Annotated in this window: 42 protein-coding genes (2 of these 42 only partly in view); 27 read left to right on the forward strand and 15 right to left on the reverse strand. The window is 33.6% G+C overall.

The window, feature by feature from the left end; translation table 11 throughout:
- Positions 1 to 1,505, forward strand: partial view of a methylmalonyl-CoA mutase family protein gene (locus Q0829_RS13560; RefSeq protein WP_298543759.1) — the 3' portion only. 1,930 nt of this gene lie to the left of the window's left edge; only the last 1,505 of its 3,435 coding nucleotides appear in the window; its start codon lies off the left edge, out of view; it ends in the stop codon at positions 1,503 to 1,505.
- Positions 1,506 to 1,846: 341 nt separating this feature from the next.
- Positions 1,847 to 3,175: an amidohydrolase family protein gene (locus Q0829_RS13565; RefSeq protein ID WP_298543762.1), complete on the forward strand. Its 1,329-nt coding sequence runs from the start codon at positions 1,847 to 1,849 to the stop codon at positions 3,173 to 3,175.
- Positions 3,176 to 3,181: 6 nt separating this feature from the next.
- Here the strand turns inward: Q0829_RS13565 and Q0829_RS13570 are convergent, their stop codons facing one another.
- Positions 3,182 to 3,718 carry a hypothetical protein gene (locus tag Q0829_RS13570; RefSeq protein WP_298543765.1) on the reverse strand — a complete coding sequence of 179 codons (537 nt, stop codon included), beginning with the start codon at positions 3,716 to 3,718 and terminating at the stop codon, positions 3,182 to 3,184.
- Positions 3,719 to 3,773: 55 nt separating this feature from the next.
- Positions 3,774 to 4,157, reverse strand: coding sequence for a hypothetical protein (locus Q0829_RS13575; RefSeq protein ID WP_298543767.1), 384 nt, complete (start codon positions 4,155 to 4,157; stop codon positions 3,774 to 3,776).
- A gap of 105 nt (positions 4,158 to 4,262) precedes the next feature.
- On the opposite strand from Q0829_RS13575, the gene Q0829_RS13580 reads away from it, so the two are divergent.
- From Q0829_RS13580 to Q0829_RS13605, 6 genes are all read left to right on the forward strand, one after another.
- Positions 4,263 to 4,709, forward strand: a complete 447-nt coding sequence (locus Q0829_RS13580; RefSeq protein ID WP_118461594.1) for an Lrp/AsnC family transcriptional regulator — start codon at positions 4,263 to 4,265, stop codon at positions 4,707 to 4,709.
- A 29-nt stretch (positions 4,710 to 4,738) separates the two neighbouring features.
- Positions 4,739 to 5,884, forward strand: a complete 1,146-nt coding sequence (locus Q0829_RS13585; protein ID WP_298543770.1) for a hypothetical protein — start codon at positions 4,739 to 4,741, stop codon at positions 5,882 to 5,884.
- A 102-nt stretch (positions 5,885 to 5,986) separates the two neighbouring features.
- Positions 5,987 to 7,585 (forward strand): alanine/glycine:cation symporter family protein, encoded by a 1,599-nt coding sequence (locus Q0829_RS13590; protein ID WP_298543772.1) that lies wholly within the window; start codon positions 5,987 to 5,989, stop codon positions 7,583 to 7,585.
- 319 nt (positions 7,586 to 7,904) lie between these two features.
- Complete coding sequence (locus Q0829_RS13595) at positions 7,905 to 8,714, forward strand: hypothetical protein (protein WP_298543775.1); 810 nt, start codon at positions 7,905 to 7,907, stop codon at positions 8,712 to 8,714.
- A 222-nt stretch (positions 8,715 to 8,936) separates the two neighbouring features.
- On the forward strand, positions 8,937 to 9,755 hold the full coding sequence (locus Q0829_RS13600) for a mechanosensitive ion channel family protein (RefSeq protein ID WP_298543778.1): 819 nt from the start codon (positions 8,937 to 8,939) through the stop codon (positions 9,753 to 9,755).
- A gap of 140 nt (positions 9,756 to 9,895) precedes the next feature.
- A complete protein-coding gene (locus tag Q0829_RS13605; protein ID WP_298543780.1) occupies positions 9,896 to 11,257 on the forward strand; it encodes a hypothetical protein in 1,362 nt (453 codons plus the stop codon).
- A gap of 731 nt (positions 11,258 to 11,988) precedes the next feature.
- On the opposite strand, the gene Q0829_RS13610 is transcribed toward Q0829_RS13605, so the two are convergent.
- Both Q0829_RS13610 and Q0829_RS13615 read right to left on the reverse strand, forming a co-directional pair.
- On the reverse strand, positions 11,989 to 12,750 hold the full coding sequence (locus tag Q0829_RS13610) for a DJ-1/PfpI family protein (RefSeq protein ID WP_298543783.1): 762 nt from the start codon (positions 12,748 to 12,750) through the stop codon (positions 11,989 to 11,991).
- An 11-nt stretch (positions 12,751 to 12,761) separates the two neighbouring features.
- Positions 12,762 to 13,991 carry an MFS transporter gene (locus Q0829_RS13615; protein ID WP_298543784.1) on the reverse strand — a complete coding sequence of 410 codons (1,230 nt, stop codon included), beginning with the start codon at positions 13,989 to 13,991 and terminating at the stop codon, positions 12,762 to 12,764.
- A gap of 126 nt (positions 13,992 to 14,117) precedes the next feature.
- Here Q0829_RS13615 and Q0829_RS13620 point away from each other — a divergent pair, with 126 nt between their 5' ends.
- On the forward strand, positions 14,118 to 14,732 hold the full coding sequence (locus Q0829_RS13620; protein WP_298543786.1) for a DUF1684 domain-containing protein: 615 nt from the start codon (positions 14,118 to 14,120) through the stop codon (positions 14,730 to 14,732).
- A gap of 67 nt (positions 14,733 to 14,799) precedes the next feature.
- On the opposite strand, the gene Q0829_RS13625 is transcribed toward Q0829_RS13620, so the two are convergent.
- The 4 genes from Q0829_RS13625 to Q0829_RS13640 form a co-directional block, all read right to left on the reverse strand.
- Entirely contained in the window at positions 14,800 to 15,930 is a 1,131-nt protein-coding gene (locus tag Q0829_RS13625; protein WP_298543789.1) for a porin, read from the reverse strand.
- A gap of 323 nt (positions 15,931 to 16,253) precedes the next feature.
- Entirely contained in the window at positions 16,254 to 16,592 is a 339-nt protein-coding gene (locus Q0829_RS13630; RefSeq protein ID WP_298543792.1) for a P-II family nitrogen regulator, read from the reverse strand.
- Between the two features lie 183 nt (positions 16,593 to 16,775).
- Positions 16,776 to 17,141, reverse strand: a complete 366-nt coding sequence (crcB, locus tag Q0829_RS13635; RefSeq protein ID WP_298543795.1) for a fluoride efflux transporter CrcB — start codon at positions 17,139 to 17,141, stop codon at positions 16,776 to 16,778.
- Between the two features lie 86 nt (positions 17,142 to 17,227).
- Positions 17,228 to 18,262, reverse strand: coding sequence for a GyrI-like domain-containing protein (locus tag Q0829_RS13640; protein WP_298543798.1), 1,035 nt, complete (start codon positions 18,260 to 18,262; stop codon positions 17,228 to 17,230).
- A gap of 186 nt (positions 18,263 to 18,448) precedes the next feature.
- Here Q0829_RS13640 and Q0829_RS13645 point away from each other — a divergent pair, with 186 nt between their 5' ends.
- Positions 18,449 to 20,503 (forward strand): dihydrofolate reductase, encoded by a 2,055-nt coding sequence (locus Q0829_RS13645; protein WP_298543801.1) that lies wholly within the window; start codon positions 18,449 to 18,451, stop codon positions 20,501 to 20,503.
- Positions 20,504 to 20,681: 178 nt separating this feature from the next.
- Here Q0829_RS13645 and Q0829_RS13650 read toward each other — a convergent pair whose 3' ends face one another.
- From Q0829_RS13650 to Q0829_RS13665, 4 genes are all read right to left on the reverse strand, one after another.
- Positions 20,682 to 21,308, reverse strand: coding sequence for a response regulator transcription factor (locus Q0829_RS13650; protein WP_298543803.1), 627 nt, complete (start codon positions 21,306 to 21,308; stop codon positions 20,682 to 20,684).
- Positions 21,305 to 23,125, reverse strand: coding sequence for a sensor histidine kinase (locus Q0829_RS13655; RefSeq protein ID WP_298543805.1), 1,821 nt, complete (start codon positions 23,123 to 23,125; stop codon positions 21,305 to 21,307). The genes Q0829_RS13650 and Q0829_RS13655 overlap by 4 nt, the downstream gene beginning before the upstream one ends.
- Positions 23,126 to 23,202: 77 nt before the next feature.
- Complete coding sequence (locus Q0829_RS13660; protein ID WP_298543807.1) at positions 23,203 to 23,742, reverse strand: hypothetical protein; 540 nt, start codon at positions 23,740 to 23,742, stop codon at positions 23,203 to 23,205.
- A 185-nt stretch (positions 23,743 to 23,927) separates the two neighbouring features.
- Positions 23,928 to 24,119 (reverse strand): hypothetical protein, encoded by a 192-nt coding sequence (locus tag Q0829_RS13665; protein WP_298543809.1) that lies wholly within the window; start codon positions 24,117 to 24,119, stop codon positions 23,928 to 23,930.
- Positions 24,120 to 24,312: 193 nt separating this feature from the next.
- Between Q0829_RS13665 and Q0829_RS13670 the strand changes: the two genes are divergently transcribed.
- Entirely contained in the window at positions 24,313 to 24,699 is a 387-nt protein-coding gene (locus tag Q0829_RS13670; RefSeq protein WP_298543812.1) for a nucleoside triphosphate pyrophosphohydrolase family protein, read from the forward strand.
- A 69-nt stretch (positions 24,700 to 24,768) separates the two neighbouring features.
- Here Q0829_RS13670 and Q0829_RS13675 read toward each other — a convergent pair whose 3' ends face one another.
- Together Q0829_RS13675 and Q0829_RS13680 are read right to left on the reverse strand one after the other, a co-directional pair.
- Positions 24,769 to 25,857, reverse strand: coding sequence for an endonuclease (locus Q0829_RS13675; protein ID WP_298543815.1), 1,089 nt, complete (start codon positions 25,855 to 25,857; stop codon positions 24,769 to 24,771).
- A 480-nt stretch (positions 25,858 to 26,337) separates the two neighbouring features.
- A complete protein-coding gene (locus Q0829_RS13680; RefSeq protein WP_298543819.1) occupies positions 26,338 to 27,405 on the reverse strand; it encodes a branched-chain amino acid aminotransferase in 1,068 nt (355 codons plus the stop codon).
- 180 nt (positions 27,406 to 27,585) lie between these two features.
- On the opposite strand from Q0829_RS13680, the gene Q0829_RS13685 reads away from it, so the two are divergent.
- The 3 genes from Q0829_RS13685 to Q0829_RS13695 all read left to right on the forward strand — a co-directional run bounded on the left by Q0829_RS13685 (position 27,586) and on the right by Q0829_RS13695 (position 29,789).
- Positions 27,586 to 28,092, forward strand: coding sequence for a DUF4920 domain-containing protein (locus tag Q0829_RS13685; protein WP_298543821.1), 507 nt, complete (start codon positions 27,586 to 27,588; stop codon positions 28,090 to 28,092).
- Positions 28,092 to 28,778 carry a tRNA (5-methylaminomethyl-2-thiouridine)(34)-methyltransferase MnmD gene (mnmD, locus tag Q0829_RS13690; RefSeq protein WP_298543824.1) on the forward strand — a complete coding sequence of 229 codons (687 nt, stop codon included), beginning with the start codon at positions 28,092 to 28,094 and terminating at the stop codon, positions 28,776 to 28,778. Before Q0829_RS13685 ends, mnmD begins: the two co-directional genes overlap by 1 nt.
- Before the next feature lie 108 nt (positions 28,779 to 28,886).
- Positions 28,887 to 29,789, forward strand: a complete 903-nt coding sequence (locus Q0829_RS13695) for a TIGR01777 family oxidoreductase (RefSeq protein ID WP_298543826.1) — start codon at positions 28,887 to 28,889, stop codon at positions 29,787 to 29,789.
- 74 nt (positions 29,790 to 29,863) lie between these two features.
- Here Q0829_RS13695 and Q0829_RS13700 read toward each other — a convergent pair whose 3' ends face one another.
- A complete protein-coding gene (locus tag Q0829_RS13700) occupies positions 29,864 to 30,535 on the reverse strand; it encodes a YceI family protein (protein WP_298543864.1) in 672 nt (223 codons plus the stop codon).
- Positions 30,536 to 30,696: 161 nt separating this feature from the next.
- On the opposite strand from Q0829_RS13700, the gene Q0829_RS13705 reads away from it, so the two are divergent.
- The 13 genes from Q0829_RS13705 to Q0829_RS13765 all read left to right on the forward strand — a co-directional run.
- The gene (locus tag Q0829_RS13705; protein WP_298543867.1) at positions 30,697 to 31,239 is read left to right on the forward strand and encodes a nucleotide exchange factor GrpE; all 543 of its coding nucleotides are present in this window, start codon (positions 30,697 to 30,699) and stop codon (positions 31,237 to 31,239) included.
- 9 nt (positions 31,240 to 31,248) lie between these two features.
- Entirely contained in the window at positions 31,249 to 32,367 is a 1,119-nt protein-coding gene (gene dnaJ, locus Q0829_RS13710) for a molecular chaperone DnaJ (protein ID WP_298543870.1), read from the forward strand.
- A 339-nt stretch (positions 32,368 to 32,706) separates the two neighbouring features.
- Positions 32,707 to 33,636, forward strand: coding sequence for an ATP-binding cassette domain-containing protein (locus tag Q0829_RS13715; RefSeq protein ID WP_298543873.1), 930 nt, complete (start codon positions 32,707 to 32,709; stop codon positions 33,634 to 33,636).
- A complete protein-coding gene (locus Q0829_RS13720; RefSeq protein WP_298543876.1) occupies positions 33,629 to 34,930 on the forward strand; it encodes an ABC transporter permease in 1,302 nt (433 codons plus the stop codon). Before Q0829_RS13715 ends, Q0829_RS13720 begins: the two co-directional genes overlap by 8 nt.
- Before the next feature lies 1 nt (position 34,931).
- The gene (locus tag Q0829_RS13725; protein ID WP_298543879.1) at positions 34,932 to 35,828 is read left to right on the forward strand and encodes a mechanosensitive ion channel domain-containing protein; all 897 of its coding nucleotides are present in this window, start codon (positions 34,932 to 34,934) and stop codon (positions 35,826 to 35,828) included.
- A gap of 25 nt (positions 35,829 to 35,853) precedes the next feature.
- Positions 35,854 to 36,756: a DUF6268 family outer membrane beta-barrel protein gene (locus tag Q0829_RS13730; RefSeq protein WP_298543882.1), complete on the forward strand. Its 903-nt coding sequence runs from the start codon at positions 35,854 to 35,856 to the stop codon at positions 36,754 to 36,756.
- Positions 36,756 to 37,919 (forward strand): sigma-54 dependent transcriptional regulator, encoded by a 1,164-nt coding sequence (locus Q0829_RS13735; RefSeq protein ID WP_298543884.1) that lies wholly within the window; start codon positions 36,756 to 36,758, stop codon positions 37,917 to 37,919. The genes Q0829_RS13730 and Q0829_RS13735 overlap by 1 nt, the downstream gene beginning before the upstream one ends.
- Before the next feature lie 48 nt (positions 37,920 to 37,967).
- A complete protein-coding gene (locus Q0829_RS13740) occupies positions 37,968 to 38,489 on the forward strand; it encodes a hypothetical protein (RefSeq protein WP_298543886.1) in 522 nt (173 codons plus the stop codon).
- A 219-nt stretch (positions 38,490 to 38,708) separates the two neighbouring features.
- Positions 38,709 to 39,587, forward strand: a complete 879-nt coding sequence (locus Q0829_RS13745; protein ID WP_298543889.1) for a PPK2 family polyphosphate kinase — start codon at positions 38,709 to 38,711, stop codon at positions 39,585 to 39,587.
- A 73-nt stretch (positions 39,588 to 39,660) separates the two neighbouring features.
- Positions 39,661 to 41,022: a M20/M25/M40 family metallo-hydrolase gene (locus Q0829_RS13750; protein ID WP_298544385.1), complete on the forward strand. Its 1,362-nt coding sequence runs from the start codon at positions 39,661 to 39,663 to the stop codon at positions 41,020 to 41,022.
- A 1,070-nt stretch (positions 41,023 to 42,092) separates the two neighbouring features.
- Positions 42,093 to 48,716: a glycoside hydrolase family 48 protein gene (locus Q0829_RS13755; RefSeq protein ID WP_298543892.1), complete on the forward strand. Its 6,624-nt coding sequence runs from the start codon at positions 42,093 to 42,095 to the stop codon at positions 48,714 to 48,716.
- Between the two features lie 198 nt (positions 48,717 to 48,914).
- Entirely contained in the window at positions 48,915 to 51,299 is a 2,385-nt protein-coding gene (locus Q0829_RS13760) for a cellulase family glycosylhydrolase (RefSeq protein WP_298543895.1), read from the forward strand.
- 124 nt (positions 51,300 to 51,423) lie between these two features.
- Positions 51,424 to 57,671 carry the 5' portion of a PKD domain-containing protein gene (locus Q0829_RS13765; protein WP_298543897.1) on the forward strand. It continues 700 nt past the right edge of the window, so only the first 6,248 of its 6,948 coding nucleotides appear in the window; it begins with the start codon at positions 51,424 to 51,426; its stop codon lies off the right edge, out of view.

Consider the following 57,671-nt stretch of genomic DNA (forward strand, 5'->3'; position numbering starts at 1 on the left):
CTGATCACAGACCTGATATTTATGGTAAAATCGGTAATGCTGGAGTTTCGATTTGTTGTTTGGATGATGCTAAAAAACTATACTCTGGTTTCGATCTTACACACGCAATGACATCTGTGAGTATGACAATTAATGGGCCAGCACCTATGTTGCTTGGGTTTTTTATGAATGCGGCCATCGATCAGAACTGTGAAAAATACATAAAAGAAAATAATCTTGAAGCTGAAGTAGAAGCTAAAATCAATAAAATATACAAAGATAAAGGAGTGGCGCGTCCAGCATATCAGGGAGAACTTCCTGAAGGGAATGATGGATTAGGCTTAATGTTGCTTGGAGTAACTGGAGATCAGGTATTACCAGCTGACATATACGCAGAAATTAAAACAACTACCTTAAGTACCGTTCGTGGTACTGTGCAGGCGGACATTCTAAAAGAAGATCAAGCGCAAAACACTTGTATATTCTCTACAGAGTTTGCATTGCGTTTGATGGGAGATGTACAGGAATATTTTATCGAAAAGCAAGTACGTAACTTTTATTCAGTTTCTATATCTGGATATCATATTGCCGAGGCAGGTGCCAATCCAATTACTCAATTAGCACTAACGTTAGCTAACGGATTTACATATGTAGAATATTATCTTAGTAGAGGGATGGATATCAATAAATTTGGACCAAATTTATCATTCTTTTTCTCTAATGGTATTGATCCAGAATATGCTGTTATTGGTAGAGTAGCCCGTAAAATTTGGGCAAAAGCATTAAAGAATAAATATGGAGCTAATGCAAGAGCACAGATGCTTAAGTATCATATCCAGACATCAGGTCGTTCATTACATGCTCAGGAAATTGACTTTAACGATATTCGTACAACCCTACAAGCATTATATGCGATTTATGATAATTGTAACTCATTACATACCAATGCTTACGATGAGGCTATTACTACACCAACAGAAGAATCCGTAAGGAGAGCCATGGCCATCCAGTTGATTATCAATAAAGAATTAGGATTGGCTAAAAATGAAAATCCGATACAAGGATCTTTTATAATAGAAGAATTAACCGATTTAGTTGAAGAAGCTGTATTAACAGAATTTGATAGAATTACAGAACGTGGAGGCGTATTAGGAGCTATGGAAACGATGTATCAACGTAGTAAAATACAAGAGGAAAGTTTGTATTACGAAACGTTAAAACATACAGGAGAGTTTCCGATCATTGGTGTAAATACTTTTTTAAGCTCTAAAGGCTCACCGACAGTGACACCAGGAGAGGTAATTCGAGCTACAGAAGAAGAAAAGCAGTATCAAATTACGATGCTTAATGAATTACATAAGGGAAATGAAGATAGAACTTCAGAGTTGCTAAAAGATTTGCAGGAAAGAGCAGTTAATAATCAGAACATCTTTGAAGCATTAATGGAGGTTTGTAAAAAATGTTCATTAGGTCAGATTACTTCTTCATTGTTTGAAGTAGGAGGGCAGTATAGAAGAAACATGTAAGCAGGATACAACTGAAGTGAGGTGTAACCGAAATTGAAGTTTGTATATCGCTTATCCCGCAGAACGAAGAGATCGCGGGATCCAATTTAGTCTCAAAGGCTAGATTATATGTTATGTGAATCGCCTATCCCAAACTTGATTTGGGATCTATTCAGTATTTAAGGCTGAATATTTGTCGTGTAAAAATCCTGTCCCTAAGTAGTCAAAGGGCTTACTCCCAAAGTTGTTTTTGGATCCATTCTTGTACTACATAGTAAAAATTAAGAAAAGAAAAATCTCGTCCTATGATGAGATTTTTCTTTTCTCTTAGTTTTTCTATCTTTAGAGAAACACAACTCATCATGAAAAGATTACTCCTATTACTACTTATCGGTGGTAGTACCTTTGCGCAGCAAAACTCATTAAAAGCCCTAGTTGGCGGAACATTAATCGACGGTTTTGGAGCTACTCCAATAAAAAACAGCGTCATTATTATTGAGAATGATAAAATCAAAGCTATAGGTACTATAGCCACTTTAAAAGTGCCTAAAAATGCTGAGGTGATTTCTACAGAAGGGATGTCTGTATTACCTGGGCTTTGGGATATGCATGTACATACGATGATTAATGGTCATGCAGATTATACATATTGGGATAAAACATATCCACCATTATTAGAAGATGTAATCATGCCTTCATCAGCAGAACAACTATTAATGGCAGGAGTAACGAGTGCTCGAGATCTTGGAGGTCCTCTTAAAGAAAGTATTTCTGTTAGAGATCGAATAAATAAAGGAGAAATTCCAGGAGCCACTTTGTATGTTTCAGGGCCATTTATCCAAAAGAAACCCTATCCGGGAACTGAAGCTTTTCGTTGGGGAATTAATGGAGTAGAGGATGCAAAAAAGAAAATTAAAAAATTGGCCGATGCTGGTGTAGATTGTGTAAAACTAATTGATCAAGATCAAATGACCACTGCAGAATTGAAAGCTGTAGTAGAAACAGCTCATAAATATGATCTGAAGGTTGTTGCTCATGGACATCGCCCACAAGAAATAAGGGCTGGACTTCAGGTTAATGTAGATTGTTTTGAACATACGGGTTTATCATCTGCTCCCAGATATCCTGATGATGTGATGGAGGCAATAAAAGAACGAACAGCACAGATGAATCTAGGACCATTATTCTGGTGTCCCACTGTAGAAGGTTTGTATAATTATGAATATGTACGAGATAATGGAGAGCATCTGGATAATGATTCGTGGCATCGAGGATTGCACGATACGATTGTTGCGGATATAAAAAATAGCTTTATTCATAAAGACCGTTTACCGTATTTTCAGTTAACACCTTTACGAAAACCTACTTTAGAAACTAAGATCAAACAATTAATGGATGCTGGAGTTGTATTGATGATAGGTACAGATAGCGGTATACCAATGAAATTTCATAGTCAATCCACTTGGAATGAATTAGATGTATGGGTAAACGAATTTGGAATAGATCCAATGTATGCTATAAAAGCAGCTACCTATTGGCCATCTGTTTGGATGGGAGTTTCTGATAAGGTAGGTACCATTACCGAGGGTAAATATGCAGATATTATTGCGGTAAAAGGAGATGTATTACGTCATATTAATCTATTACAAGATGTCGATATGGTTATTAAACACGGGAAAAGATATAAATAACAGTTGCTAATCTAAATCATTAAAAAAATCCTCCGGATCAAATGGAATATCATCGTCAGGATCTTGATCATCATAATTTACTCCGGGAGGATTAAATAATCCCCAGCGATCTATAATGTAGTTGCCTTGATCAAAAGTTTTTACCCATTCGGTAAACAGAATTCTAAATTCTTCTATTTCATTTCTGATAAGGTTGAGATAATCTACTTCTTTAAAACCGGCTATTTCTAATCCCCGACAATCAGTAATAATCTCTCTTGCAGATTTCCTTATGATTGCTGCATTTTCCATTCGGAGATCATAAATATCGCCACTTTCTGCTCCAGCGATCTTGGCAGGGATGATAGAAGAATTAGTGAAGAGATACTCCGCGTATTGATCTAACATCTTAGCTTCATAGTCATTTTGAGCATTGCTTTCTTCTCTAGAAATTATATCAACAATCTTTTGGGTTAACTCTCGAATTATTTCCGCTTTCTTAAAAATGGGCATCCCTTTGATATCATCAAAAGCATGATGGTCTTCATCTTGATTATCAAACATGATTTGTTTTTTAGAAATGTAAATGTATAAAGAAGAAGTGTAATTGTTAACAAAATTACAAGGACATCATCCAACTTTGCTGGAGTCTTTTGAACTTTTTTAGCTCTTTACGCAGTAATCGAACAAAGTCTTTTCCATTACTTTCTGAACGCTCTAATCTTTCACAATTTTTATAAAGCTTGTTCGTAATACTTTCAAGGGAAATGGCATGTTTTAAACGATCATCCTGAAAAATCTGATTCTCCGCTTTAATGATTTCAGGAACTAAGGAATCGGAATCTTTTACAATGTCTCCAGTAAAGTAAATAAATTTATTTTCGTTTCCATTTTTTTCTAATGGAGCCAAATCATGAACCAAATATTTAGAAACACTCTTAGATAATATGAGTATTTCGAGAGCTTTTTTATAAAGTCTTATATTTTTAGGGCTTGATTCCATTGTTAAATCAAAATTAAGAGTATTTAAGAAGATATTGCTTTTTACTTTAAGGTATAATGAGTAATTTGCTTTAAAAAGTAAAGTATAATAGTTTTTTTGATTTAAATAATAATGGATATTACAAACTGGAAAATCCTTCACTTATTACAGAAAAATGCAAGGTTAACTAATGCAGAAATTGGTAGGAATGTCGGACTAAGTTCACCTGCAGTTGCAGAGCGAATAAAAAAGATGGAAGATTATGGCATTATAGAAGGATATACAACAAAGGTCTCATATGCTAAAACCGGATATCAGTTAAAAGCTATTATTACCTTGCGTGCTTTTATGGGACGTCTAAAACCATTTTTATCCAAAATATCAGAGTTTAGTGAAGTACTTAATTGTTATCGAATTACGGGTAATGAAAATATAATTATGGAAGTAGTTTTAGAAGATCAAGTACACCTCCAAGGCTTTATTGATAGATTGATAACTTATGGAGAAGCTAAAACTCACATTATCTTATCTAACGTAGTAGAAAACAATCCGATTCTTAATAGAAAAGATTAATAAATAGAATATAGTATCTTTAAAATGTTATGTACGTTACCTTAGAATATTATGTTACGGCAATCGTATGCTTGATTACTGCTTTTGTAATTCATAGGATTTACTATAAAGAAAAAATCAAAAGCCAATCTTCAATCTCTATAAGTGGTATTAAATGGTTTGGTTTTGCAATTTTTTTGTGGGGATTAGGGGCTTTTATCAATATTGTGCTAGTTCAATTAATCGAAATTAGAACTACTCATAAAGTTGTTATTTATTTAGGTGTATTAATCTCTTTAGCTAATTCTCTTAGCATATTACTTTCTTTACCCTCAATAGAGCATCAGAAGGAACGGAACATTATAGTTAGATTAGTACAGCGGTTTTCAGAGAAAGAATTTGTTACTCTCTTTAGTGGAGTACTTATAATGATTGCTTTTGTATTTATAGTTACTTCTTACAGTAATACAGAAATTAGTAATAATTTTATTTGGCTTATAGATATTCCAATTTCCTTAATTGTAGCATTTGCCCTACTAAATGAGCTCAATAAAGCATTTGCAAATCGAAATATGAAGTTTATGGTGTTTCCCTGTTTCATATTATTTATACTTATAGTTATTGCGGTAACACATAGAATTATACCTCAAGACAGAGCTGTAACGTTTATTGATCAAGAATTTTGGAGCCTATTAGGTGTAATTACAGGTTTATCCTTTAAGTTTTTGTTCATTTTGTTATTCTCCATTTTGTTATATAGTTGGAAATTCCTTTCGGAAAAAGAAGTGAAGCAGACCGAATTAGAAATTCTAACTAAAGAAAAGGAACAGCTACTAGGTCAGCAAGCAAAACTTGTATTGGCAAATGAAAGTCATTTGGATACCATTGCTTCTTTGCAAAAGCGTCTAAGAGAAAGTGATTTAAAAATTAACTCTCTAGAAGAATCAACAAGAGTGATTCTGTCTGATAGACAAAAAGAAGTGTTGGGTAACTTAGGTATCTGTGGAACAAGTAAATCATATACTGAAATTGCCGAAGCAATGAATATCAGCTTGGATGGATTTCAAACTCATATCTATCAAATCAAAAAAGTATTAAAGATTAGTGGAGCAGATGGTAAGGAACAATTGATAGCATTTGCAAAAGCAAACCAATTATTAAAATATGCCAGTATCATTAATAAAGATACTGATTAAGCACATACTTAATCATTCTGATTTTCTAAATTCATCATTGCGTAACCTTTTGTAATAACTGCTTTTATTAAATCTTCGTCTGAAATCATAATTCTAAAACAGATGAAGAAAATCGTATTGATGTGCATTTCGTTTTTTGCATATACATATGCTACAGCGCAAGAAACAAATTTGGGATCTATTGATCAACAGGTCAATGATAATTTTAAAAATGCAACAGATTGGTTTGTAGATGCAATTCTTGCCGAAATTCCAATAACTTCTCAGGTTGGAATTCCTTGGGTATTAGTTGTTTTATTATTTGGGGCATCATATTTTACTATCTATTTCAAAGGTATTAATTTCGGAAATTTTTGGACCTCTATAAACATTGTTAGGGGTAAATATGATGATCTAGAATCTTCTAGTGACTTAGAAGTTTCAGAAGCGGTTCATACCATAGAAGGGGATCAGCCTGATACAGTAAGGGTGGAAGGTAAAGATGGAGAAGTAAGTCATTTTCAAGCATTAACCGCTGCCTTATCGGCTACAGTTGGTTTAGGAAATGTAGCAGGTGTTGCTATTGCATTGTCCATTGGTGGAGCAGGAGCGACATTTTGGATGATTCTAGTTGGACTTTTAGGCATGGCATCCAAGTTTGTCGAATGTACATTAGGTGTTGCCTACAGAGAAATCGACGAAAACGGCACTGTATATGGTGGCCCGATGTATTATCTAAGTAAAGGTTTAAAAGAGAAAGGGCTAACTACCTTAGGGAAGATATTGGCTGTGATTTTTGCGATTATGTGCGTAGGTGGATCTTTTGGTGGTGGAAATATGTTTCAGGCCAATCAAGCGTTTAAACTATTTGAACATGTAACTGGTGCCGAAAATAGTTTTATTTACGGGAAAGGATGGCTCTTTGGATTAGTGATGGCGATTTTTGTGGGAATTGTAATTATCGGTGGTATTAAAAAAATAGCCAAAGTAACTGATAAGATTGTCCCTTCTATGGTAGTTGTTTATGTATTAGCCGTAATTACAGTAATAACTATTAATTATGAGATAATTCCAGATGCAATTTATGCTATTGTTAATGGAGCTTTTAGTGCAGAAGGAGTAACAGGCGGAATTGTTGGTGTGATGATACAAGGGTTTAGAAGAGCAGCTTTTTCTAATGAAGCAGGAATAGGATCAGCTTCTATTGCACACGCTGCTGTTAAAACTAAATATGCAGCTAGTGAAGGCTTAGTGGCATTATTAGAACCTTTTATTGATACCGTAGTGATTTGTACTATGACCGCTATTGTATTGATCATTACCGGACAGATTCAAGTTGGAGCGCAGATATCAGATGAACAAGGAGTACTGCTTACTGCTAAGGCATTAGAGAGTGGAATATCTTGGTTTCCTTATATCTTGAGCTTAGCAGTGATTCTTTTTGCTTTTTCATCTATGATTTCCTGGTCTTATTATGGATATCAGGCTTGGTCTTATTTATTCGGAAGAAAAAAATATGTAGAATATATTTACAAAAGTATATTCTGTATCTGTGTAATTATTGGTTCTGCTGCAAGTTTAACTGCTGTAACTGATTTTTCTGATGCCATGATTTTTTCCATGCTTGTTCCTAATATGATAGGATTGTTTTTGTTAGCTCCAAGAGTCGCTAAAGAACTTAAAAAATACAAACAGGCTATATCTCAAAATGAATTTGTGTAAAATAACCGAGTTGTGCATATTGATTCAAAATTCGTCGATTCGAGAGCTTCGACCTTGGGAAGAAGTGTATCGAGAATAGGATTTTGGATCAAGAAAAGCTATTCTCGATACAATTTTCCTTTATTTCATTTTGGAAAATCACTCGAATCTACCTGGATTATTAGACAGATTGACGCTTTTCTTTAATATTTATTTTATAATGCATTTAAAATAGCTGTTGTGTAAAATTAGTAAAAGTATCACACTGTAATATTTCATCTGAATAACTGATATTTATTTGTTACTTTAGAAAGATTAAATCTTATAAATAATCAAGTAAATGATATCAAAAGAATTTTTAGAAGAATATTCTCTTTTTAGAAAGTTCAAAATAGACACTTTGAGTAATGATTTAAGAAATTGGAAATACAAAACTCCAATTAACATGAAATGTCAGGAGTGCGATGGTACCAACCAGACATTTAATATGATTAATGAGTATTGGTACGATGGACATAATGATACAAATGGAAGAGCTGAGAATAGGGTTTTTGATCTACGATATTTATGTGAATCTTGTAAAGTCTTTGAAAGAAGGTTTTTTATTTATATTAACAAAGACGTAAGTATGATGCATAAAGTAGGGCAATATCCTGAATGGGAAATCAAAATGGATAAAAACCTAGAAAAAAGACTGCATAAACATTCTAAAACTTTTAGAAAAGGATTAGTATGTGAGTCGCAAGGATATGGAATAGGAGCTTTTTCCTATTACAGAAGAATAACAGAGGAAATAATTGATGAACTATTAGAATCTATATCTGAATTAATTGAAGAAGAACATAAAATAGAATATCAAGAAGCTCTGGAAAAAACAAAAAATACGAGAGTCACACAAGAGAAAATAGACTTAGTTAAGGATTTACTACCAACTATACTTAAACCAAAAGGAATGAATCCATTAGGCGTACTTCATAGTGAATTGAGTGAAGGATTGCATGCGGAGTCCGATGAGGCTTGTCTAGAAAATGCAAATCATATAAAAAGTATTTTAACCTTTTTAATAAATCAAATAATACAAAGTAAAGAATCGGCAAGAAGCTTTACGAATAGTATGAAGTCATTATTGGATAAAAAAGCTGCAAAATAAAACTGTATACAAGAAACGTTACCTTGACTTTGGCATAAGATTTGATACTATAAAAGTGTATAGAATTTATCAAAATCTTGTGTGAGGACATTGGTTCAAAGAACTAAAGATAGTACGGGAAAAAGATAAGAAAAACGCTCGAGTATAACTCCGAGCGTTTTTTTATGAATATCGATTAAGACTGAATTTCTTTTCCTATTTTTAGGTGTAATTAAAAGAAATATGGATAGAATACATGAATACCTGGAGATCGCTGTTGATAAGATTGTGTTTTTTGCACCCAGGATTATTGGAGCCACATTAGTACTTTGGATAGGGTTTAAAATTATTAAGAAAATACTTAAGTTGATAGAAGCAGCTTTAAAGCGCATGAATATATCAGATACGATGCGGCCGTTTCTTACTTCAATTATATCTGTATTATTAAAAATAGCCATTCTTTTTATTGTTATTTCTATTTTAGGTGCTGACCTATCTGGTTTCGTAGCGATTTTGGCAGCAATTAGTTTTGCGATAGGACTTTCTCTGCAAGGAAGTTTGGGTAATTTTGCATCAGGAATATTAATTATGTTTCTAAAACCATATCAGTTAGAAGACTGGATAGAAGTAGATGAAAAATTCGGGAAAGTAAAGGAGATCGGAATTTTTAGCACTACTGTAAAAACGCCAGGTAATAAAGTTCTGATTATTCCTAATTCTAAAATCACGGATGATGTGGTAACAAATTACTCTAGAGAAGGGGTTATAAGGTTAGAAATTATAGTTACTATGCCCTATAGCGAGGATTTTCCGAAAGTAAAAAAGATTATAGAAGATACATTAAAACCTGTAGAGAAAATATTAGATACTCCTACTACGGAGATAGGTATAGAAAATTTTGACTCGCATAGCGTTTTAATAGCAGTAAGGCCATATGTGAAACCAGATGACTTTTGGGAAGTCACCTTTATTGCGCATCAGGAGATTAAAAGAGCTTTCAGTGAACACAATATCAAGGTAGCATACTCGGAAGGTGTGGAATTAGGAAACATAGGTGTTTAGTTTAAAGTCACAGCTTTTTATAACTGATAAAACGTGTGGCATTTTTTTTGTTGCTATCTATTTAGTAAAAACATTATAATGTGAAATCGTATTTTATTAAAATTGTTCTGTTTTGTGTGTTTCTATACTCAGGCGCAAATATGTATAGCCAAACCACATTAAAATTAAAAAAAGGCGAAATAGTTGATTCTCTTTCTGTGCCTTCCAGCGAAGGAAGTTATTATAGCATATATCTACCCAAATCTTTTGACCTAACTAAAAGCTGGCCAATACTTTTTGGATTTAACTCTAATAATAGTACGAATACTATAACAACTCTTTTTAGAAAAGCTGCAGAGGAGCTAGGGTTTATAGTAGTGGTAACTAATTTTTCGAAAAAATCAAGTATTAACGAAAAATCGAAATACGTTGCTTTTTTTATGGAGCATATTTTCAACCTTTTTCCAATTCAAAAAAGAAGAGTTTATGTAGTAGGGACTGGTAATAATGGACCTTTAAATAGTCTATTGCCACTTATTTATAAAGAATTTAATGGAGTGATAGCAATAGGGAATAGTTACTACTATAATGAATCTGTAAAAGTGCGAAGGGACTTTTCTTATATAGGAATGGTTGGTAATAAAAATTTTAGATATCAAGATTTTTTCAACACGAAAAAGTACTTAAGAAGACGAGCCGTAATTTCTGATATTTATACATATCAGGGAAATGAAGAACTTCCTTCAGAAGATTTAATGGTAAAAGCATTGACTTCTTTTACATTACAAGATATGTTAAAAGGTAAAATACAAACGGATTCTACCTGGGTTAAGAACGTTTTTAATAAAGACTTTGAAGAAGTAACTTTATTGAAAACACAAGGTAAATATTTGGTAGCCTATGACGAGCTAACCAGAATGAGAAATCGGTATCGCTTATTTTTTGATATTGATGAACTTAAAGAAGAACAAAAGAAAATCAGAAAAATTGATAATTACAAAAAAGAGAAAAGACTTAGATCTAAGTATCATACTAAAGAAAAATTATTGAGACAGACATTTATTTTTTCATTAGAAGAAGATATAGAACTAAATCAATACAATAATTTAGGTTGGTGGCAATATAGAATGAGTGAGCTTGATAAGCTAGCAAAAGACAAAGAAAAGTATGCAAGTGATATGGTGCTGAGAATAAGAGATTTTCTTAAGAATGTATTGTTAGATTATAAAAAAAGTACAGCTAAAGAAGAAAAAGAAATAGACCGAAAAATATTTGTAAACATTTTATGTACCATAATTGATAAAAATGATTTTGAATCCTACCTAAAAATTATTTCTCTAAGCGCTATCGACCAAGATAATACAACTGCTCTTTTTTATTTAGAAAAAATGCTTCAGAATGGATATAAAGAACTAGAACCACTTTATGAGATAGAAGGTACTTTAGCCTTAAGAGTATCCAAAGAGTATAATAATGTTATCAAAAAGTACTTAGGGACTTCAAAATATTTTATGTTTAATTGATGATTTTTTGATTTTTTTGTGTATTTCAACGATGTTAGTTAACATTTAATCGTTATTTTGTTAATAACTTTTTATTTGATTACGGTTTTCGTTTAAAAATTACTATATCTTTATAACACGTAAAATATATATGATGTGCGTTATATAAATTAACATATCAAGAAATATGACGATATGGATTTGAAATTTTAATTTGGAATGCACATTGGGATAAATTAAGTGTGAGGACATTAGTCTAAAGACCCCAAATCTAAAAACTAAAGAGAGTACATAATTTGCCCGATAACAGAAAGCGACCTTTGTATAAGGTTGCTTTTCTTTTTTTTGATTCTGTCTGTTCTGTTATTTTATGTTAAATCAGGGAATTAATGAACAAAAAATCGAGCGACAATTTCTTTCTTAGATCTATATAAAGTGAAAAAATGAATAAATTTGTGTATTTCATCGAATATTTGTGTTTTTTATCGCTGTTTATTTTGTGTTAACAATTTTTTTACAATATATTTACATCAACTTAAAAACACTATGATGTATGGCCAGAATTAACATTTTAAACTGTATGACGGTACGGATTTAAAATTTTAGTTTGGAATACGTCAGGGCTCGTTAGGTGTGAGGACATTAGTCTGAAAGACCCCAAATCTTGAAGCTAAAGAGAGTACGTAATTTGCCCTAAAATTGATGAAAGCGTTCCCAAAAGGAGCGCTTTTATATTTTAACAAATTTATTGTTTATTTCGAAATTACTAAATGAGGCACTTGATCTAATTTCCAGTCAATTACAAGTCCTCCAGCTAATGATTTGGCAATTTCTACTCCGTATAGATATTCACACAAGTATAAGGCTGCCTCAAAACTTTTCGCACCACCTGCAGATGTAATGTATTTTCCATCGTGAACAAATAAAACGTCTTTTCTGATATCAAGATCAGGAAACATATTACGCATTTTATCTATATCACTCGGAAAGGTTGTAGAAACTACATCGTTTAGTATTCCTGCTTTGGCTAAGACAAAAGCCCCATCACAATGTGAAGTCATATAAATAGCAGTTTGGTCTACTTTTTTTACAAAATCAATCATAGCCGTATCTTCTAAATCTGTATCTAGATGATGTTCTGCAGAGGGTACAACCAGAATATCAATTTTTGGTAAAGCGTCTTTTAAATAATTATAATCAGGTATGATCCTAACACCTTCAAAAGTTGTGATAGGAGCATCAGTATTTGCGACCGTAAAAACATTCATCTGCTTAATGTTTTTACGATATTGTGTATGCTGAAAAATATCAAAAGGTGCGGTAAACTCTGTATTGTAGGTGCCATCCATTATAAGGAAAGCTACATTATAACGGTTGGGTTCTAGTTTAGGAAATGTCTTTTTGTTTTCGACGATTTCAATTTGTTTTTCTGTATTTAGAGCAGGTTTTTTCTGGTTTTTTTCTTGACAACCAATAACTATTATAGATAGAATGATGTATACTATATGTTTCATAATATTTTTTCTTAAACAGGTTTTAATCTGTGTTTAGTATTTTCTTTATTCACTTTTAGTTTTACAATGAACAGTAAAAATGTTCCAATTGCAGCGATTCCAGTCATTAATAACCAAGCATTATTGTAACCATATTGATTAATAAACTGCATACCTGAATTATGTCCGAATATATGAGCTAAAGAAAAAGACATACTATACAGGCCCATATAAGCGCCTTGTTTTCCTCTTTTGGATCTCTCCAAGGCGAATGCATTTCCGAAAGGAAACGAAATCATTTCGCCAATAGTAGCTATGATCATACCTATAACAACAATGCCTACCCATGGAGTAACTAGTAATAGTACAAAACTAATTCCAGTAAGAATAAATCCACCAATCACACTTCCGATTTTGGAGAATGAAGTAGATTCTAGATATGCTATTAAAGGCATTTCAAAAATAAAAATTAAAGCCCCATTTAATGCCAAAATCAGACCTATATTTCTTTCAGATAAAAAGTGTACTTCTTTATAATACAAAGGAATCGTTGAGAAGTACTGCACAAATATAAATCCAAATAAAGCTAATGCAATGAGAAAAAGGATATAAACACCATCGCTGTGAGCAGGAGTAGGATTGTCTACTACAACTTCTTTATCAATTATTCTTGCTTTTTTAGGATGTAATGTTTTAATCATAATAAAACCGGCAATAATACACGTAATTCCATCTATCCAAAATAATCCAGAATAACCAATGGTAGTAATGATTAAACCTCCTAAAGCCGGACCCATTGAGAATCCCAGGTTTATGGCTAATCTGATAAAAGTTAATGATCGTGTTTTGTTTTCAGGTTTGCTATAAGCACTTAGTGCAACAAAAAATGCTGGACGTGCAGCATCCGCTATTGCGATTAAAACAAAGAAACTGATACAGATACTCCAGAAACTGGAAAAATATTGAACAATAAAAAATGAAATACCAGTTAATAAAAGAGATCCTAAAATTACTTTATAATATCCAATTTGATCACTTAACTTGCCTCCAATCCATGCGCCTAATAAAGAACCTAAACCATAACTGGTCATTACCCAACCAATTTGACTTAAAGAAAAACATAGATCATCGGATAGATACAAGGATAAAAATGGAATAACAGTAGCACCAATTCTGTTAATCAAAGTTATAAGTGCTAACCACCAAACTTCCTTTGATAAACCAGAAAAAGTATCTATATAATTTAGTAAAAGTTTCTTCAATGTATTGGAAGTTGGTTTATTAATAACCGATAAAAGTAACTTTTTGTCGAAAAACTATATACAATTTTAGAGAATATTAACGTGTTTATTACTAATGCTTTGTATTTTTGCAAAAAATAGGGGACAGTGTACAGATTATCTTTTTTATTAATGCTATTCTTTAGTCATATAGGGGCTCAGGATTCTACAACTATTAAAAAAATATTGACATTTCAGGAAGAGCTTAACAAAGAGTTTGCTTCTGAAGAAAAATCACCGTTAACACCAAAAGATTTTAAAACATTTAAGGAGTTAGAGTTTTTTGATATTGATACTACATATAGTGTTTTGGCTAAGTTTATTCGTACACCATACGAAACCCCTTTTATTATGAAAACGACTACGAATAGAGAACCCGTATATGTCAAGTATGGTGAAGCTCATTTTGTACTCCAGGAAAAAGAATGGATATTGAATATATACCAAAGTCAAGGGTTAAAAACACAACCTGAGTATGAAGATTATCTTTTCCTTCCTTTTACCGATTTAAGTAATGGAGAAACTAGTTATGGAGGAGGACGTTTTATGGATCTTAGAATCCCTGAAAAGGATATGATTCTAATTGATTTTAATACTGCATATAATCCATATTGTGCATACAGTGCTAGGTATTCTTGTCCAATTCCTCCAGAAGAAAATCATTTAGAACTAGAGATTCCTGTAGGCGTTAAGAAGTATAATAAACACGAAGCAAGTAAATAAAAAAAAGCGCTCTGATAATTTCAGAGCGCTTTTAGCATAAACAAACAATATATTAAACTATAATATATTAAAACTTATAGATAGCACCAAGTACAAAAGACGACAAGCTCTTTTTAGGGTCTCCATCATTATCCGGGAATGTGTCTTCAGATGTTGAATCCAATCTTAACTCAGGTTTTAGTGTAAGATTTCCAATATCATAACTTCCGGTTAAGGTTGCAGCAATAACGCTCCCATCTCCATCAGCATCTGTTACTAAAGCTCCGGCACCATCTTCGAATTCAGCAAAATACTCTCCTCTTAATCCTAAAGTGAATTTTTCGGCAACCTTAAATTGTGGGTATAATGCTACTCCATAAAATCCAGATGCATCAGCATCACCTTGATCTTCTGTGGTTAAATATGTTGCATTAACTCCTAAATAAAATTTTTCTGCAAGATCCCACCCTGTTGTTAAATCAGCTTGAAATGTAGGTCCTACTTGTCCTGGTTCTCCTTCGTTTCCGTATCTGAAGTTTAGGTAAGCACTACCGTTATCAGCAGAATATCCTATCTGAGCTCCAAAAATATAAGTATCAAATGGATTGTTTTCTGTATAATCTGTAGGATTCATAACCGCTACCATTGCAGACCAATTATCGTTAATCGCAAAATCAGCCTTCAATCCTGTATGAGAGAAAGGCCCATAAGAGAACATATAAGAAGTAGAATAGTTGAAGTTTCCTGTTGGAGAGATTACTTCATATCCAAGATATGTATTGAAGTTACCAAAAGTAAGTTTGAACTTTTCAGTTACATTCCAGTATGCATATAATTGGTTAATTATATTAGCAGTTGCATCACCAGTTCTGTTTCCTGCTGCATCAAAAACACCTGAATTAAAAGTTGCATCTGTACCTCTTTGACCATATACTAGATCAGCTACAAATCCTACTTTTTCTCCTTCATAACCAAGAATTACATTAGCCATACCTAGAGCAAATCCGGATTGATTAGCAAAAGAAGTTGTAGGTGCTGTAGAATTGTCATTTTGTGCTCCAAAATTATATCTAAAATATCCATCTACAGATCCGTTAACAGAAAAGTTATCGAACCATTTTTTTTCTTCCTCCTCTTGTGCGATTGACGTAAAGCTAATTAGCGCTAAAGAAAAAAGACATACTTTATTAAAAAGTTTTGTTACGGTTTTTGTTTTCATAATAAACATTAATTGGTATTAATTTGTTTTTAATTGGAGCTGTAAAACTATGTTAAAACATTTTTACCCCAATAAAAAAAAGGGTATGAGGTGTTATTTTTGTGTATTTTTAATTTTATACCCTATAAAAATTAGACATTAATGTTTATTTACTAGTTTTTTGAGAATTTGAAAGTGTCTTTTTTTTACATTATTGGTTTTGGATATAATAAATATGTAAGTAGCGAGAAGTATTATTAGAAAAAAGGAGCTCATTATGTTAAAAATTTCAAAAAAAAAGCTTGCTCTATATGAGCAAGCTTTTTAATAGATATGATTTAAGTTTAGTTGACTGCTTGATTACCATGTTCTCCCGTTCGTATTCTAAAGGTATTATGTATTTCAGATACAAAAATTTTCCCATCACCGATTTCCCCAGTTTTAGCAGCATCAATAATTGTTTGTACGGTTTTTTCTTCGAACTCATCAGACACCACTATAGAAAGATATCTGCGTTGTATGTCGGATGTACTATAGCTAATCCCTCTATATACCTGCCCTTTTTTTTCATTTCCTACACCTGTTACGTCCCAGTATGTAAAGAAGTTTACTTCTATTTCATGCAATGCATCTTTAACAGCTTTAAATCTTGATTTACGTATAATGGCTTCTATTTTTTTCATGTAATATTGGTTGTTTTAGAGGTTAAAAAAAATTAAAAATGGAAGAGCGGTCCAAAAAATAATGTGTTAAGGTTAAACTGATACCTTCCATTGATAGCAGATATCAAAGTTTTGGTTTTTAAATTATTTTTAATAAACTCAGATTGATACCTTATTATTTTGATGATTTTTAAGCGAACACTTTTATTTTACAATCCACATACCTAAAAATACTAAAAGAAATCCTATAACAAAAGAACTAATAGTATAGATGCTAAAGCTTACAAAATCTCCTGATCGCAATAGCATATGGTTTTCATATGCAAAAGTAGAAAAGGTGGTGAATCCTCCACAAAATCCTGTAGCAAGTAGTAAAACTGTATTTTGGGACAAGACATTGTTTTTAAGCGCCAATCCTAGAATAATACCTATTAGAAAGCTTCCAAGAATATTAGCAGTAAAGGTTCCATAGGGAATTCCGTTAGTGTCATTATTTAGATACTTACTAATAAGGAATCTTGCAACACTACCAGTGCCACCTCCAATAAATACTAGTATTAACTGTTTCATTTGGGAATGTAGTTGTCGACTATATGAAAAACTAAAATTTTGATGATTATGTTAGCAAAATTTTAGTTTTTCAAATTTTTGATTTTTTACTTTATAGGGATATATATTTCGGTAATCCATTCAGCTGGATTGGGTTGTAGACCTGGATCTACCTTATATACTTCAAAAGCAGGAGATGTTTCACTAAGTTCTAAACCATTATCATTAATGTATTTATAACCTGTTTCCCAAGCTTCTTTTAGATTTTCATAATCCCCTTTTAATGTTGTTTTTACTACTTTTTGTTTTGGTAAAAAGTCGCAACGTATGTTACTATCAGCAGGAGTGATTACTTCATCTCGCACGGGTATTCCGGTGGAATAAATAGCAGTTCCTTGCTCCTCATTATATTCATTGTAAATGGTTAAGGGCATTCCGGTTTGAGGTAAATTGTTTTGTCTTACATATGCCATTACCGCAGGTAACATTTGTGCCATTTTTTGAGAAATATCGGCAATAGGAGATGCCGTAGCGCTGTACATATAGAAACCACCAGTATGTTCTGTTATTCCGTCTACACTTACAGAATGTTCTTTCATTTTTTCATTTACAAAAGCATCTAGTTTTTCTAGACCCTTTTGATACATTGGTTTGATACTTTGGGATAAGGTACTGTCTTGAGTCATCCAGAATGCTTTTTCCATAAAAGATTGTTCTCCCTTCATTCCCCAAGTTACCTTTGTTTTTTTACCTTCTAATTTTTCGAATTTCCAATATACATCACTAATACTTTCACCCATTGGAGTAATAAATGTGATTTTTTGGTCGATACTAGTAAATGGTGCAGCCTTTATGGTTTTCATACTTCCATCTCCTTGAGTTTCACTTTTCCAGCTATATGAAGCGCCATCACCACTAGTTTGGCTTGGGTATTCCATAATCATGTCATCAGAATCATCCATCCATGGACCCCATTTCTCCCAAGTCTTATATTCATTAATAGTGTTAAAAAGTAATTCATCTGGGGCATCAATTACTCTACTTTCTTCCGCCTGATATTTACCATCTGCTATGGCTACATAGACACCACCACCGATAACTATAAGAAGTAAAAGAAAAAATAAATATTTTATAATTTTCATGTTAGTTAGTTTAGATTGTTTCTGTAGCTAATATAGTCAATTTTTGAGATGGTTTTTTAGTTTGAAGATTTTCAGGGTGTTGACCGTTTTGGTTTTAAAATTTTACAGGATTATAACGAGATATAAATTTAAAATCTTGATTTTTTTTATTTCGTTACATTTGCTGAGAACAATAAACATAAACAAATGAAAATTAATCGTATAATATTTTTTATTGCTGTTAGTGCAATGCTGATAGCCTGTAAAAAAGATCCTAGTATTCAGGATCAAATTAATAAAGAGGAAACAAAGAAGGAAATAGTAGAAGAAGAAAAATTTGACTACAATGTAGAGCAGTTTGCAGATATTAAAGTATTGAGATATCAAATTCCTGGATGGGAAAACCTATCATTAAAAGAACAAAAGCTAGTATATTATCTCACACAAGCAGGTCTAAGTGGAAGAGATATTATGTGGGATCAAAATTATCGTCATAATCTTCAAATTCGTAAGGCACTAGAAAAAGTGTATACTTCATACGCTGGAGATAAGGCTAATACTGATTGGAAATCTTTTGATACATACCTTAAAAGAGTATGGTTTTCTAATGGAATTCATCACCATTATAGTAACGATAAGATTAAACCAGCATTTACAAAAGAATACTTGACTTCACTTTTAACAGAAACTAAAACAGAGTTATCTGAAGATGCTATTGATGTTATCTTTAATGAAGAAGATGCTAAAAAAGTAAATCAGGCAAAAGGCATTGACAATGTAGCGATGTCGGCAGTTAATTTTTACGGACCTGGAGTAACCAATAAAGATGTTGAATCTTTTTACGGTAAAATGAAATCCCCTGATCCTAAAAAACCATTATCATATGGTTTAAATTCTCAATTAGTAAAAGAAGATGGTGTTCTTAAAGAGAGAGTGTATAAATCAGGAGGACTATATGGTGCAGCAATCGATGAAATCATCAAATGGCTAGAAAAAGCACAAGGCGTTGCAGAAAATAAGGAGCAGGGAGACGCATTGGCGTTATTAATACAATATTATAAAACAGGTGATCTAAAAACCTGGGATGATTATAATGTAGCTTGGACTAAAGCAACAGAAGGGAATATTGATTACATCAATAGTTTTATAGAAGTGTATAATGATCCTCTTGGATACAGAGGTTCTTATGAAACGATTGTACAGATAAAAGATTTTGACATGTCTAAGAAAATGGCAGTTTTATCAGAAAACGCACAATGGTTTGAAGACAATTCTCCATTAATGGAAGAACACAAAAAAGATAGTGTAGTAGGAGTTACATATAAAGTTGTAACTGTTGCCGGAGAAGCTGGAGATGCTTCGCCAAGTACACCAATAGGAGTAAATCTTCCAAATGCGAACTGGATTAGAGCAGCTGTAGGATCTAAGTCGGTGTCATTGGGTAATATTATTGGAGCTTATAATAACGCAGGTAGCTCTGGTCGTCTTAAAGAATTTGTTCATGATGAAGAAGAATATGAATTAGAAAAAAAATATGGGCAATTAGGTGATAAGTTACATACAGCTTTACATGAGGTAGTAGGACACGCTTCCGGTCAATTAAATCCAGGAGTTGGGGAGACTAAAGAGACATTAAAGAATTATGCCTCTACGATGGAAGAAGGGCGTGCAGATTTAGTTGGTTTGTATTACTTAATGGATCCAAAATTACAAGAGTTAGGATTAGTGGAAGATTGGGAAAAAGTAGGGAAAGCTGCCTACGATGGGTATATCAGAAATGGATTAATGACTCAATTAATACGTCTTAATCTTGGTGATGATGTAGAAGAAGCACATATGCGTAATCGTCAGTGGGTGAGTGCTTGGGCTTTCGAGCAAGGAGCAAAAGAAAATGTAATAGAGAAAGTTGCCAGAGAAGGGAAAACATACTACAATATCAATGATTATCAGAAGCTACGTGAAATTTTTGGTCGTTTATTACGTGAAACGCAACGTATCAAATCTGAGGGAGATTTTAAAGCTGCAGAAGCATTAGTAGAAGGATATGGAGTAAAAGTAGATCAGGCAATTCATTCAGAAGTTCTAAAAAGGAATGAACAATTTACATCTGCTCCTTACAGTGGATTTGTAAACCCTGTTTTAGTTCCTGAAATGAATGAGAATGGCGAAATTACTAAGATCAAAGTAACACAACCTACAGATTTTGTAACTCAAATGTTAGAGTATAGTAAGACCTATGGATTCTTACCAGAAGTGAATTAGAAAGAATTAGAAACAATATTATATAGCCAGGATTTTATAAAATGAAATCCTGGTTTTTTTATACAAAAATAGTCGATTCAATTATTTGTTGATTTTCTCAAAACTACCCAACAATAAAACACAAAATAAAAATACCATAAAAGATAATTTCATTCTTCGTTATAAATAATAGTGACCTTTAAAAATCATACTTTTTTTCTATTGCATATCGAAGTAATTCTCCTTTTCCGTGAAGTCCTAGTTTACGAATAATGTTTTTACGATGTGTTTCTATAGTAGATACAGAGTTAAACCGAATGGCTGCAATTTCTGAAGAAGTTTTTCCTTGCCCGATAAGAGTTAGTATTTCTCTTTCGCTTTTAGATAAAACTGTTTTTTTAGCTTGTTGTTCGGTATCTTCAGAGAAAAAAGAAGGATCAATTGTTGCGTCAAAATAGGTATTTCCCTTCATTACTTCCTGAATAGCTGTAAGTACTTCTTCCAGCGGAGAGTTTTTAAGTAAATAGCCCGAAGCACCGGCAGCGATCATCTGCCTTACTGCATCTTCTTGATCAAACATAGAAAAAGCAATAATCTTAGTGTGAGGAAATTCTTTTTTAAGAATTTTGGTAGCGGCAATACCATCAATTTTCGGCATACGAATATCCATTAAGACTATTTTGGGTTGTTTTCTTCTTACAATGGCTAATAATTCTTCGCCATCATTAGCCATACCGACAATACTAATATCGTCTTCATATTTTAGTAATAAATGTATTCCATCGATTAAAGATTGGTGGTCTTCGGCTATAGCTACAGTGATCATATGGGTATATTTATGATGATGTTCGTTCCTTTGTCTATAGTAGAGTCAATCTCAAAAGTTCCTTCCATATGTTCTATACGTTTCTCGATACTTTTTAATCCCATTCCATCTTTTTCTGGTAGTATTTTGGCATTAAATCCTTTTCCATTGTCTTCTACAATAATGTTAAGTAGCGAATCGTGATTCGTAAGTGAGATATGGATTTCGGATGCATTTGCGTGTTTAATTGTATTTGTGATCAGCTCCTGTATAATTCTAAAGATAGAAATCTCTAATGTATTATCTAACCGCTCATCTAAACCATAATCCTGTATTTCGATTTTCAATTCGTTACCGTTGGAAGCTTTTTTTGCGAGATTTTTTATAGCTGGCAGCAATCCTTGTTTTGCCATTACACCGCTATTTTTTTCGTGAGCAATGGTTCGTACTTTCTGGTAAGCTTCATCGAGTAGACTATTTGTTTTACTATACAACTCCTCGATATTTTCTACTTTTGGATTGTCTCTATTGTTTTTTAGATGATCGAAATGTAATTTTACTGTGGCAAGTGTACTACCTAGATTATCGTGGAGATCATTTGCTAATCGTTGTCGTTCTTTTTCTTGCCCGGAGATCATCGCATCAATGGCAGAAAGTTCCTGTTCTTTCAGTAGTTTTTCTGTTTTTTGGATTTCGATTTCACGTTCTTGTTCTGCGATGTGTTGTTTGCGTTTGGTGTTCCTGTATATAAGAACAGTTATTATACTTCCTAAAAATAAAGAACCGCCTAGTCCTATAGCAATATTTTGATTACGTTTCTTTTTTTGTTGTTCTAGTAAGATTTGTTTTTCTTTTTCTGCTGTCTCAAATTTGGTTTGCGTGTAGCTAATATTTTCAGAATTAGTGAGATAGCTTAAGCTGTCATTAAGCGTATTTCTTTTTTTTAGATAAAAAAGTGCGCTATCGTATTTTTGTAAACCTTCAAAATTATTTGATATCCATTTAAATGTTAAAACCTTATTATAAAGTTTATCCTTTCTCAGTTTTGTTTTTAACGCTTCCTTTAAAATTTTTGATGAAATCTCATATTTTTTTTCTTGATTTAAAACAATACCAAGATTCGTCTTACTTGAAAATGATTCATCGTTTGTTAGAAAGAAATCATATTTATTATAAATCTCAACCGATTTTTGATGATTAAAATACGCACTGTCATATTTTTTTTCTATAATGTCAAAGTTCATTCCAATCATTCTATAATGTCTCGCTCTTAAGATATCGTAACTTTTTTTTCTCGGAATCGAATTTAGATTCTGTTTATAATTGTAAACTAGAGATTTTGTTGAATTATGAAATTGATAATTTAGTTTTAAAAAAATGTAATTGATTCTTTCGAATTTATCATATATGTTATCATTGTATGTTTTTAAGAAACTTGGATACAAGTATATGAGATGTTCATTCTGCGAAATCAAGACTAGGATTCTTTTAAGAATCTCACACGTTATGGTTTTATTCTTTTTTGATGAAGAAAGTACCAATGCTTTTTTGTATTTATTAAAAATTATAGAATCTTGTCCTATTAATTGATGACGAAGTAAATCAGCTTCTGACATTAAAAATAAAGCCCTAATATCAGAAGATGCTTTTTCGATTATATCGTGCTTTGGTAAACTAGTGTCAGTTTCTCCTTTTTCTAAAAGTTCAAGTTGAATTTTTAAAATTTTTTGTAAGGATGGGTCCTTTATTTTTTTTTCAGATAATATTATAGAAAGACGAGCTTTATCTAATGTTTTAAGTCCATATAAAAAATCATTAATAGAATTTTGTGAATACAAAAAAAAAGAACTTAAAAAAAATAAAAGGAATAACTTTAGTTTCATGAATTGATAAAGCTCTAATTTCTAACCTCTAGTTATAACTCCGTTACTAATTTAAACTGACAAGGTCTGCCATTTCTGGGAATCATATCTTCTTTTCCTTTTCGGTAGATATTTAAACCTTCCATATATTTCACAAAAGTATCTCTGTCCATACTAATATTACCTATCCTAAAAGTAATCTCATTTTTTATGATTTTTTTTGTTTCCCAAGTAACGATTTGATTGTTTTTTGTGAAATCTACTTCAATACTTTCGCATACTCCATCATTATCTATAATGCCAAGTGCAAATTCAAAATTACCATCGTTTGATATTCCAACTTCTCTAAATCCGAAATTTAATACCCCGAGCATAGGATACATAGTGAAAAAACCTTTTTTCAACTGAAGGCATCCATTATTAATTGGTCCACACTCAAAATGTGCTAGAATTGCAATGTTACTACCAAAAAGACTTTCTAAATGAAGTACTTGATATGCTTTTGCATTCTTTGAAGATAATTTAGGGTTAGGATCAATATGTAAACTAATATCACCATAAGCAGGTTCAAAACATTTTTTTTCTTCTGACATAAATTTTATTTTTAAGTTATTTAGTTTCTCCAAATCTCCCCAAAAAAACAAAAGTGTACCATACCCAATACACGGTATTTTTCTCTTTTCTAAGGAAACAAAACCCAAAAAAAGACTAAGCCAGATATCAAATGATATTGGTTGTAAAAACTATTATTTAATTGAAAACTAGGGGTATAGTTTTGTTACTCTGGTCGTAAATACGTTTTTAAGGCAAAAAGCAACAGAATAAAGATAATAAAACCGATGAGAATAAAAATACTGCCTTTGTAATATTTGCGATGTAGTTTCAGATCTTTACGGTAGCTAAATATCATTAAAATGATAAAAGCTACTACAAAACATCCTGCAAATATCAACTGACCCGTACTAAACATATTTTGTTATTTTTACGGCAAAGATAATCATACCAATTAGTATAGGATAACTCCTTAAATAAAAAATTAATTACACTTACTTTAAATCATTTCTCCTTTTGGGAGAAACAAGAATGAGGGAATTAAAACAAACGTGTAATTATTTTTTATTTCTTTACGGACATATTTTAATTGGTGCCAAAAAAACAAGTAAATGAAAGATAAAATAGCAGCGGTTCAAGAATTTCATACCGCTTTTGAGATAGGATATAAAAATGAACCAATTGCAGATTTAGGGGTTTCTAAAAACACCCTTCGTTTTAATCTAATGAAAGAAGAAAATGAAGAATATTTTGAGGCTGCTCAGAATAATGACCTTATAGAGGTAGCGGATGCATTAGGAGATATGCTCTATATTTTATGCGGTACGATTATCGAGCACGGAATGCAGCATAAAATAGAAGAAGTGTTTACAGAAATCCAGCGGAGTAATATGAGTAAGTTAGGAGAAAACGGTAAGCCGATCTATAGAGAAGATGGTAAAGTGCTAAAAGGCCCTAATTATTTTAAACCAAATATCAAGGAGATTTTGGATAGATAAAAATGTTTCTTATATAAACCAGTGACGTTATGCTAATGAATGTACGTTATAGCTAATGGTTATGAAGCTTTATTTTACTATAATTTTTTTAGCCATCGTATAATCGTTTGTAGTTAATTTTAATATATAAAGACCTTTTAATGCAGATAGATTTGTCGTGTTTTGTTCTTTATTAGCGTTAAAAGACAATACATTTTTTCCTAATGTATCATATATCGAAATTGTTGCTTCATTTGTTAATCCTTTTATAGTCAAGATATCTTGCACAGGGTTGGGGAATAAACGAATTGAAATTCCTTCGAGTTCAGGAGTACTTAATGTATTACCCCAAGTATCATTTGTGTTATTTCCCCAAAGATATTCAGCCAATTCTGGATGATCAATAAAGGGATTTCTGTTTTGTTGGTATGAATAATAGATAATATCATTTCTGTTACGTTCGAAATCATCTACAGGATCATCCCGATGCCATTGTAATAAAGTAGATTGCACTCCCAGGAAAGGAGTGTTATCACCGAGAGGGAGCACTGTTTCTGTTAATTCCAGGTCTACATAACCGTCCAATCCTTCATAACGAACGGCCATATAAAATAACATTCTAGCTACATCTCCTTTTACAGCATCTCTGGGTTCAAAAGAATATTCATTAACATCTCTTTTGGACCCAGTATCGTTTCCCCATTGATCTTCAACTGTTTCACAATTAGTACAATTATTAAAGGCTCTGTTATTTCGACTAATATTGGTAGTGATATCCTGAGGTCTTAATGCGTGTACGTCAGTTCCTGGTCCAATGTCAGTTCCAAAATCACCTCTAGATTTAGCCCAAACATGTTCTCGGATCCATCCGTTTGTATTAAAGGGATTAAATCTGTCATCACCATCCATACTTACTCCAGAATAGATCAGGATTACATTATCGGGATTGTTTGGGTCTTTGTCAGTCTCTTTTAAAATATCCCAAACATCTGTCTCAGAAGCTGTGTATGGAAATTCTCTGTGGTTATCAATGATCTGATTTAAACTAAATTTAAGATCTGCACCTCCCTGGTTAACTGCAGTGTCATAATAGTCATCAGGTATTTGAGCTAATGCAATTTGAAAAGAGCAAAGTAAAATGAAGGTGGAAAATTTATAAAATGATTGTGCTTTTTTCATTTTAATAGTTTTTTGGTTTAAAGAGCTATTGTTTTTGTAAACGTATTATTGATCATAAAGTATATGAATTGACATCAAATTTATAGTTTTAAATTCTATTTATCAGAATCATCTTCTGTAATGTTTTTGAAGTTATATTACATTATGATCTTGTGAAGTTAGTTAATATACTGGGATATATGGGGTATTTTATATGGTGCTATTATCGAGCAAGGAATGCAGTATAAAATAGAAGAAGTGTTTACAGAGATCCAGCGGAGTAATATGAGTAAATTGGGAGAAAAAGGCAAGCCAATCTATAGAGAAAAGGCAAGCCAACCTATAGAGAAGATGATAAAGTGCTAAAAGGTCCTAGATTACTTTAAACCAAATATTAAACAGATTCTTGATCGATAATGATACATTAAAAATGCCTCATGAAATCTGATGAGGCATTTTTGATATATCTAAATTCGTAATTTATCAATCTTAATTCAGTAATTATACTTTTACTCTCCATCCAAAAGGATCTTCAGCTTTATTATATTGCAAATTCATAAGCTCCTTTTTAAAATGAGAGGCGTAAGAGTTATCTTGTTTATCTAGTTCATAATGTTCTCCTTTATATCCAAAAGCTTTTACAGGACTTACCACAGCGGCTGTACCTGCTCCAAAAATTTCTTTTAAACTACCATTTTTAAAAGCTTCTACAATCTCACTTACTTTTATTGGTCTTACTTCTACATTATATCCTTGTCTTTCCGCCAATTTAATAAGACTTTTACGAGTGATTCCATCTAATATTCTATCACTTACAGGAGCAGTTAATAAAGTATCATGTATTCTAAAGAAAACATTCATGGTTCCAGCTTCTTCGACATATTCGTGCGTATTAGAATCTGTCCATATAATTTGTTGATAACCCTGCTCTTTCGCAAGTTTGGTTGGATAAAATTGACCTGCATAATTACCAGCAGCTTTTGCGTATCCAAAACCTCCACTAGCCGATCGACTAAATTTCTCTGCAACTAATACGCTAACATCTCCACTATAATAGGACTGCGCTGGAGAACAAATGATCATAAAACGATACTCATCTGCTTCTGATGCAGAAACACTGGCTTGCGTAGCAATAACAAAAGGTCTTATGTATAAGGAATTTCCAAAACCTGATTTAATCCATTCATTGTCTAATTTTAATAGAGTATTTAGTCCATCAAAAAAATACTCTTCAGGAAATTCTGGCATTGCCAAACGCTCCGCAGATTTATTAATTCTTTTGAAGTTTTCGTCAGGCCTAAATAAGAAAGTATCTCCCTGATCATCTTTATACGCTTTCATTCCTTCAAAAACTGCTTGTCCGTAATGAAATACTCGAGCAGACGGATCGAGTGTAAGAGGTCCATATGGGACAATTTTTGGTGTTTGCCATTCGCCATTGACATAATCACATATAAACATATGATCTGTAAAAACTTTACCAAAAGCTAAGTTTTCAAAATCTACTTGTCCAATTTTGGACTCATTTACTTTGGTGATTTCGATCTCTTGCGGAACTGCATTTCTCATCCGATAGTTATTTATAAGGTTGTGAAATTTTTTATGATCAACTATTGCACTTTTAATTATGTCTTAAAATTTATAAGATGCTTACAATAGTTAATATTTTAAACAAAAATACCCTTTTCTTATAAATTAAGAATTTTAAAAATGTTTAATTTTGCGAAACATCATTAATAATAATGTATTATGAAAAAAATAGCACTGTTTTTTGCGGGATTGTCATTTATGGTAGGTTGTAATTCTGGACAGAAAGAAAAAGAGTCTTTCTCAGTTAAAGATATAGCGCTAAGCGAATATGATAATTTTGGTGGAGAAGTTTCATCAGATGTTATCCTATATATGGATGCGATAGCAGAAAAGTATAAAAGCTTACATGAAGGTGATACGATCGATATTGCTTTTTCAAGTACGGTGAATGATGTTTGTAAAGCCAAAGGTTGTTGGATGAAAGTTGCTTTGAACAAAGAAGAAGAAACTATGGTTAAGTTTAAAAACTATGGTTTTTTCGTACCAAAAGATATTGAGAATGATACGATAATTGTGCAAGGAAAAGCATACGTTTCTGAGACTTCTGTGGATGAATTGCGTCACTTGGCTCAAGATGCCGGAAAATCTGAAGATGAAATAGCAGCAATCACTACTCCTAAGAAAACGTATTCCTTTATGGCAGATGGAGTTTTAGTAAAACAGTAATGAAAGAAAATTTAAAACGTGAGATTATTACGACTTCTGATGGTTCTACAACTATCCACTTTCCTGAATTAGACGAGCATTATCATTCTATACATGGAGCAATTAATGAAGCGAAGCACGTTTTTATCAAAAGTGGTTTTGATCATATTTTAGGTGCCAGAAATTTTCCTGAATTAAATATTCTGGAGATCGGTTTTGGAACAGGCTTAAATGCTTTTATTACCTATTTAGAAGCTTTAAGAATTAGCCAAAAGATTAATTATATTGGAGTAGAAGCGTATCCGGTTCCTTTGGATGAGATAAAATTTTTGAACTATGTTGATCAATTATCAGCACTAAACTACCAGACTGTTTTTGATAAAATGCACCAGTCTTCCTGGAATGATCGGACTATGATATCTTCTTCTTTTTTTCTTACGAAACGTAAACAGCTTTTTTTGGATATCGATGATAAAAATTGTTTTAATTTAATTTATTTTGATGCTTTTGGTGCAAGAGTGCAACCTGAGTTATGGAGCGTAGATATTTTCGAAAAAATGTATGAAGCACTAATGGATAAAGGAGTTTTAGTTACGTATTCCGCAAAAGGAAGTGTAAGACGAGCAATGCAAGAAGTCGGTTTTGTTGTAGAAAGACTTCCTGGTCCACCAGGCAAGAGAGAAATGCTAAGAGCAACAAAGAATTAAAGGGTATTTATACTTTTCTTGATCAATGATTTTAATATTTGTTAAACCTATAATAAAGAGGTAGGTTATGTTAAAAGTGGTTGGTATTTTGCACGAAATAACTCAACAATGAAAGTGTTAATTACTGGGGCGACCGGACTTATTGGTCAGGAAATTGTTAGACTATGTCATCAATCAAAAATTGATGTACATTATCTTACAACCAGTAAAAATAAACTTACTTCAGAAAAAAATTATAAAGGGTTCTACTGGAACCCCTCAGCAGCCGAAATAGATGTTAGATGTTTTGAGGATGTAGAGGTGATTATTAATCTTGTTGGGGCTTCGGTAGCCAAGCGCTGGACAAGAAAATATAAACAAGAGATTATCGATAGTCGTGTTGATACAGCTTCACTTATTTTAGAATCGCTTAAAAAAGTAAAACATTCTATTCGTCATATAGTATCTGCAAGTGCCATTGGGATTTATCCTGATTCTTTTCAGAATTATTATATGGAAGATTCCTCCCTGGAGGATACCGGATTCTTAGGAAAAGTGGTGAAAAAATGGGAAACAGCGGTTTACGAATTTAAAGCTCTAAATATTGAAGTGAGTATTCTGAGAATTGGATTAGTACTTTCTAATAAAGGTGGAGCATTTCCTAAGATAACGAATCCTATAAAACAAGGAATGGGTGCTGTTTTTGGTAATGGAAAACAGTGGCAGAGTTGGATACACGTAGAGGATTTGGCAAAAATGTTTATGTATGTGGTTCAGGAAGAGTTAACAGGTTTGTATAATGCAGTGGCACCCAATTCTGTTTCAAACGCTAAACTAACACACGTTATCGCTGATCACTTGACTAAAAAAATAATATTGCCTAATGTACCTAAGTTTATGATGAAGCTTGTTCTAGGAGATATGCATGTATTGTTGTTTAGCAGTCAGAGGGTGTGTAGTGATAAAATTTTGGAAACAGGTTTTCGATTTAAGCATGATAATATAACTCAAGCGATCGAAGATCTTATCTAATAGAATACATTATAAAATATAAAAAGGTCAACATTCTAAAATGCTGACCTTTTTATATATAAAAGTTTTTTACTTTAAGCTTTATTAGCTTTCAGGCTAACTTTTAACTCGATATCATCTAAGATAAACTTGTCACCTAAGTTTTCGAAAACGGATTTAGATCCATAATTCACACCCCAATCTGTACGATTTATAGTAAAAACTTCACTGTTTAATGTCATCGTATTTCCTTCTACAGAAGTTGATGCCGGAAAAGAAATATTTTTCTTAATCCCCTTAATAGTAAGATTACCATCAATAACTGTTTTTCCTTCTTTTTCAGAAATACCAGTTACTTCAAAAGACGCATTTGGAAATTTAGCTACATTGAAGAAATGGTCTTCTTTACCTTCTCCTTCTCCCTTAAGATGTCCTTCTAATCCAGCTTTTTGGTCACCTTCTAAGTCTGTTACATTAATTGAAGTCATATCAATTACGAATGATCCGCTTTGGATTTTTCCATCTTGCGTTTTTACTTTACCTTTTGCGATGCTGATCGTTCCTGTATGATTCTCTGTAGGTTTCTTTCCAACCCAGTCTATAGTACTAGCAGCATTGTCCACAATATAAGTTATTGCTTCTGCAGGTGCTTCTACTACCTCTTCCGCAGCAGTAGCTTCGGTTTCATTTTTTTTCTCGCCTTTACAAGAGCTTGCCGCTACTATAATTGCAGTAATGGCAAATAAGTTTATCAATTTGGTTTTCATAATAATTCTAGTTTATAGTTTTAAAAAGCCAAAATTATTTTTTTAGAAAATGAATACTCTTAAATATATACTAAAATATTCCTGTGACATTATGACATTTATTCAAAAATGGCAGTACTTTTGCATCTTCAAAAAAGAAACTTATAAAAGGTACTAGTTACATGAGTAAGAAAAATAAAAATACAGAAGATGTAAAGGATCAAGTAGAAGAAGTACTTGACAAAACTGTAGCGGAAACTGAAGTAGAAGAAGTAGATGTTGAAACACAGCTAAAAGAAGACTTAGAAAAAGAAAAAGATAAATTTTTAAGACTTTTTGCAGAATTTGAGAATTACAAAAAACGTACTTCTAAAGAGAGAATAGAATTATTTAAGACAGCGGGTCAGGATGTTATGCAATCTATGTTACCAGTATTAGATGATTTTGATCGTGCTATGAAAGAGATCGAAAAATCTGCTGATAAAGATTTGTTGAAAGGCGTTGAGCTAATTCATAACAAATTAAGAGAAACATTAAAGACTAAGGGATTGTCAGAAGTAGAAGTAGCTGCGGGCGATGTGTTTAATGCAGATGATCATGAAGCAATAACCCAAATACCAGCACCTAGTGATGAGTTAAAAGGGAAGATTGTAGATGTTATAGAAAAAGGATATAAATTAGGAGATAAAGTAATTCGCTTTCCTAAGGTAGTAACCGGACAATAAGATAAATAGATGAAAGAAGATTTTTATGATATTTTAGGCCTTAGTAAAAATGCTACAGAAGCCGAAATTAAAAAAGCATATCGTAAAAAAGCGATAGAGTATCATCCGGATAAAAATCCAGGAGATGCTTCGGCAGAGGAGAAATTTAAGAAGGCAGCAGAAGCATATGAAGTATTAAGCGATCCTGATAAAAAATCCAGATACGACCAATTTGGACATCAAGCTTTTGAAGGTGGTGGTGGTTTTGGTGGCGGTTTTGGCGGCGGCGGAATGAATATGGACGACATATTTAGTCAGTTTGGAGATATTTTTGGTGGCGGTGGTTTTGGCGGCGGTTTCGGCGGCGGCGGAAGACAACGTCGTGTAAAAGGAAGTAATCTACGTATACGTGTCAAACTTACATTAGAAGAGATTGCTAACGGAGTAGAGAAAAAAATCAAAGTAAAACGTAAGATTCAAGCTCCGGGAACTACTTATAAAACCTGTTCGACTTGTAACGGTAGTGGTCAGATGACTCGAATTACCAATACTATTCTAGGAAGAATGCAGACATCTACCACCTGTTCTACTTGTGGAGGAGCTGGACAGATTATAGATAAAAAACCTGCAGATGCAGATAGTCAAGGTCTAAAAGTATCTGAAGAAACAGTAAGTATAAAAATACCTGCTGGGGTAGAAGATGGTATGCAACTTAAAGTTTCTGGAAAAGGAAATGAAGCACCAGGTAATGGCGTGCCAGGTGATCTTTTAGTGGCAATAGAAGAGCAAGATCATCCAGAACTACAACGAGAAGGAGATAATCTTCATTATGATCTATATATCAGTTTTTCTGAAGCTGCATTAGGCGCATCAAGAGAGATTGATACCGTATCAGGAAAAGTACGTATTAAGATAGAAGAAGGTGTGCAAAGTGGTAAAATACTTAGATTAAGAGGTAAAGGAATCCCTAGCATTAATGGCTATGGAAAAGGAGATCTTTTAGTACATGTAAATGTATGGACACCTAAAACATTAAATAAAGAACAAAAAGAGTTTTTCGAAAGAATGGCTCAGGACGATCATTTCAAACCTAGTCCAGATAGTAAAGACAAATCATTTTTTGAAAAAGTAAAAGACATGTTTTCATAATAATAAGAATGACACTATTATAAGCAGAATCATTTTTAAATGCTGATTTTTGTTTAATAAAAATTCGTATATTTGAAACATCACTAGCGCATTTAGTGATAATTTTTCTTTTTCATAGCAATTTTTTTCCCATCCTTAATACTTGTATTCAGGGTGGGTTTTGTTTTTTATAGAATTAAAGTTTTATGAATAGGTTGAATATTGATTGCGCCATCATTATATAGATTAAATGTTATTAGTATCTAATTATCTGTTTAAGTAACGCTATTTATTTCATTTCATTAATATTTTGACTTACTTAGCATAGTTTTTTAATCTCAGAATAAATTACATTTCTATATGACCAATCTTTTGGAGGTACAGCAAGCGACAAAACAGTTTGGAGAATTTATAGCTCTAAACAATGTTTCTATTAAAGTACCAAAAGGAAGTATTTTTGGATTACTAGGCCCTAACGGAGCTGGTAAAACAACTTTGATAAGAATAATTAATCAAATTACACTTCCTGATACGGGAAATGTATTTCTTGATGGAGCGCCATTACAACCTCACCATATTAAGGATATAGGATACCTGCCAGAAGAAAGGGGATTATATAAATCTATGAGAGTGGGTGAACAAGCGTTATACCTTGCTCAACTTAAGGGGTTAAGCAAAAAAGAAGCTAAAGAGCGACTAAAATATTGGTTTGATAAATTTGATATATCACATTGGTGGGATAAGAAAATACAAGAACTCTCTAAAGGGATGGCACAGAAGGTGCAATTTATTGTAACGGTATTGCATAAACCAAAGCTGTTGATATTTGATGAGCCTTTTAGCGGGTTTGATCCTATTAATGCAAATGTAATTAAAGACGAAATTCTTCAGTTACGAGATGAAGGTGCTACCGTAATTTTCTCTACTCATCGTATGGAAAGCGTTGAAGAATTGTGTGATCATATGGCACTGATCAATAAATCCAATAAAATATTGGAAGGAAAAGTATCCGACATTAAAAAAGAATACAAAGCAAATATATTTGAAGTAGGATTATTGTCAGAAAATAATGGGGAATTAAAAGAAGCTTTGCAAAATAAGTTTATAACTGAACCCGCGGATTTTAAGACAATAGAAGATCAACTAAAACTGAAAATATCTTTGGATAAAGATACTTCTTCTAATGATTTACTTCGATATTTATCGGAAAGAGCGCAAGTTGTTCGATTTAACGAAGTGATACCAAGCGTAAACGAAATATTCATTAAAACAATTACAGAAAATGAGTAGTAATTTACAGTTAATCATAAAGAGAGAGTTTATATCTCGTGTGCGTAATAGAACTTTTGTGGTGATGACATTTCTTAGTCCATTAATTGTTGTCGGAATGATTGGATTAATAGCTTGGTTAACTACTATTAATAATGACGAAGTTAAGAAAGTCGCTTTTATCGATGAAACGGAATTGTTTGCTGTAGATCTTAAGAATACTGATGAGGTACAATACATTAATTATAGTAATTATGATATCGAGGTCGCAAAGGATTCTGTGATTTCTAAAAAACTATATGGGTTACTGTATATACCTAAGAAATCAACGAACAAAGAGCTTTCAGAATCTATTCAGTTTTATGCAGAAGAATCACCGAATTTTTCAGTACTGAATACCATTGAAAGAATTATAGCAAATAAACTAACAAATCAAAACTATAAAGCAGAAGGTCTTGATTTAGAAACGATAGAAAATTCTAAAGCAAGAATTAATATTCAGATAGAAAATTTTTCAGGAGAGAAAACTTCTAAAATGTCTAATTATGTAAAAATGGCATTTGGAGGATTAGCAGGCTATTTATTAATGATGTTTATCATTATTTATGGAAATATGGTGATGCGATCAGTAATAGAGGAAAAAACAAACCGTATTATAGAGATCATAATTTCCTCAGTTAAACCTATGCAATTGATGTTGGGTAAAATTTTAGGTACTTCTTTTGCTGGAATTCTACAATTTCTTATTTGGTTAATTTTAGGAGGTGTTCTTCTTTTGATTGCTACCTCTTTATTTGGAATGGATCCCCAACCTGTAGGGGTAGATCCATCTATTGCGTTACAAGAAAATAATCCAGAAGAGATACAACTTCTGATTCAGGATATCCTAAAACTTCCATTATTAGCTTTAGTATTTTCTTTCTTTGTATATTTTATCGGAGGATACTTTTTATATAGTTCTATATATGCAGCTATAGGCGCAGCGGTAGATAGTGAAACAGATTCACAACAGTTTATGTTACCTATTTTATTACCTTTAATGTTAGGGATTTATGTTGGTTTTTTTGCTGTGATAGAAAATCCACACGGAACTGTTTCTACAATTTTTTCTATGATTCCTCTTACATCTCCTATTGTTATGTTAATGCGAATACCATTTGGAGTTCCTTGGTGGGAGATTTTGATTTCTATAGTATTACTGATGAGTAGTATTATTTTTATGGTGTGGTTTGCTGGTAAAATCTATAGAATTGGTATATTGATGTATGGCAAAAAACCAAGCTATAAAGAATTATTTAAGTGGCTAAAGTATTAATATGATCCAAGAGGAGATTACAGAACAGGTTAAAGAAGTGATCCAGGAAGATGTTTGGGGCAACATCAAAAAGTTTTTGGATTATGAAATTTTTCATTTCGGACCAGATGATCACTCGATTATACTGACTGTTGGTCTGCTACTTTTTGTGATTTTTATTCTTATTGTTACTACAATATCTTTAAGATTTATTCGAAAAATTGTTACAAGAAAATTACAAAATGAGGATAAATTGAAATTTGAATCGGTTTTTTCCTTTTCGAAGTATTTCATTTATATTATTGTTATTCTGATCACTCTTGATAGTATTGGATTCAATATCACGGCTATTTTTGCCGCTTCTGCAGCATTATTGGTTGGGGTTGGTTTAGCATTGCAGACACTTATTCAGGATGTTATTTCTGGAATTTTTATTCTTATTGACCAAACAGTTCATGTAGGAGATATTATTGAACTAGATGGTAAGGTTGGTAGAGTAGAAGAAATTAAATTAAGAACCACACGAGCAGTAACTATTGATAATAAAGTACTGGTTATACCTAATCATAAATATCTTACTTCTACCTTATATAATTGGACTCAAAATGGATCTATTACTAGAGAATCGGTTGAGATTGGAGTTGCATACGGTAGTGATGTAAATCTTGTGAAAGATATACTGATTAAAATAGCAATGGATAATGAGAAGATTCTAAAAACTCCTGAACCATTAGTATTGTTTACTAATTTTGGAGACAGTTCATTAAACTTTAAGCTCGTTTTTACAATGAATGATAGTTTTCAGGCTGGGATTCCAAAAAGTGAAATAAGATTTGAGATTGATCGTTTGTTTAGAGAGAATAAGATAAATATACCTTTCCCTCAACGGGAAATCACTATCTTAAATCCAAAAGAATAGTATTAAAGCCCCTAGATAATTAAAAATGAATAATAAGAACCTGCTGATGATTTGTATTTCGATCTGTTGTGTTATCGGCACAGTAAGATCGCAGGATACGAATTTAGCAAGGGCAGAATATGTATATATACCTCAGTCAAAAAGCGACAATGTATATAGCGGTTTTAGATTTTCAGGAAATTATCCTTTTAAAATGAATGACCGCGGAACGTACCTTGTTATGTCTTTTCAGTATAGATTAAACAATTTGCAACTTAATGATGATACGATTATTGTTGATAAAGAAGGTTTACAGGATTTTCATACTATAGGTTTTGAATTAGGATATACCTACAAAATGAAAAACAATTGGAGATTTGGAGCTAAGTTAGGTACAAGGCTCTCATCCAATTTAGAAGGTTCTGGAATAGATGGAGACGATTTTAGGTATGCAGGATCTGTATATTTTGTAAAAAGTTATGGTGAAAAAACATCACCTAAAACAGCAAGATTAGTTTTAGGACTGAGATATGCTTCTCCGGCAAGTATTAATTTTCCATTGCCTATTATTAATTATACTAAAAGATTTCATCCTAGCTGGTCGTATGCTTTAGGTACACCAAAAACCAGCATTAAGTATTTTTTTAACGAAACAAATACTTTACAAGCGTTTATAGGATTAGATCGGTTTTATGGTAATATACAGAATAACAGAGCGTTTGTTGATGAAAACGGAGATACTAAAGTAGCAGAAAATGCATCTATGTTAATTATCAACAGTGCTTTGGGATACGAATATTATTTTACGGAACACTTATTGTTCTTTACATACGCAGGATATACATTAAGTAATGAAATCCGCTTGCGAGATAAAAATCAAGAAAACGTTCTGGTTCTTAACGATAGAAACACATTTTATCTGCGAGGTGGAATTAAATTAAAATTATAATGGCGAAAATATTAGTTATAGAGGACGAAGCAGCAATCAGAAGAGTACTGGTTAAAATATTATCAGAAGAAAGTGATAAGTATGAAGTTTTTGAGGCTGAGGATGGACTAGTAGGAATTGAAAAAATCAAGAATGATGATTATGATTTGGTATTATGTGATATCAAAATGCCTAAGATGGATGGAGTAGAAGTATTAGAGGCTGCAAAAAAAATCAAACCAGAAATACCTATGGTTATGATTTCCGGACACGGGGATTTAGATACAGCGGTCAATACAATGCGATTAGGAGCCTTTGATTATATTTCCAAGCCACCTGATCTTAATCGTCTGTTAAATACGGTTAGAAATGCTTTGGATAGAAAAGAACTCGTAGTAGAAAATAAAATGCTGAAGAAGAAAGTCTCTAAAAATTATGAGATGATCGGTGAGTCTGATGCGATTTCGGATATTAAAAATATTATTGAAAAAGTGGCAGCTACCGATGCCAGGGTTTTAATTACCGGACCAAATGGAACTGGAAAAGAATTAGTGGCTCACTGGATACATCAAAAAAGTGATAGATCCAAAGGTCCAATGATAGAAGTAAACTGTGCAGCAATTCCAGGAGAATTAATCGAAAGTGAATTATTTGGACATGTAAAAGGAGCGTTTACATCAGCAAATAAAGATCGAGCAGGTAAGTTTGAGGCAGCTAACGGAGGCACTATATTTCTGGATGAGATAGGAGATATGAGTCTTTCTGCACAAGCTAAAGTACTAAGGGCATTGCAAGAGAATAAAATCCAACGAGTAGGTAGTGACAAGGATATTAAGGTAAATGTTCGGGTAGTGGCTGCAACTAATAAAGATCTTAAAAAGGAAATAGCTGACAATAAATTTAGAGAAGATTTGTATCATAGACTTGCAGTTATTTTGATTAAAGTACCTGCATTAAATGACCGTAGAGAAGATATTCCTTTATTGGTAGATTATTTTACAAAGAAAATATCTGGTGAGCAAGGTTCACCAGTAAAGACATTTTCGGATAAAGCAGTTAAACAATTACAACAATATGATTGGACTGGTAATATTAGAGAATTAAGAAATGTTGTAGAACGTCTTATCATCCTTGGAGGCAAAGAGGTGAGCGAAGAGGATGTTAAACTTTTTGCGGCTAAGTAAGAAGAATCATTATCTTGCGACCTATCTCTAAAATATATTTGCCCCAAAATGAAGAGAATTTTATTTGTCATCATATCATTCTGCCTTTCGTTTACAGCGAATGCGCAATATGAACCAAGTGCTATAAATTATGGTCTAGTAGCTATCAAGAGTTTTGGTACTGTTGAGGAAGTTGGTTTAGGAGCTAGAATAGAATATGCTTCCAATTGTTATACAACTTTTATAGGAGAATATAATCGACTATTTTCTATAGGGTCAGATCAAGAAGTAGAAGGATATAATGAGCTTGCTCTGGGAGTGAATTTAATTTTGTTTAATTGGTATCCTACGACAATAACCGCCGGATTTGGTTACATAGGAAATGATTCAAGTGTTTTTGAAGAAATTGAAGATGATGCGTTAATTGCTTTTAGAACAGGTGATTTTAATCACGGAGCCCAAATCAAGATAAGAGCTTTGCATCAAATATCTGTTCCTGTTCATATTTTTGCAGAATTTAATATTAAAAGTCTAGGAAGACAATACGATACATTCCTTATCGGATTTAGTTATGATTTTGACGCAAGATAAGTAGTTCATGCCCCTAGTCTTTAAATAGATAGTTTTTGTGAAAATTCTATTAATTCCTATAATGATGTCTTTCTAAAATCCTAAAACATGAACGGTCGATTTTTTAGTTTAGAACCTTTTATTGGTATTAATCATACATATTCTTTTCTTCCTTAACACATTTCTTTTTTGACCAATCTAAAACTTTAGTATCTTACCAGAGATAATACAGATTATATTATGAATAAAATAAATCACGAAGATTTCAGAGTTTCTCATCCAATAGAATTATCAAAGATCCCAACTACATATGATCTTGGTGAGAGTGAGAAAAAAGTCGAAAAAGAACTGGAAAAGGTCAGAGAAAAATTAGGTCAATTTCAGGATACTATATATGCACACGATAAGTATGCAATTTTGATCTGTTTACAAGGGATGGATACCGCCGGAAAAGATAGTCTTATTCGTGAGGTCTTTAAAGATTTTAATACAAGAGGTATTGTCGTTCATAGTTTTAAAGTGCCTACAGATTTAGAACTAGGACACGATTACTTATGGAGACATTATATTGCGTTGCCACAACGAGGTAGATTTTCTGTCTTTAATAGAACACATTATGAAAATGTGTTGGTAACAAGAGTACATCCAGAATATATTATAGGAGAAAAGCTTCCAAGTGTTACTTCAGTTGAAGATATTGATGATGCATTTTGGGAAAAACGTTTTGAACAAATTAGAAATTTTGAAAAGCACATAGCAGAAAACGGAACTTTAATTTATAAGTTTTATTTGCATTTGTCAAAAGATGAACAAAAGAATAGATTGCTTCGTAGGTTAGAGAAAAAAGAGAAAAACTGGAAATTTTCTTCAGGAGATCTTAAAGAAAGAAAATTGTGGGATAAATATCAATCTTGTTATCAAGATGCAATAAATAAAACATCATTACCTCATGCACCTTGGTATGTAATTCCAGCGGACAATAAGCCTGCTGCCAGATATATTGTTGCAAAAACACTATATGATACGTTAAGGAAGTATGATGATATCAGAGAACCAGAATTAGATGAGGAAACGAAATCTAATATAGAATTATATAAACAACAGTTAGAAAACGAATAAAGAGTACCACTATTAGGTAATTAAATAATATTATACCCATACTTCTGTGAAAAACGTAACCCTTATTATTAGCTTGTTTTTTTCTTTTATCTCATTTAGCCAGGTAGATACTGCTAAAGAAGATTCTACAGCGATTAGAAATTTTTACAATACTTCATTATTAAAAGGTAAAAGTTATGCTTGGTTAGATCATTTGTCTAATCAGATCGGAGCTAGGTTGTCTGGTTCATTAAATGCTCAGAAAGCCGTAGAATGGGCAGAAAAGGAATTAAAAGAAGTAGGAGTTGACAAGGTTTGGTTACAGTCCGTTATGGTACCAAAGTGGACTAGAGGAGTAACAGAGTTTGCTTATATTGAGACAGAACCGGGTGAAACAACTAATGTACCTATTTGCGCACTTGGAGGCTCAGTTCCAACTTCAATTGGTGGAGTAAAAGCAGAAATTGTGGAAGTAAAAGGGCTAGAAGATCTTCGTAAACTGGGAACCAGTCAAATAGAAGGTAAAATTGTATTTTATAATCGTCCGATGCAAGCGGATCTAATAAATACTTTTGAAGCATATGGTGGATGTGTGGATCAAAGATATTCTGGAGCTGCAGAGGCAGCAAAATTTGGAGCGGTTGGTGTAATTGTACGTTCTATGAACCTAAGGTTAGATGATTTTCCACATACAGGTACTATGAGTTATGGGAACTTAACTAATTTAGAGAAAATCCCCGCAGCTGCAATCAGTACAAATGGTGCAGAATTATTGCACTCCATGTTAACATTGAATCCAAAGATTAAGTTTCTAATGAATATGAATTGTCGTAGTTGGAAAGATGTAGAATCTTTTAATGTAGTTGGCGAAATTAAAGGAAGTGAATTTCCAGATGAGTATATGGTAGTAGGAGGACATCTTGATTCGTGGGATTTAGGCGATGGTTCACACGATGATGGTGCTGGAGTAGTTCAATCTATGGAAGTACTAAGATTGTTTAAAGAAGCAGGATACAAACCAAAGAGATCTATTCGAGTTGTCTTATTTATGAATGAAGAAAACGGATTACGAGGAGGCAAAAAATATGCGGAAATTGCTAAAAACAAAAGGGAGAATCATGTTTTCGCTTTAGAAAGTGATGCAGGTGGTTTTACGCCTAGAGGTTTTTCGTTTGATTGTAGCGATGCAAATTTCTCTCAAGTTCAAAATTGGAAATCACTATTCGAACCTTATTTAATTCATTATTTCTCTAAGGGTGGTAGTGGGGCCGATATTGGTCCTCTTAAAAAGAATGGAATAGTTCTGGCAGGATTACGCCCTGATTCTCAGCGTTATTTTGATTATCACCATGCTAAGAATGATACCTTTGATGCAATTAATAAACGTGAGTTAGAACTCGGTGCAGCCACTATGGCAAGTTTAGTATATCTTTTCGATAAATACGGAGTGAAATAAAAGAATAAAGGTGTTACTCTTCTTTATCATTAAAATCAATTAAAATAATTGCTTATTAGCTTGCTTACTATTTATTCTTTAATCGTATAATTAGGAGAATTTTACGTGTTTTGTCTAATATTGTATGAAAACACAAAAACAATGTAAGTTGTTTCTTGTTTAATTTTTTAACTTTTTTAACAAAATTTTCGTAAGAATTATTCCGTATAAATGATTTTTTGTTAAAATTGTTTATGGTTTTACCATTGACAAAGTTTTCTTTTTGTATAAAATCAAGAATTTCTCATCTTTTTTTCTTCCTTTTTTTCTTAGTATCTTCTTAACATCGTAGTAATTTTTCCTTTCGATATAATTAAGAATCATAAATTCTATTTCCTTTCAATCCACTGAAACAGTATCCTGTCAGGTTAATGTTTAAAGCTGTTCAACTGTAAATGTAAATTGTTAAGACGTAGTTAAGGTGTTGAGTACTGCATTTTTACATCGAAGTTGTTATAACTTTATTCATCGTTCTAAGAGATAGTACTACAATAATTTAGTAACTCAATGACCGAGTTAAACAAAGTAGTTTATCCGATGAACGAAAAAACATAAACGTAACTTTCGTCATATCAAGCATTTTCCCAATTTATGTAAGATATGGTTTTATTTAAAACACACGAACTCAAAACTATACTAACTATGAATGGTCTTATAGAAAACACCCCATCAATATTAGGTACACTAGCTTACGAAAAACAAACTGCACGTTTCAAACGGAAACCTGAGATATAAAAACTTTTTATCTCTTTTAAGTATCTATTTTAAGAAGAATATAATATAGAAACGAATCTGAAAGCTAGTATAATTACATCTTTTTAAATTGGTCAACCAATTATTACTACGAATACTAAAGAGTTTAATACGGATTCTATCAGAATAACGTCACTTAATAATTAAAGCCATTGCGCTAGTTCGCATAGAACTATTTTCATCTTTTGATTAACCTTAAAACAATCTTATGAACTAAAACCTTTCAAAATAATTCAAAACAATTCAAAAAAAACACAAATCTTAAAACTATACTAACAATGAGAAATTTAATTAAAATAAGCATGATGATGTTTTGGTGCTTATTTTGTGCTATATCATCAGCACAATATAATTATGGAGAAGCTTTACAAAAGTCTTTGCTTTTCTATGAAACACAGCAATCTGGAAAATTACCGGATTGGAATAGAATTAGCTGGCGATCTGATTCTGGAGTGAATGATGGGGCAGATGTAGGACTTGATCTTACTGGAGGATGGAACGACGCTGGAGACCACGTTAAATTTGGTTTTCCAATGGCCTTTTCTGTAACCGCTCTTAATTGGGGATTTTTAGAATATAAAGATGGTTATGACACCGCTAATCAGACTGAACACTTTAAAAGAAATATTAAATGGGTAACAGACTACTTTATTAAATGTCATCCTTCGCCTAATGTTTTTTATGCGCAAGTAGCGGATAGCAAATCCCAAGACCATAATTTTTGGATGCCGGCTGAAATGGTTGATGTACATCCAATGTATGGACAACGTAAATCGTATGCACTAACAACTAGTAATCCTGGTACAGATGTGGCCTGTGAAACAGCGGCGGCTTTAGCTTCTGCTAGTATTATTTTCAAGGACAGTGATCCAGCTTACAGTGCTACGTTATTAAGTCACGCGATTGAATTATATGAATTTGGCGATAATCACAGAGGATTGTATACTTCTGACGGAAATATACCAGCGGTAGGAACTTATACATCAGGTAATTTTCAGGATGAACTTACCTGGGGCGCACTTTGGTTGTACAAAGCTACTGGAGATCAAAAATATTTAGATAAGGCCGAAGCAGAATATACACAACCAGATTTCTTATGGAGTCTTGTATGGGAAGATAAATCCTATGGAAATATGGTTTTGTTATCAATTATCACAGGTAAAGAGATATATAAGACCGATGCTGAACGTCATTTGGATTGGTGGCAAGAAGGAAATGGAGGAGTCAATTATTCCCCAGGAGGTCAAGCTCATTTAACACAATGGGGATCCTTACGTCATGCAATGAATGCTTCTTTGACAGCTCTTATTTATAGCGATAATGTTAATACTCCTAAAAGTAGTCAATATCGTAATTTTGCAATAAATCAAGTAAATTATGCATTAGGAGATAACCCTAATAACAGAAGTTTGGTAACTGGATTTGGTGTAAATCCACCAACAAAACCGCATCATAGAGGACAACATTCTAGTTGGTCTAGAAGTAGTACAAATCCTGTAGAATCAAGACATACGATGTGGGGAGCCTTAATGGGAGGTCCTTCTAAACCAGATGATGCTTTTGAAGAGGATAGAGATGATTTTCAAGCTAATGAAGTAGCTACAGATTATAACGCTTGTTACCAAGGAGTATTAGCGAGAATGGTTATGGAATTTGGAGGGTCACCATTACCTAACTTTCCACAACCAGAAACTCCTGGTTTAGAATTTGTAAATGAAGTTAAACTGAATAATGATCAATCAAAATTTACAGAAGTAGCGATATGGCTAAACAACCGTTCTGGTTGGCCGGCAAGAGTCCCTAACACGCTAAAAGCTCGATATTTTATTGATATTTCAGAAGGTATTGCAGCTGGATTTAGTGCTAGTGACTATGAATTAACAGCCAGAGGAGCAGGTAATACAACCATTAATAGTTTACAAGAATGGGATGCTTCCAGCAATATTTATTATGCAGAAATAGAAGTAGATCAAGCTAGCATGCCTTTTCCAGGAGGTCAAGGCGAGTATAGAAGTGAAATACAACTAAGAGTTTCATTGCCTACTAGTGCTCCTGAATCGGCTTGGGATGCATCTAATGATTTTTCGTATCAAGGATTAACTAGTGGATTACAAATTTCTGATAATGTCCCTATTTATGCAGATGGTGTATTGGTAGGAGGTAAAGAACCAAATGGCGGAGAAGTACCAACCGCTTCTTTTACTGCAACTCCAGAATCAGGAACTGCACCTTTAGAAGTATCATTTGATGCATCAGCTTCTTCGGATCCTAACGGAGATTCATTAAGTTACAATTGGGATTTTGGTAATGGGCAAACATCATCGGTGGTTGATCCATTAATTACGTATACAGATATTGGATCGTATTTAGTAACTCTTACGGTAAGCGATGGAACGAATACTTCTTCAGAGTTTACTAAAACAATCACTGTACTGGATGGAAGCATAGCGCCAATAGCAGATTTTACAGCAACTCCAACTACAGGAATTGCTCCAGTAACAGTAAGTTTTGATGCATCCGCATCATCTGATGAGAATGGAGACTCTTTAACCTATGTTTGGGATTTTGGTGATGGCGAAACTGGTTCAGGAGTAACAATAACTCATGAGTATACAGCAATAGGGGAGTATGACGCCAAACTTACAGTAAGCGATGGAAGCAAAGAAGATTCTAAAACAGTTATAATTACTGTTACTGATGGAAGTCCGGTTGCTTCTTTTACAGTAAGTACAGATTCAGGAGTAGCTCCATTAGATGTTACCTTTGATGCTTCTGCATCTTCGGATCCAGCAGGAGGAAATCTTACATATAGTTGGGATTTAGGTAATGGTGAAGTAGCTTCTACTGTAACTACCTCTACTACCTATACAGAAGTAGGACAAGTGACTGTTACGCTTACAGTAACTAATACAGCTGGAGATATAGATTCTGAAACAAAAACGATTAGTGTTACTGATGGTAGTGTAAGTTGTGCTTTTGGAACTCCAATAGACAGTGCATTGCCTTCTATCAATGAAGAATTTCAAAATATATTTGTGTTAGGTGATGGAGGTCCTAATTTAGATAATGTAGCAAAATTTAACATAAACTGGGATTTAGCTAATAATGGATTATATCAATTTTCCATGAATACTAATAATGGTACTCCTAATTGGTGGAATGATTTCTTACCAAATGTTACGCAAAACTTTAATGCTTCGCAGCCAGAAATTACAATTACAGGTTCTGGATTTCCGGGATTAGATGGTTCATATTATGTAGCTATTGATGAAGGTAATTTTGTATTGGTTTCTAAAACAGCCGGATTTACTATTTATTTTAGTACATCTGCTACAGCACCTGATTGTGATGGAGGTATCTCTAATCCAATAATAACTGAAGGAGGAACTATCTCTGGAGGTCCATTTACATTTACTGTTGGCGATGGTATTGCAGATAATGTTTCTGGAATTACGCTATCAGGAAATACGGGTACAAACTCTCAATGGGTCGTAACCGATGATCAGAATAATATTTTAGGACTGCCTGCTAATATAGAAGATGTAGATTTTGATGGAGCAGGAACGGGTACTTGTTTAATTTGGCACTTAAGTTATGAAGATGGACTACAAGGCTTAGCAGCAAATAATAATGTTTCCGCTTTAACAGGAGATTTTGACTTCTCCAATTCAATAGCGGTGGTTAGAAATCCAGTTGATCAACCAGGACCAGATGGAGGTAGCATTTCTGGAGGACCATTTACATTTACTGTTGGTGATGGCATCGCAGATAATGTTTCTGGAATTACGTTATCAGGAAATACTGGTACAAACTCTCAATGGGTCGTAACCGATGATCAAAATAATATTTTAGGACTACCTGCTAATATAGAAGATGTGGATTTTGATGGAGCAGGAACAGGTACTTGTTTAATCTGGCACCTAAGTTATGAAGATGGTTTACAAGGATTAGCAGCAAACAATAATGTTTCGGTTTTAGTAGGAGATTTTGATTTCTCTAATTCAATTTCGGTAATAAGAAATCCAGTTACCGATGGTGGAGGTGATTGTTCTTTTGATACACCTATAGCTTCAGCATTACCATCTATTGATAATCGATATAATAACATATTTGTTTTAGGAACTGGAGGTCCGGATCCTAGTAATATTCGTGAGTTTACCATCAATTGGAATTTAGAAAACAATGGATTGTATCAATTTGCAATCAATACGAATAATGGAACTCCGGATTGGTATATTGATCTTAGAGGAAGTTTAACACATAATTTTAATGCTCCACAACCCGAAGCGGTACTTTCAGGTACTCAGGTTACCGGATTAGATGGAGCTTATTGGGTAAATCTTGATGGAGATAATTTTGTAATGGCTTCTAAAAATGGAGGGTTTACACTTTATTTCAGTTTAACTTCGACTGAACCTGATTGTGGTAATACTGGCGGAGGAAATACGGATCCAGTAGCAGATATTTCTGCAACTCCTATTTCTGGAGAAGCCCCATTAGTTGTAACTTTTGACGCAGTTGCTTCTACAGATGCTGATGGAGATGCTTTAAGTTATAGTTGGGATTTCGGAGACGGTAATACTGCTAGTGGAGTAATGGTAGAACATACATTTACCTCTATAGGAACATATTCCGCTACTTTGACAGTTGATGATGGAAACGGAGGAGTAGATCAAGCAGTAATTACTATTACAGTTACTGATGGAGATATTATTATTAACCCTCCAACTGGTGATAACGCATATATCAATCGCTTTATAGAAATGCGAAATGAATTTTACGATCCTGCTAATGGATACTTTAGTGCAGATGGATCTCCACATCATTCTGTAGAAACATTGATAGTAGAAGCTCCTGATTATGGTCACGAGTCTACAAGTGAGTTATATTCTTATTGGTTGTGGTTAGAAGTTATGAATGGAAGAATCACACAAGATTGGGCACCTCTTAACAATGTGTGGAATAAAATTGAAGAATTTATAATTCCGACAACAGCAGATCAACCGAGTAACGGAGCGTACAATGCTTCTTCTCCAGCTGCATATGCTAGTGAGTTTCCATTACCAAGTGATTATCCTGCACCACTTAGTTTTAGTGCTCCTGTAGGATCTGATCCGGTTTCACCTGATTTAACAGCTACTTATGGTGCTGATATTTACCAGATGCATTGGTTATTAGATAATGATAACTTTTATGGATATGGTAATAGAGGAGATGGAGTTAGTACACCATCCTATATCAATACTTTTCAGAGAGGAGAACAGGAGTCAGTGTATGAAACAGTTCCTCATCCATCTTGGGAAAGCTTTGAATGGGGAGGAACAGACGGATTCCTTCCATTGTTTATAGAAGATCAAAATTATGCACAACAGTGGAGATATACGAGTGCTCCGGATGCAGATGCTAGAGCAGTACAAGCAATGTATTGGGCACAAGTGTATGCTAAAGAACAAGGAGCAAGCTTAGGAAATTTAGATTTGGATAAAGCATCTAAAATGGGTGATTTCTTAAGACTATCGATGTTTGATAAATATTTTAAACCCATGGGAGTACAAAGTGCGACCAGTGGAGCGGGATCTGGATATGACAGTGCACATTACTTAATGTCGTGGTACATGTCTTGGGGTGGTTCGGCAGATCCTGCTTCGCAATGGGCCTTTAGAATAAGTTCTAGTCATTGTCACTTCGGGTATCAAAACCCTATGGCGGCTTATGCTTTAACACAGGTAGATGAATTGAAACCAATATCTCAAAATGGAGAAAGAGATTGGAACGAAAGTCTAAAAAGACAAATGGAATTCTATACGTGGTTACAATCTAAAGAAGGAGCTATAGCTGGTGGAGCTACTAATAGTTGGAATGGTGATTACAGTCCATATCCTGCTGGTAAATCTACATTCTACGATATGGCGTTTGATACGAATCCTGTGTATCACGATCCAGGAAGTGGTACTTGGTTCGGATGGCAAGCTTGGTCTATGGAGAGAGTAGCAGAGTATTATTATATTACCAATGATGCAATGGCAAAATCTTTAATGGACAAATGGGCAACTTGGGTTAAGAGTGAAGTAAAACTTATTGGAACTGATGATTTCGAAATTCCTGCAACTTTGGAATGGACAGGAGAACCAGATACTTGGGATCCTAACAGTCCAGGAAGTAATGATAATCTTAGTGTAGTTGTTACAGATTATGGAAAAGATCTAGGTGTTGCAGCTTCTATGGCAAAAGCACTTATTTATTATGCTGCTGCAACGCAAAAGCATGCTACACTAGATACAGATGCTCGTGATCTTGCTAAAGAGGTATTAGACAGAATGTGGAATACCTACAGAGATGATAAAGGAGTTTCTTCTCCAGAAGACAGAGGAGATTTTACAAGAATCTTTGAAGAAGAAGTATTCATTCCTAGTGGATTTAGCGGTACAATGCCAAATGGAGATCCGATCAAACCAGGAGTAACATTCCTTGATATAAGATCTGATTATAAAAATGACCCTGAATTTGACCGATTGGAGGCTGCGTATAATGCTGGAGAAGAGTATACACAACGTTACCATAGAAGTTGGGCTCAGATAGAAGTTGCTTTGGCAAATGCAGAATTTGGATTCTTTTTTGGAGATCAAGAACCTGGTGTAAAAGCTCCAGAAGATCTATTTAAAGTAACAGCTTCGCCAAATCCTGCGTCAGATTACGTTACTATTTCTACTAATTTTGATATGAATAATACCAGAATTAGAATAATAGATATTGCAGGAAATGTGGTTAGAGCAGAACCAATGTTGAATAAACAAAAGTCTACCAGAGTTTCTGTAAATGGTTTACCTTCTGGTATGTATATCTTAGAAGTTTTTGATATAACCACTGGAGAGAAATTCAGAAATAAGATTATTAAAAATTAATTATAAAATACAGAGAGAGGTTATCAAACCTCTCTCTTGTTTTTTTAGCTCCTTCAAGTTTAGCAGATAGAAAACTTTACGATCGTTATTTTTTAAATCGTGAAAATCGATTAACAGCACTTTCCATTCGATCGTATTTCTGAATAAACTTTTGATTTAATAGATCATAACAATTCAAAAAGTAAAAAAATACATACAATGAAACGATTTATAAATTATTTGATGATGCTGTTCTTGTTTTTTGGCAGTATCACTCAAATTACAGCACAGCAACAAAATTTTCTAACAGTATCTGGTAACAAATTATACGATACAACCGGAAATGAAGTACGCCTGACAGGTGTAAATTGGTTTGGTTTTGAAACACAAAACTATTCTCCTCATGGAATTTGGTCAAGGGATATGAAAAGTGTTTTACAACAAATCAAAGATTTAGGTTTTAATACAATAAGAGTTCCATGGTGTAATGAGATGTTAAATCCTTCTTCCACCATCGCAGTGAATTCATATGGTACAGATCCATATACAGGTATATCACCAATGAATGAAGAAGAAACGACTGTAAGTAAGCCAATAGAGCTACTAGACATTTTTGTGCGCTGGTGTCAGGAAAATGATATGAAGATAGTACTAGATAATCATTCAAGGGCTGCAGATGGTTTTTTAAATGAAGCAGTTTGGTATACTCCTGAGTATTCCGAAGAACGCTGGATTAACGACTGGGTTTTTATAGCTGATCGTTATAAGAACTATTCTGCTGTAGTAGCCATGGATTTAAATAACGAACCACATGGATCTACTTGGGGAGATAGCAATCCAGCTACAGATTGGAATAAGGCAGCGGAACGTTGTGGAAACGCAGTTCTTGAAGCAAATCCAAATGTTTTGATCATAGTAGAAGGCGTTGGAGAGTTTGAAGGAAATTCATATTGGTGGGGAGGACAGTTAATGGGAGCAAAGCAATACCCTGTTCAATTATCTAATCCAAGTAAGCTTGTATATTCCGCTCATGAATACGGACCTGAAGTATCGCAACAGGATTGGTTTACGGCGAGCAATTTTCCACAAAATATGCCCGGTTTGTGGTCAGATAACTTTCATTATCTATACGAAGAAGGTACTTCTCCAATATTTTTAGGAGAATTCGGTATAAAAGATCAGGATGCCTTTGGAGGAATCGCTTATACCTGGTTTACAGAATTTACAGGTTTTATGGGTGATATCTACTCTTGGACATTTTGGAGTATGAATCCTAACTCTGGTGATACTGGTGGGATTTTACAAGATGACTGGACAAATGTTAATCAATGGAAATTAGATGTGTTAACTCCCCATTTAGCACCATTTATTCCAAATGTTGTAGGGGGAACAGGAAATCTTCCTCCTACAGCAAGATTTACAAGTAATATAATTTCTGGAGATGCACCATTAACTGTTTCATTTGATGGATCAACTTCTTCAGATCCAGATGGTGATACTCTAACATTTAACTGGAATTTTGGAGATGGAACAACAGCTACAGGAGAAAGTATTTCTCACTTATTTACAGATTTCGGAGAGTATCAAGTAGTATTAACTGTAAGCGATGGAACGCTTAGCGATACGGAAACTCTTACTATCACGGTTAATGATCCAGATACTAATATACCAGTAGTAACGGCAAACATTTCTACTGATGTTACCGGCGGTATAGCACCAGCTATTATTAATTTTGACGCTTCTGGTTCTACGGTATCCGATGGAAGTACGTTAACGTATAGTTGGGATTTTGGTGATGGAACGGCAGGTTCTGGAATGACAATAAATCATGAATTCATTAATGCAGGTAATTATGATGTTGTATTAACAGTTTCTAATGTGGATGGGATTTCTGATACAGCGACTATTGCTATAGTTATTGCAGAACCTAATAACGGAGGAGATTGTACTTTTGGAGCACCTTTATCTAATGCATTACCAACTATTGCAAATGCTTCTTATAGTAATATCTATGTCCTAGGATCAGGAGGACCGGATCTAAGTAATGTAACAAATTTTACTATTAACTGGGATTTACAAAATAATGGATTGTGGCAATTTTCCATGAATACCAATAATGGTATACCAAGCTGGTGGAATGATCTAAAAACTAACGTAACCAGTCAGAATTTTAACGCTGCGCAACCAAGTGTCACGTTATCAGGAACAGGTTTTCCCAACTTAGATGGTGCTTATAACGCAACTATAGATGGAGATAACTTTGCATTGGTTGCTAAAAGTGGTGCTTTTACAATTTACTTTAGTAACAGTAGCACAGCTCCTAATTGTGAACAGCTATTAAAAGATCCGTTTACTGAACAGGAATTAGAGGTTAGGGCATATCCAAACCCTGTATTTGATATATTAACAATTAAAAACGCTGAAGGTCTTAAGAATGCAAGATTAGATATGCTGGATGTTTCAGGAAAAGTCATTAAAAGAATTTCTTCAATTACTGACACAGATATGGTAGAATTAAATGTTTCAGAATTAAAACCTGGAGTATATTTTATTAAAATCTTTCATCAAAAAGATACCATAACAAAACAAATTATAAAACAATAATGTGAAAATAAAGGAAGAGATTTAATATCATCATCTCTTCCTTTTTCCAAATCATCTTAAGATCAAAACCTTTTTCTAAAGAAAAAGTATAGCAAAAAACTTTTCAAAAACTCACTACTTAATCATGGTACCAACACCAAGAAATAAGAAGGGATGGCGTGCATATATAAAAAATATACATCAGATCCTTTTTTGTATACTAGCAATATCAATTTCATTCGGTCTTGCCGTCATATCTGTATTAGATGTATATGATGGAACAGCAGGACCAATAATGACCACACAGACCTGGCCGGCAGGAACTTTTCTTTCTAATTTTCCTGAGGGAGATAGAATCAATACATACCATCGTAACTATTTAATGATTAATGGGCAAGCGGGAACAGGTGTTTGGGATGTATCTAACCCAACTGCTCCTAAAAGAGTACAATTTAGTGAAGCCGCCAATAATGGACATCGGTGGTGGAAATTAGAAGGAGATTTGTTTTATCGTGAGTATTCAGTTCCAGAAGTAGAAGGAACGGGATATAAATATTTGGATCTTTCTAATATGTTAGAAAGAAAACCGATCACTTCCTCTGATATTTTGTATACGGTACAAGATGGGCAATCTAATTATGATAATCTGGAAACATTTCCGCACACTATAGATGGAAACAGAGTGTTTGATATGAGAACAGGAGCTCAGATAGATGATATACCTACGACTGTTTCTTTACCGGATGTGGTCGTAAGAATCGGGAATTACGTTTTTTATGCACCACAAACTGGAGATATTAATGTATTTGATTTTGGAGATCCTGAAAATATAAAATTTCTAGGATCTTTTGGAGGAGATATACCTCATGAACAATATAGTACAGGATTTCAGTTATGGCGAAATCACCTAGTTTTTATGAGTGGTAATGAAGGTCCTAATGCACTCGTAGCATTTGATATTAGTGATCCTACAGATGTAAAACTGGGGTTTAGTTTACATTCTGATCAGGTCACGTTAGGTCGTTACATGATCTTTCAGGATGAATACGGATTTTCTGGTAGGTTTGATAGAGGTGTGAAATTCAATTTTGAAACGATGGAAATTGAACAAGAGTTTTTTCCACCTTCTAGTGATGAAACTTTACAGTTTATTGATAATCAGTGGATGCCAATAGGTCATATTTTGGTGGCTAGTGGAGATGATAAAACGTCGATTTTTGCACATCAAGATGGTCTGGATGAAACACCTCCAACTATGGGTCATCACTTTCCTGTTTCTGGAGCTATCAATCAACCGGTAACATCTACAATAGGTTTTGTAATAAATGAAACTTTAGATGATCTTACCATTAATGATGAAACAATACAAGTAAGTCCTTTGGGAGGATCACCGATAGAAGGAGATGTCACAACTACTTCGTATCAGGTGATTAATTACGCACCAAAACAAAACCTCTTACCTAATACAACATATGAAGTAAAGTTAGTTGAAGGAGGTATAAAAGACGCAGTAGGTAATGGAATGGAAGAGTATATCTTCTACTTTACTACTGGAGGAGATTCTTCTAACCAATCTCCGAAAATTACTGGAATAGATTTAAGTATTCCTTCCCCTGTGGCTATTAGATCTGCAATAGATTTTATGGCAGATGCCAGTGACCCAGATGGAAATACCTTGAGTTATCGTTGGGATTTTGGAGATGGTTCTCCAAAAACAGATTGGATAGAAAAAAATACGTCTCATACATATACAGAAGCTGGGAACTATTTGGTGCAAGTACAAGTGTCTGATAATAATGGAGGTTTTGTGGTAGGTTCTCAATCAATTGTAGTAGTTGCATCTGTATCGGCAGATTTACCTACTCAATCAAGCCCAATAGCCATAGATGTAGATAATAGAGTAGTATGGTCTGCAAATCCTGATAATAATTCAGTTACGATGGTCAACGCAGATGACTTATCCGTAATCAGAGAAGTAACTGTGGGTGAAGACCCGGTAAGCATAGCATTGGATTCTGAAGGGAAAGCTTGGATTACTTGTAGAGACTCTGATGAGGTATATGTAATTAAGAAAGATGGTTCTTTGGAAACAAGAATAGCGTTAGATAGGGGATCCAATCCATATGGAATTGTATTTACACCAGATGGTAGTCGTGGTTTTGTATCTGCTTTTGGATCAGGAAAAATTATAGAAATATCTCCTGTTACGAATACTATAAAAGCCACGTTGGAAATAGGAACAACTCCTCGTGCATTAGCTGTTAGCGGTGATGGGGCTAAATTATTAGTTACAAAATTTATTTCACCTGATGAAGAAGGTCAAATATGGGAAGTGAATCTAAATACATTTACCATAAATACTACGATTGTACTTCCGATAGATGATTTCACTCAAGACAATGGAAATGAGGGTAGAGGACTACCCAATTATATCTCTGGAATCACTATACATCCAGATAATAAATCTGCTTGGTCAGTTGCTAAAAAAGATAATATTCTAAGAGGATTGAACAGAGATGGAAAACCACTAGTTTTTGATAATGTAGTACGTACAGCAATCTCTCCTATTAATCTTGTAAATGGTGAAGAAAACATTTCGAAGAGATTGGATATAGACAACCACGGGCAACCATCATCTGCCTTATATACTCCAACAGGTAATTATTTGTTGGTTACCATGCAAGGAAATAATAGAATCGTAGTGATAGATCCTAAAAAAGGACTGGAGTTGTTAAAGAAAAATGTTGGTAAAGCACCTCAGGGATTAGCAATTGATCCAACTACAAATCGTGTTTTTGTGAAAAATTTTATGGATCGTAGCATAACAGTTTTTGATGCCGAAGATATGATCAAAACAGGTAGTAGTACTTTAGAAGAATTAGCTACTGTTTCTACAGTTAGTAATGAAACATTAAGTTCTGTAGTACTAAAAGGGAAACAAATATTTTATGATGCTTCAGATTTAAAAATGGGAACTGATGGATATGTTAGCTGTGCTACCTGTCATATAGACGGAACTCAGGATGGTCGAACCTGGGATTTTACAGATCGAGGAGAAGGATTACGTAACACTATCTCTCTTATTGGTAGAGCAGGAACAGGTCATGGAAGAGTCCACTGGAGTGCTAATTTTGATGAAATACAAGATTTTGAAAATGATATGCGCTCTCATTTTAATGGACAGGGTTTTATGAGTGATGCAGATTTTAATGAAGGTACTACTGCACTTACTTTGGGAGATGTTAAAAAAGGAAAATCGGCAGATCTGGATGCATTAGCAGCGTATATAGAATCTTTAAATAGTTTTAGCCCAAGTCCATATCGTAATAATGATGGAAGTTTAACAATTGATGGTGTTGCAGGAAAATCTTTATTCGAAGATCTAAAATGTGCCTCTTGTCATAGTGGAGAAGCTTTTACAGATAGTCAAACAGGAAAACTACATGATGTTGGAACCATTTCTGGCACAAGTGGAAATCGCCTGGAAAAAGAATTAGTCGGTTTAGATGTCCCTACGTTAAAAGACGTATGGGCAACGGCACCCTACTTGCATAATGGAGTTGCTAAAACGATAGCAGAAGTATTTACCTCGAATAACCTGAATGATGCTCATGGAGCAACTTCCTCTTTAAATGCTAATCAAATAAGACAGTTAGAGGCATATATTAAACAGATTGATGGATCAGAAGTAGCTCAGGAATCTCAACAAATACTAAAAATGTCTTCGCCAGAAGATGGTATTAATATAAATAAGGCAGATCCAATAAAATTGAGTGTGGAAACCAATATCGAAGGAATTACTAAAGTTCAATATTTTGTAGACAATAGTATGGTAGATGAGGTAATGGCACTACCTTTCGAGTCAACCTGGACTCCTATAATTTGGAAAACTTATTCAATTTCTGCCAAGGTGTTCTACAATAATGGAAACACCGCTTCTATTACTCCAGAAGCTACCATTAAATACAAAAATACTATTAAGGTGATGTTTGTTGTTGGAGATAAAAATAACTTAACTTCAGAGGATCAAAGGATTAAATCTCGTTTAGAACAGAAGTTAGGTTTTACTATTACACTCTTTTCTGATGAAGAAGCAACCAGTCCGCAATCGGCTAACCCGTTTGACATGGTATTAATTTCTTCTACTGTAGATCCAAGGGAGTTAGGTAATGATTTAGAAGGAGTTAGAGTTCCATTAATGACTTGGAATCCATTTATGTATGGAAAACTAAGAATGACTTCTGGAGAATTGAATACAGGCTTTGGTATCACACAAGATGGATTCTCTACAATTACAGTTTCTGATCCAACACACCCTATGGCAGCAGGCGCAGGAGCAAGTACAGCTTTGTATTCGATTACGCAAAGTTTGCCTTTCGGAAATCCTACAGAAGAAGCAATTGTAATCGCCAAAGCAGGAACATTACCGATTTTGTTTGGATATGAGGCAAGCATGTCTATTCCTTCAAGAAGAGTTGCATTTCCACTTAGAGATCAGTTTATGCATTTATTGACAGATGAAGGGTTGGCTATGTTCGATGCAGCGGTTTTATGGACACTTCATGGTGGAGATTCAGATACGCCGATTGGATCCTTGCCAGATGTGTTTTTTAAATCTCCGATAGATGGAGAGCTTGTTAATACTCCTTTAAAAATAGATTTCGAAACAGAAGGATGGGATTTGCCATCACAGCAATATAAACTAAGATTTAAAATTGATGGACAAGATCGAGGTTTAATTACCACAGAAGGAGAGTTTATGGATGGTACAGCACTGTCAGAAGGCCCTCACGAATTGACTTTGCAAATGGAGCGCAGTGATAATTCTCTAACGGATTTAGGCGAAGCAATTACGGTTATTGTAACCAATGATCCATTACCTGAAAATCCAACAGCTATTATTCAGTCACCATCGGATGGAGGATTAGTGGGACCTGATTTCGAAATAGAATTTTCTACATATAAATGGAATATTACTCCTGGCGGACAACATGTCAAGTATTTTATTGATGGAGTAGAGCAAGGTTCGATGTTTGAGATAGCGCCAATACCAGTTTCAGGCTTGTCAGAAGGTGTGCATACAATTACATTATCGCTGGCTACAGAAAATGGTGAAATCACTGGAGATTCAGCCGAGATTACAATAACTGTTGATGAGAGATTTAATAATCTTCCTGATACTGATTTTAGCTTAGAATATAGAGATAATAGTTCCGGAGTGTCTACACCTGAATTGAAACCCGTATTTCAGATTGTAAGTGGATCATCAGAAAGTCATGCGCTAAGTGATTTTAAGATTAGGTATTGGTATACTCCAGAACATACTACTGCTATGGATTTCAATATAGATTATTCTGCTGTAGCAGGAACTGTTGGTACTTTTGAAAACAATTCAGAAAATAGTTATCTAGAGATCGGTTTTACTGCATCTTCCGGAAATTTAAATGCGAATAGCAAGTCTGGTCAAATTCAAACCAGGTTACACCATTCAGGTTTTCAGACTCATAATCAAGGGAATGATTATTCGTATGATCCTGGTAAAACTTCTTTGAAACCACATGTGTTAACTACATTGTATTATAAAGGAGCATTGGTTTGGGGATTAGAACCCAATGGTGGAGAGATATCTAATAGAAAACCTAATGCGATTATTAATCCAAGTGTCACATCTGGAATAGTACCGCTATTAGTTGATTTTGACGGGTCATCTTCTAGTGATCCAGATGGTGATTCATTAAGTTATTCGTGGAATTTTGGTAATGGTAATATAGCTATGGGAGTTACAGGTCAATTTACCTTTGATACTCCAGGTGACTACGAAGTATTACTAACTGTAGATGACGGAAATGGTGAATCTGATATAGCATCTGTTATCATCAATGTAAGCGATGAAACTCCTATATTGATTTCTAATTTTATTGCAACTCCAGTTTCAGGAAATGTTCCTTTAGTTGTGGATTTCGATGCTTCGAGTTCCTTGTATCCAGATGGATCTAGCATTTCATATATTTGGGATTTTGGAGATGGAAACACTAGTAATTTAGCGAATCCTTCGCATACGTATACCGTATCAGGATCATACGCAGCAACCCTAACTATTAGTGATGGAATTCTTTCTAATACTGCAGATCCTGTTACCATTACAGTCTTAGAGGGAAATATAGCTCCAGAAGCTAATTTCAACATGTCTGTTACTTCAGGGACGGTACCACTATCGGTAAATTTTGACGCTTCCGAATCTTCTGATGCTAATGGCGACAATTTGGAATATACCTGGGATTTTGGCGATGGAACAACAGGGGATGGAGTAAATATAAATCATGAATATACCGTTATTGGAGAATATATTATTTCTCTAACTGTTAGTGATGGAATTTTATCAGATAGTCAATC

It is taken from the genome of uncultured Aquimarina sp., from assembly GCF_947492405.1.
Lineage (GTDB): Bacteria > Bacteroidota > Bacteroidia > Flavobacteriales > Flavobacteriaceae > Aquimarina.

Excerpts from the sequence above, each read along its gene's own strand:
- Q0829_RS13565 (WP_298543762.1), top strand. The coding sequence starts at position 1,847 with ATGAAAAGATTACTCCTATTACTACTTATCGGTGGTAGTACCTTTGCG.
- Q0829_RS13570 (WP_298543765.1), bottom strand. The coding sequence starts at position 3,718 with ATGTTTGATAATCAAGATGAAGACCATCATGCTTTTGATGATATCAAA.
- Q0829_RS13575 (WP_298543767.1), bottom strand. The coding sequence starts at position 4,157 with ATGGAATCAAGCCCTAAAAATATAAGACTTTATAAAAAAGCTCTCGAA.
- Q0829_RS13585 (WP_298543770.1), top strand. The coding sequence starts at position 4,739 with ATGTACGTTACCTTAGAATATTATGTTACGGCAATCGTATGCTTGATT.
- Q0829_RS13590 (WP_298543772.1), top strand. The coding sequence starts at position 5,987 with ATGAAGAAAATCGTATTGATGTGCATTTCGTTTTTTGCATATACATAT.
- Q0829_RS13595 (WP_298543775.1), top strand. The coding sequence starts at position 7,905 with ATGATATCAAAAGAATTTTTAGAAGAATATTCTCTTTTTAGAAAGTTC.
- Q0829_RS13600 (WP_298543778.1), top strand. The coding sequence starts at position 8,937 with ATGGATAGAATACATGAATACCTGGAGATCGCTGTTGATAAGATTGTG.
- Q0829_RS13605 (WP_298543780.1), top strand. The coding sequence starts at position 9,896 with ATGTATAGCCAAACCACATTAAAATTAAAAAAAGGCGAAATAGTTGAT.
- Q0829_RS13610 (WP_298543783.1), bottom strand. The coding sequence starts at position 12,750 with ATGAAACATATAGTATACATCATTCTATCTATAATAGTTATTGGTTGT.
- Q0829_RS13625 (WP_298543789.1), bottom strand. The coding sequence starts at position 15,930 with ATGAAAACAAAAACCGTAACAAAACTTTTTAATAAAGTATGTCTTTTT.
- Q0829_RS13630 (WP_298543792.1), bottom strand. The coding sequence starts at position 16,592 with ATGAAAAAAATAGAAGCCATTATACGTAAATCAAGATTTAAAGCTGTT.
- crcB (WP_298543795.1), bottom strand. The coding sequence starts at position 17,141 with ATGAAACAGTTAATACTAGTATTTATTGGAGGTGGCACTGGTAGTGTT.
- Q0829_RS13640 (WP_298543798.1), bottom strand. The coding sequence starts at position 18,262 with ATGAAAATTATAAAATATTTATTTTTTCTTTTACTTCTTATAGTTATC.
- Q0829_RS13645 (WP_298543801.1), top strand. The coding sequence starts at position 18,449 with ATGAAAATTAATCGTATAATATTTTTTATTGCTGTTAGTGCAATGCTG.
- Q0829_RS13650 (WP_298543803.1), bottom strand. The coding sequence starts at position 21,308 with ATGATCACTGTAGCTATAGCCGAAGACCACCAATCTTTAATCGATGGA.
- Q0829_RS13660 (WP_298543807.1), bottom strand. The coding sequence starts at position 23,742 with ATGTCAGAAGAAAAAAAATGTTTTGAACCTGCTTATGGTGATATTAGT.
- Q0829_RS13665 (WP_298543809.1), bottom strand. The coding sequence starts at position 24,119 with ATGTTTAGTACGGGTCAGTTGATATTTGCAGGATGTTTTGTAGTAGCT.
- Q0829_RS13670 (WP_298543812.1), top strand. The coding sequence starts at position 24,313 with ATGAAAGATAAAATAGCAGCGGTTCAAGAATTTCATACCGCTTTTGAG.
- Q0829_RS13675 (WP_298543815.1), bottom strand. The coding sequence starts at position 25,857 with ATGAAAAAAGCACAATCATTTTATAAATTTTCCACCTTCATTTTACTT.
- Q0829_RS13680 (WP_298543819.1), bottom strand. The coding sequence starts at position 27,405 with ATGAGAAATGCAGTTCCGCAAGAGATCGAAATCACCAAAGTAAATGAG.
- Q0829_RS13685 (WP_298543821.1), top strand. The coding sequence starts at position 27,586 with ATGAAAAAAATAGCACTGTTTTTTGCGGGATTGTCATTTATGGTAGGT.
- mnmD (WP_298543824.1), top strand. The coding sequence starts at position 28,092 with ATGAAAGAAAATTTAAAACGTGAGATTATTACGACTTCTGATGGTTCT.
- Q0829_RS13695 (WP_298543826.1), top strand. The coding sequence starts at position 28,887 with ATGAAAGTGTTAATTACTGGGGCGACCGGACTTATTGGTCAGGAAATT.
- Q0829_RS13700 (WP_298543864.1), bottom strand. The coding sequence starts at position 30,535 with ATGAAAACCAAATTGATAAACTTATTTGCCATTACTGCAATTATAGTA.
- Q0829_RS13705 (WP_298543867.1), top strand. The coding sequence starts at position 30,697 with ATGAGTAAGAAAAATAAAAATACAGAAGATGTAAAGGATCAAGTAGAA.
- dnaJ (WP_298543870.1), top strand. The coding sequence starts at position 31,249 with ATGAAAGAAGATTTTTATGATATTTTAGGCCTTAGTAAAAATGCTACA.
- Q0829_RS13715 (WP_298543873.1), top strand. The coding sequence starts at position 32,707 with ATGACCAATCTTTTGGAGGTACAGCAAGCGACAAAACAGTTTGGAGAA.
- Q0829_RS13720 (WP_298543876.1), top strand. The coding sequence starts at position 33,629 with ATGAGTAGTAATTTACAGTTAATCATAAAGAGAGAGTTTATATCTCGT.
- Q0829_RS13725 (WP_298543879.1), top strand. The coding sequence starts at position 34,932 with ATGATCCAAGAGGAGATTACAGAACAGGTTAAAGAAGTGATCCAGGAA.
- Q0829_RS13730 (WP_298543882.1), top strand. The coding sequence starts at position 35,854 with ATGAATAATAAGAACCTGCTGATGATTTGTATTTCGATCTGTTGTGTT.
- Q0829_RS13735 (WP_298543884.1), top strand. The coding sequence starts at position 36,756 with ATGGCGAAAATATTAGTTATAGAGGACGAAGCAGCAATCAGAAGAGTA.
- Q0829_RS13740 (WP_298543886.1), top strand. The coding sequence starts at position 37,968 with ATGAAGAGAATTTTATTTGTCATCATATCATTCTGCCTTTCGTTTACA.
- Q0829_RS13745 (WP_298543889.1), top strand. The coding sequence starts at position 38,709 with ATGAATAAAATAAATCACGAAGATTTCAGAGTTTCTCATCCAATAGAA.
- Q0829_RS13755 (WP_298543892.1), top strand. The coding sequence starts at position 42,093 with ATGAGAAATTTAATTAAAATAAGCATGATGATGTTTTGGTGCTTATTT.
- Q0829_RS13760 (WP_298543895.1), top strand. The coding sequence starts at position 48,915 with ATGAAACGATTTATAAATTATTTGATGATGCTGTTCTTGTTTTTTGGC.